54 protein-coding genes and 1 tRNA gene (1 of these 55 only partly in view) are annotated in these 56915 nt (G+C 59.6%); 21 read left to right on the top strand and 34 right to left on the bottom strand.

What is annotated here, in order from left to right; translation table 11 throughout:
• On the top strand, positions 1-339 hold the 3' portion of the coding sequence (locus ACR0DO_RS00320; protein WP_170442585.1) for a DNA-3-methyladenine glycosylase I. 264 nt of this gene lie to the left of the window's left edge; only the last 339 of its 603 coding nucleotides appear in the window; its start codon lies off the left edge, out of view; it ends in the stop codon at positions 337-339.
• 6 nt (positions 340-345) lie between these two features.
• On the opposite strand, the gene ACR0DO_RS00325 is transcribed toward ACR0DO_RS00320, so the two are convergent.
• From ACR0DO_RS00325 to ACR0DO_RS00340, 4 genes are all read right to left on the bottom strand, one after another.
• On the bottom strand, positions 346-1227 hold the full coding sequence (locus tag ACR0DO_RS00325) for a fructose bisphosphate aldolase (RefSeq protein ID WP_480556118.1): 882 nt from the start codon (positions 1225-1227) through the stop codon (positions 346-348).
• A gap of 73 nt (positions 1228-1300) precedes the next feature.
• Positions 1301-2650, bottom strand: coding sequence for a cytochrome P450 (locus ACR0DO_RS00330; RefSeq protein ID WP_480556119.1), 1350 nt, complete (start codon positions 2648-2650; stop codon positions 1301-1303).
• The gene (locus ACR0DO_RS00335; protein ID WP_480556120.1) at positions 2647-3861 is read right to left on the bottom strand and encodes a hypothetical protein; all 1215 of its coding nucleotides are present in this window, start codon (positions 3859-3861) and stop codon (positions 2647-2649) included. The genes ACR0DO_RS00330 and ACR0DO_RS00335 overlap by 4 nt, the downstream gene beginning before the upstream one ends.
• Positions 3862-3924: 63 nt before the next feature.
• Positions 3925-4677, bottom strand: a complete 753-nt coding sequence (locus ACR0DO_RS00340; protein WP_480556121.1) for a cytochrome c biogenesis CcdA family protein — start codon at positions 4675-4677, stop codon at positions 3925-3927.
• Positions 4678-4782: 105 nt separating this feature from the next.
• On the opposite strand from ACR0DO_RS00340, the gene ACR0DO_RS00345 reads away from it, so the two are divergent.
• Positions 4783-5016: a sulfurtransferase TusA family protein gene (locus tag ACR0DO_RS00345; protein WP_480556122.1), complete on the top strand. Its 234-nt coding sequence runs from the start codon at positions 4783-4785 to the stop codon at positions 5014-5016.
• 53 nt (positions 5017-5069) lie between these two features.
• Here the strand turns inward: ACR0DO_RS00345 and ACR0DO_RS00350 are convergent, their stop codons facing one another.
• The 8 genes from ACR0DO_RS00350 to purC form a co-directional block, all read right to left on the bottom strand.
• Entirely contained in the window at positions 5070-7874 is a 2805-nt protein-coding gene (locus tag ACR0DO_RS00350; protein WP_480556123.1) for an Rne/Rng family ribonuclease, read from the bottom strand.
• 503 nt (positions 7875-8377) lie between these two features.
• Complete coding sequence (locus ACR0DO_RS00355) at positions 8378-9712, bottom strand: sigma-54-dependent transcriptional regulator (protein ID WP_170324832.1); 1335 nt, start codon at positions 9710-9712, stop codon at positions 8378-8380.
• Positions 9713-9725: 13 nt separating this feature from the next.
• Positions 9726-11492, bottom strand: a complete 1767-nt coding sequence (locus tag ACR0DO_RS00360; RefSeq protein ID WP_480556124.1) for a sensor histidine kinase — start codon at positions 11490-11492, stop codon at positions 9726-9728.
• A gap of 36 nt (positions 11493-11528) precedes the next feature.
• Positions 11529-12197, bottom strand: coding sequence for a phosphoribosylformylglycinamidine synthase subunit PurQ (gene purQ, locus ACR0DO_RS00365; RefSeq protein ID WP_170442570.1), 669 nt, complete (start codon positions 12195-12197; stop codon positions 11529-11531).
• 11 nt (positions 12198-12208) lie between these two features.
• Positions 12209-13252 (bottom strand): zinc-dependent alcohol dehydrogenase family protein, encoded by a 1044-nt coding sequence (locus tag ACR0DO_RS00370; RefSeq protein ID WP_480556125.1) that lies wholly within the window; start codon positions 13250-13252, stop codon positions 12209-12211.
• Positions 13253-13256: 4 nt separating this feature from the next.
• Positions 13257-13487, bottom strand: coding sequence for a phosphoribosylformylglycinamidine synthase subunit PurS (gene purS, locus ACR0DO_RS00375; protein ID WP_109311572.1), 231 nt, complete (start codon positions 13485-13487; stop codon positions 13257-13259).
• A gap of 116 nt (positions 13488-13603) precedes the next feature.
• On the bottom strand, positions 13604-14266 hold the full coding sequence (locus ACR0DO_RS00380; protein WP_170442566.1) for a MarC family protein: 663 nt from the start codon (positions 14264-14266) through the stop codon (positions 13604-13606).
• 131 nt (positions 14267-14397) lie between these two features.
• The gene (gene purC / locus ACR0DO_RS00385; protein ID WP_170324827.1) at positions 14398-15153 is read right to left on the bottom strand and encodes a phosphoribosylaminoimidazolesuccinocarboxamide synthase; all 756 of its coding nucleotides are present in this window, start codon (positions 15151-15153) and stop codon (positions 14398-14400) included.
• 187 nt (positions 15154-15340) lie between these two features.
• Between purC and ACR0DO_RS00390 the strand changes: the two genes are divergently transcribed.
• On the top strand, positions 15341-15661 hold the full coding sequence (locus ACR0DO_RS00390) for a DUF1476 domain-containing protein (RefSeq protein ID WP_170442564.1): 321 nt from the start codon (positions 15341-15343) through the stop codon (positions 15659-15661).
• Between the two features lie 123 nt (positions 15662-15784).
• Complete coding sequence (gene bmt, locus ACR0DO_RS00395; protein WP_480556126.1) at positions 15785-16798, top strand: betaine--homocysteine S-methyltransferase; 1014 nt, start codon at positions 15785-15787, stop codon at positions 16796-16798.
• Between the two features lie 3 nt (positions 16799-16801).
• Here the strand turns inward: bmt and ACR0DO_RS00400 are convergent, their stop codons facing one another.
• From ACR0DO_RS00400 to ACR0DO_RS00445, 10 genes are all read right to left on the bottom strand, one after another.
• Positions 16802-17578, bottom strand: a complete 777-nt coding sequence (locus ACR0DO_RS00400) for an enoyl-CoA hydratase-related protein (protein ID WP_480556127.1) — start codon at positions 17576-17578, stop codon at positions 16802-16804.
• A 74-nt stretch (positions 17579-17652) separates the two neighbouring features.
• The gene (locus ACR0DO_RS00405) at positions 17653-18108 is read right to left on the bottom strand and encodes a cytochrome c-type biogenesis protein (RefSeq protein WP_480556128.1); all 456 of its coding nucleotides are present in this window, start codon (positions 18106-18108) and stop codon (positions 17653-17655) included.
• The gene (locus ACR0DO_RS00410) at positions 18105-20069 is read right to left on the bottom strand and encodes a heme lyase CcmF/NrfE family subunit (RefSeq protein WP_480556129.1); all 1965 of its coding nucleotides are present in this window, start codon (positions 20067-20069) and stop codon (positions 18105-18107) included. Before ACR0DO_RS00410 ends, ACR0DO_RS00405 begins: the two co-directional genes overlap by 4 nt.
• Positions 20070-20144: 75 nt before the next feature.
• The gene (locus ACR0DO_RS00415) at positions 20145-20723 is read right to left on the bottom strand and encodes a holin family protein (RefSeq protein ID WP_480556130.1); all 579 of its coding nucleotides are present in this window, start codon (positions 20721-20723) and stop codon (positions 20145-20147) included.
• Entirely contained in the window at positions 20714-21325 is a 612-nt protein-coding gene (locus tag ACR0DO_RS00420; RefSeq protein WP_480556953.1) for a holin-associated N-acetylmuramidase, read from the bottom strand. The genes ACR0DO_RS00415 and ACR0DO_RS00420 overlap by 10 nt, the downstream gene beginning before the upstream one ends.
• A 147-nt stretch (positions 21326-21472) precedes the next feature.
• On the bottom strand, positions 21473-21919 hold the full coding sequence (gene ccmE, locus ACR0DO_RS00425) for a cytochrome c maturation protein CcmE (RefSeq protein ID WP_421599844.1): 447 nt from the start codon (positions 21917-21919) through the stop codon (positions 21473-21475).
• A 7-nt stretch (positions 21920-21926) separates the two neighbouring features.
• Positions 21927-22955 carry an N-acetyl-gamma-glutamyl-phosphate reductase gene (gene argC, locus ACR0DO_RS00430; protein ID WP_480556131.1) on the bottom strand — a complete coding sequence of 343 codons (1029 nt, stop codon included), beginning with the start codon at positions 22953-22955 and terminating at the stop codon, positions 21927-21929.
• A 94-nt stretch (positions 22956-23049) separates the two neighbouring features.
• A complete protein-coding gene (locus ACR0DO_RS00435; protein WP_170442548.1) occupies positions 23050-23859 on the bottom strand; it encodes an aspartate/glutamate racemase family protein in 810 nt (269 codons plus the stop codon).
• Between the two features lie 8 nt (positions 23860-23867).
• On the bottom strand, positions 23868-24746 hold the full coding sequence (locus ACR0DO_RS00440; protein ID WP_480556132.1) for a lysophospholipid acyltransferase family protein: 879 nt from the start codon (positions 24744-24746) through the stop codon (positions 23868-23870).
• Between the two features lie 80 nt (positions 24747-24826).
• Positions 24827-28246, bottom strand: a complete 3420-nt coding sequence (locus ACR0DO_RS00445; protein WP_480556133.1) for an indolepyruvate ferredoxin oxidoreductase family protein — start codon at positions 28244-28246, stop codon at positions 24827-24829.
• Positions 28247-28415: 169 nt separating this feature from the next.
• Here ACR0DO_RS00445 and ACR0DO_RS00450 point away from each other — a divergent pair, with 169 nt between their 5' ends.
• From ACR0DO_RS00450 to grxD, 6 genes are all read left to right on the top strand, one after another.
• Positions 28416-29324, top strand: a complete 909-nt coding sequence (locus ACR0DO_RS00450) for a LysR family transcriptional regulator (protein ID WP_170442541.1) — start codon at positions 28416-28418, stop codon at positions 29322-29324.
• Positions 29325-29602: 278 nt separating this feature from the next.
• Positions 29603-31888, top strand: coding sequence for a mechanosensitive ion channel family protein (locus tag ACR0DO_RS00455; protein ID WP_480556134.1), 2286 nt, complete (start codon positions 29603-29605; stop codon positions 31886-31888).
• 170 nt (positions 31889-32058) lie between these two features.
• Positions 32059-34218, top strand: coding sequence for a phosphoribosylformylglycinamidine synthase subunit PurL (gene purL, locus ACR0DO_RS00460; protein WP_480556135.1), 2160 nt, complete (start codon positions 32059-32061; stop codon positions 34216-34218).
• Positions 34219-34354: 136 nt separating this feature from the next.
• Positions 34355-34591 carry a BolA/IbaG family iron-sulfur metabolism protein gene (locus ACR0DO_RS00465; protein ID WP_480556136.1) on the top strand — a complete coding sequence of 79 codons (237 nt, stop codon included), beginning with the start codon at positions 34355-34357 and terminating at the stop codon, positions 34589-34591.
• A gap of 181 nt (positions 34592-34772) precedes the next feature.
• Positions 34773-35063: a hypothetical protein gene (locus ACR0DO_RS00470; RefSeq protein ID WP_170442533.1), complete on the top strand. Its 291-nt coding sequence runs from the start codon at positions 34773-34775 to the stop codon at positions 35061-35063.
• On the top strand, positions 35050-35412 hold the full coding sequence (gene grxD, locus ACR0DO_RS00475; RefSeq protein ID WP_170442531.1) for a Grx4 family monothiol glutaredoxin: 363 nt from the start codon (positions 35050-35052) through the stop codon (positions 35410-35412). The genes ACR0DO_RS00470 and grxD overlap by 14 nt, the downstream gene beginning before the upstream one ends.
• Here the strand turns inward: grxD and ACR0DO_RS00480 are convergent, their stop codons facing one another.
• Genes ACR0DO_RS00480 through ACR0DO_RS00490 form a run of 3 tightly spaced genes read right to left on the bottom strand, consistent with a single transcriptional unit; the run spans position 35413 to position 36955 of the window.
• Positions 35413-35766 carry an MliC family protein gene (locus tag ACR0DO_RS00480; protein WP_480556137.1) on the bottom strand — a complete coding sequence of 118 codons (354 nt, stop codon included), beginning with the start codon at positions 35764-35766 and terminating at the stop codon, positions 35413-35415.
• Entirely contained in the window at positions 35763-36158 is a 396-nt protein-coding gene (locus ACR0DO_RS00485; protein WP_480556138.1) for a cell division protein ZapA, read from the bottom strand. Before ACR0DO_RS00485 ends, ACR0DO_RS00480 begins: the two co-directional genes overlap by 4 nt.
• On the bottom strand, positions 36158-36955 hold the full coding sequence (locus ACR0DO_RS00490; protein ID WP_480556139.1) for a hypothetical protein: 798 nt from the start codon (positions 36953-36955) through the stop codon (positions 36158-36160). Before ACR0DO_RS00490 ends, ACR0DO_RS00485 begins: the two co-directional genes overlap by 1 nt.
• A 234-nt stretch (positions 36956-37189) precedes the next feature.
• Between ACR0DO_RS00490 and tkt the strand changes: the two genes are divergently transcribed.
• A complete protein-coding gene (gene tkt, locus ACR0DO_RS00495) occupies positions 37190-39214 on the top strand; it encodes a transketolase (RefSeq protein WP_480556140.1) in 2025 nt (674 codons plus the stop codon).
• A gap of 45 nt (positions 39215-39259) precedes the next feature.
• On the opposite strand, the gene ACR0DO_RS00500 is transcribed toward tkt, so the two are convergent.
• Positions 39260-39673: a hypothetical protein gene (locus ACR0DO_RS00500; RefSeq protein ID WP_480556141.1), complete on the bottom strand. Its 414-nt coding sequence runs from the start codon at positions 39671-39673 to the stop codon at positions 39260-39262.
• 1 nt (position 39674) lies between these two features.
• Positions 39675-40634 (bottom strand): DUF808 domain-containing protein, encoded by a 960-nt coding sequence (locus ACR0DO_RS00505; protein WP_480556142.1) that lies wholly within the window; start codon positions 40632-40634, stop codon positions 39675-39677.
• Positions 40635-40815: 181 nt separating this feature from the next.
• On the opposite strand from ACR0DO_RS00505, the gene gap (ACR0DO_RS00510) reads away from it, so the two are divergent.
• From gap (ACR0DO_RS00510) to gap (ACR0DO_RS00520), 3 genes are all read left to right on the top strand, one after another.
• Complete coding sequence (gene gap / locus ACR0DO_RS00510) at positions 40816-41817, top strand: type I glyceraldehyde-3-phosphate dehydrogenase (protein ID WP_170442517.1); 1002 nt, start codon at positions 40816-40818, stop codon at positions 41815-41817.
• A gap of 71 nt (positions 41818-41888) precedes the next feature.
• On the top strand, positions 41889-42032 hold the full coding sequence (locus tag ACR0DO_RS00515) for a hypothetical protein (protein ID WP_170442516.1): 144 nt from the start codon (positions 41889-41891) through the stop codon (positions 42030-42032).
• Between the two features lie 81 nt (positions 42033-42113).
• Positions 42114-43118 (top strand): type I glyceraldehyde-3-phosphate dehydrogenase, encoded by a 1005-nt coding sequence (gap, locus tag ACR0DO_RS00520; RefSeq protein WP_480556143.1) that lies wholly within the window; start codon positions 42114-42116, stop codon positions 43116-43118.
• On the opposite strand, the gene coaD is transcribed toward gap (ACR0DO_RS00520), so the two are convergent.
• The 3 genes from coaD to ACR0DO_RS00535 form a co-directional block, all read right to left on the bottom strand.
• The gene (gene coaD / locus ACR0DO_RS00525) at positions 43110-43601 is read right to left on the bottom strand and encodes a pantetheine-phosphate adenylyltransferase (protein ID WP_480556144.1); all 492 of its coding nucleotides are present in this window, start codon (positions 43599-43601) and stop codon (positions 43110-43112) included. The two genes, gap (ACR0DO_RS00520) and coaD, sit on opposite strands and share 9 nt — an antisense overlap.
• Positions 43602-43686: 85 nt before the next feature.
• Positions 43687-44124: a CBS domain-containing protein gene (locus tag ACR0DO_RS00530; RefSeq protein WP_170442509.1), complete on the bottom strand. Its 438-nt coding sequence runs from the start codon at positions 44122-44124 to the stop codon at positions 43687-43689.
• A gap of 59 nt (positions 44125-44183) precedes the next feature.
• A complete protein-coding gene (locus ACR0DO_RS00535; protein WP_170442507.1) occupies positions 44184-45086 on the bottom strand; it encodes a LysR family transcriptional regulator in 903 nt (300 codons plus the stop codon).
• Between the two features lie 103 nt (positions 45087-45189).
• On the opposite strand from ACR0DO_RS00535, the gene ACR0DO_RS00540 reads away from it, so the two are divergent.
• Positions 45190-46689: a CoA-acylating methylmalonate-semialdehyde dehydrogenase gene (locus ACR0DO_RS00540; RefSeq protein WP_170671331.1), complete on the top strand. Its 1500-nt coding sequence runs from the start codon at positions 45190-45192 to the stop codon at positions 46687-46689.
• Between the two features lie 196 nt (positions 46690-46885).
• A complete protein-coding gene (locus ACR0DO_RS00545) occupies positions 46886-47470 on the top strand; it encodes a L,D-transpeptidase (protein ID WP_480556145.1) in 585 nt (194 codons plus the stop codon).
• A gap of 52 nt (positions 47471-47522) precedes the next feature.
• Here ACR0DO_RS00545 and ACR0DO_RS00550 read toward each other — a convergent pair whose 3' ends face one another.
• Positions 47523-47999: a fasciclin domain-containing protein gene (locus ACR0DO_RS00550; protein ID WP_480556146.1), complete on the bottom strand. Its 477-nt coding sequence runs from the start codon at positions 47997-47999 to the stop codon at positions 47523-47525.
• Positions 48000-48059: 60 nt separating this feature from the next.
• Positions 48060-48911, bottom strand: coding sequence for a class I SAM-dependent methyltransferase (locus tag ACR0DO_RS00555; RefSeq protein ID WP_480556147.1), 852 nt, complete (start codon positions 48909-48911; stop codon positions 48060-48062).
• A 132-nt stretch (positions 48912-49043) separates the two neighbouring features.
• Here ACR0DO_RS00555 and ACR0DO_RS00560 point away from each other — a divergent pair, with 132 nt between their 5' ends.
• The 5 genes from ACR0DO_RS00560 (at position 49044) to ACR0DO_RS00580 (ending at position 53749) form a co-directional block, all read left to right on the top strand.
• The gene (locus tag ACR0DO_RS00560; RefSeq protein ID WP_170442497.1) at positions 49044-50159 is read left to right on the top strand and encodes a carboxylate-amine ligase; all 1116 of its coding nucleotides are present in this window, start codon (positions 49044-49046) and stop codon (positions 50157-50159) included.
• A 94-nt stretch (positions 50160-50253) separates the two neighbouring features.
• On the top strand, positions 50254-51396 hold the full coding sequence (locus tag ACR0DO_RS00565; RefSeq protein ID WP_480556148.1) for an acyl-CoA dehydrogenase family protein: 1143 nt from the start codon (positions 50254-50256) through the stop codon (positions 51394-51396).
• Positions 51397-51403: 7 nt separating this feature from the next.
• Positions 51404-52444 (top strand): enoyl-CoA hydratase/isomerase family protein, encoded by a 1041-nt coding sequence (locus ACR0DO_RS00570; RefSeq protein WP_480556149.1) that lies wholly within the window; start codon positions 51404-51406, stop codon positions 52442-52444.
• Between the two features lie 3 nt (positions 52445-52447).
• Positions 52448-53320, top strand: a complete 873-nt coding sequence (mmsB, locus tag ACR0DO_RS00575) for a 3-hydroxyisobutyrate dehydrogenase (protein WP_480556150.1) — start codon at positions 52448-52450, stop codon at positions 53318-53320.
• Positions 53321-53419: 99 nt separating this feature from the next.
• Positions 53420-53749, top strand: a complete 330-nt coding sequence (locus ACR0DO_RS00580) for a hypothetical protein (RefSeq protein ID WP_480556151.1) — start codon at positions 53420-53422, stop codon at positions 53747-53749.
• Between the two features lie 12 nt (positions 53750-53761).
• On the opposite strand, the gene uvrA is transcribed toward ACR0DO_RS00580, so the two are convergent.
• Positions 53762-56620 (bottom strand): excinuclease ABC subunit UvrA, encoded by a 2859-nt coding sequence (gene uvrA, locus ACR0DO_RS00585; protein WP_480556152.1) that lies wholly within the window; start codon positions 56618-56620, stop codon positions 53762-53764.
• Between the two features lie 176 nt (positions 56621-56796).
• Positions 56797-56873: transfer RNA gene (locus ACR0DO_RS00590), tRNA-Asp, on the bottom strand.
• Between the last annotated feature and the right edge of the window lie 42 nt (positions 56874-56915).

Below are 56915 nucleotides of genomic sequence, written 5' to 3' on the forward strand. Positions count from 1 at the left end.
CTGCTACAGGACGCGGGCATCATCCGCCATCGGGGCAAGATCGAAGCCGTCATCAACAACGCCCGTCGCGCGCAAGAGCTGATTGCAGCCGAAGGGTCCATCGCCGCTTATGTCTGGCGATACGAAGCTGACAACCCGCCTGAGCCACAAACCGCGTCGACCTCACCCGAGTCCATCGCAATGTCGAAAGATTTGAAGAAACGCGGCTGGAAATTCGTCGGACCGACCACGGTATTTGCCTTCATGCAGGCCATGGGGCTGGTGAACGACCACGCCATCGGGTGTTCCATGCGTGAAAAAGCGGCGCAAATGCGCCGCGAATTCACCAAACCGGTTTAGCGCCCCTTAGACCGAGGCGCGGAAGATTTTGTCGATATTGCCGCCAAGCGCGGCATTGAACTCGGCATCCGATTGCTGTTTCGACAGCCCCTCGGTCAGGGCGCGCGAGAACGAGGCGATCATCTTGCCGTTCTGGTTCAACAGATCGCAGGCTTGCTCGGTCGAATAGCCACCCGACAGCGCCACGACGCGCACCACGCGCGGGTGATCGGCCAGTTCGTCATACAGGTTCGCCTGGCTGGGAATGGTCAGTTTCAGCATGATGTCCTGACCCTCGGCCAGTTGGTCAAGGTTCTGCAGGATTTCGGCCTTCAGGATATCTTCGGCCTCGGCTTTGCTGGCCGAGTTGATGTTCACTTCGGGCTCGACAATCGGGACCATGCCGGCAGCGACAACTTCGCGGGCCACGTCGAACTGCTGAGCCACAACAGCGGCAATGCCCTCGGCGTTGGCTTCATGGATCACCGAACGTTCTTTGGTGCCGAAGACGCCATTCGCCTGGGCCAATGTCTCGGTTAGGCCCGGGATCGGTTTCATCATCTGGACGCCGTTGGCCTGATCCTCCAGCCCTTTGTCGATTTTCAAAAAGGGCACGATACCCTTCTGCGACCACAGGTATTCGGCAACCTTGCGACCGTCGATCTCTTCACCCAACGTGCGTTCGAACAGGATCGCGCCGATCACTTTTTCATTGGTAAAGTCGTTGGCCAGAATGATACGAGCGCGCATTTTCTGGATCTCGCCGAACATTTCCTCGTCCGAGCTGTATTCCGAGGCCTCAACCCCGTAAAGCGCCAGCGCCTTGGGTGTCGAGCCGCCACTTTGATCCAGGGCTGCAATGAAACCCGCGCCGTTGGACATCTGCTCGCGCTGTTCTGCTTTGGACATATGACTTTCCCGTTCAATGATGATTCCGCGTTTGCTCATCGCATACAGCAAGGCGCGGGGTGATGGTAGGTTGTTAGCGCTCAACCACGCGCACCCAAATGCCGTCTTTTGACCGCACCGTCAGATGTGCCACGGGAACGGGCGTGCGGCCTGCAACCAGCTCAAACCGAAAGTGCCGCAGCAACATCGACAACAACAGCGGCCCCTCGACCATGGCGAACCCGGCCCCGGTGCAGACGCGGGGGCCGGCAGAGAACGGGATATAAGCTTGCCGCTGGCAGGTCTTGCCGTTTTCGGTGCTCCAGCGGGTGGGGTCAAAATCGTCCGGGCGGTCCCAAAGACGCTCTTGCCGATGCAGATGCCAGGGGCTGATGACGATCTGCGACCCCTTGGCGACCTCCCTGCCCCGGAACTGTTCTGGACAGGTCGCCTCGCGCACCATCATCGGCACCGGAGGATACAGGCGCAGGGCCTCGCGGAAAACATCCCGGCTAAGGCGCAATCTTGACGCAATGGCAAAGCTGGGATCGTCCAGAGCGCACGCCTCGGCGCTCAGCTTTTCCTGCCAACCAGGGTATAGCGCCATCAGGTACAGCGCCCACGCCAGCGCCGAGGCGCTGGTTTCGTGTCCCGCCAGAAAGAAGATGGCGACCTGATCGACCATCTCTTGCGTATTGAAACACTGCCCGGTTTCGGGATCGGGCGTGGTCATGATCTTGGTGGCAAGATCGTCGGGCGCCTGCCCCAGTGCGATCAGTTCAGCCCTTTCCGCCGTTAGCCGCTTGATCAGCGCCCGGATATCCCTTGCGTTCCGGCGTGTACTCCGCGCGTGCAAGCGCGGCATCCAGCGCGGTACCGGGACAAACGCCGCCAGATTCAGCAAAGGTTGTTGCCGCTGATAGGCTCGAAACTTTTCGAACACCTGAGCGGCCACCTCATGTTCTATCGGGACCGAAAACAGGGTGCGGAAAATCACATCCGCCGCGGCGTGGCTGGTAAGTTCTTCGCATTCGATCACCTGACCCGCTTGCCCTCGTAACCGCGCAACGCAGGCTTCGGCGGCCTGCAGCATCGCCGGAAAGGTGTCCTTTAGCCGCCCGCCTTCAAAGGCCGGATCGATGATCCGGCGTTGCCGTTTCCACGTCTCTCCGTTGGTCAGAAAGACCGAGTCACCCAGCAACGGGCGCAACCCTTCGCTGATGCGGCCGGACTTGGGAAAATCGTCGGGGCGTTTCTTGAGAACCGTGTCCACAAGCTCCGGCTGGTTGATCATGTAAGATCGGAAGAACGGCGTACGAAACTCGGCCATCCACGCGCGGTAGAGCCGCTGCGGTTGCGCCGACAACAAATCCTTGCGGAACAGTTTCAGGTAGCGCCACAACGAAACCTTGTCCGGACGGGGCGTTGGCTTTGGCGGCTTCATTTTCGCACCGACCTATATTTTGAGATTGGCTGCTCGATTCGTGATTTCGAAGGCGCGCGCCCGTTAAACCGTTGGCCCAGAGTCAAAGGGCCTGCTGTGATACGGAAATAATCATAATCTCTGGGGCGATCAAACGCGCAGAGATACTGGAAGTGCAGCCGGAAAAAGCGCCAGCGCAGCTCTTGCCAGCGCTCCGGTGACAGGGTTTGCGTGAAAGCGGCTGACAGTATCAGGGGCCAGCGTTTCTGGTCGGTCGCAACACCGCTGACACCCACCGGATCACATAGGGCAAACGCGCAGCCATCACCCGGCGCCGACACGTCCACCCAGGTGATGTCAGATTGCTCGGACAGGAATTGCAGATCGGTGCGCAGGTCCTCGGCCTCGGGCAAAAACGAAACCATCGGCACCACCTGTCCCAAAGTCAGAAAAGACAGCGCCGGGCCGGTATCGGCCAGCCCGCCTTCGCGGATCAGGTCGGCCAGAACCGTCACCCCGAGATGCGCGCCCGAGGAATGGCCGACAACCAGAACCTCGTCCACATCGGCTGCAAGCGCGTGCCGAATATGGGAGGTGAACACCTGCAACCGGGTCTTCAGTTCCACCGGAACAGCGCCCTTCTGCGCGGCGGAATAGGCGTAGTCGTGCATCAGGTAATAGGCAAACAGACGGTTATCGATTGTGCGGAACCAATGTAGCAGAGCGTATGCGGCGGCAATCGCCGGCACCAAGGACAACGACCCTGCAATCGACCAAAGCAGCCCGGCCACAGCCCAGACCACAAGAAGCGCCAAAGCCAATTGTCCCAAGAGCATCCCAACGGGATATAGCGCGGCGATCACCGGCCCCTTACGCAATCGCATCAGGCGCCACAACGCTCCGGACCCGATGTAGGTCCACGCTGTCCGCAACAGCTGGAGGTAAGTCGCGGGGATCGAGTTCGACATGCTGCCGCGCACGATATCCGACCAGACCAGAACATCGATATCCGCTTCAACGTCCACGCCGTCCTGATGCGAACGAACGTGCCAGCCAAATGGCCCCTCATCCGACTTCGGGGAAATTGAGATATCATATCCGGAAATCTCGGCCTGCGCCCTGCTTTCCTTGCGGTACAGCTCGCGATAGCGGCGCGGGTGAATCGGGTCATAGCCGGGGATGTAGAATACCCGACGCCTGCGCACCCGAGGCTGATTTGTGTGACTGCTCATGCCCTTACCTTCTGCGGCGCAGGTTAGCGCAGCCTTACGGCCAAGGTAAGGCGGATCGGCACGTCACCCGAAATTGGCCAGCGCCGGGAAGGTTTCCAACAGCCACCAGCTGAACTCGGTGAACAGGCCAGTGATCAGCATGATGCCGACGAACAGCAACAGACCGCCCATGACCTTCTCGATCGTGCCCATATGGGGCTTGATCCGGTTCATCACCGTCATCGACCGGTTCAGGAACATAGCCGCCAGCAGGAACGGAATCCCCAGCCCTGCGGCATACACACCCAGCAGCAAGGTGCCGCGCGCAACCGAGGCCTCTGACGCGGCCAGCGACAGGATCGCGCCCAGCTGAGGCCCGATGCACGGAGTCCAGCCAAATGCAAAGGCCAGACCCAGAATATAGGCACCAAAGACCGAGCCGCCGGAATCACCCGCGTCGATCCGTGCTTCGCGATCCAGGAACGGAATGCGGAACACATTCAGAAAGTGCAGGCCAAAGACGATCACGACCGCACCGGACAGTTTGGCAAACAGAACCTGATTCTGCAGCACAAACGCCCCAAAGGCCGAGGCCGTGAAGCCCAGCAACAGGAACACCGTCGACAGGCCCAGCACGAAAAACAGCGCGGACAGAGTGGCCTTGCGCCGCGCCGCTGTCTCATCCTGCATCTCATTGATCGTCACGCCGCTCATGTAGGCCAGATAAGGCGGCACAATGGGCAGCACGCAGGGCGACAGAAAGCTGATCAGCCCGCCCAGCATCGCGATGAACATGGCAGGCAGCAGGCCCGCGTCGATGATTTCAATTCCGAACATGGTTCAGCACATAGGGTATCCAAGCGGCGGCGTCACGGGGCCATTCGGTCACATCCCCGTGCACGGGTGCTGGACAGTCAAGCAAAGTGGAAATATCTGAACCTCATGTCAAATCCCACCGAAACGCTGGACGCGCTGGGTCTGCTGTGTCCCTTGCCCGTCCTGAAAGCCAGAAAACGCCTTAAATCCATGCCTTCTGGGGCCGTATTGCGCATACTGGCCGATGATCCAGCGGCCGTCATCGACGTTCCGCATTTCTGCGCCGAAAGCGGGCACCAACTGTTGTCGCAAGAGGATGCGGACGGGCATCAGGTCTACCTCATCCAAAAAGCAGGTTGAGGCGGAAACGCATCCGTATCAAAAAAGGCGGGTCCGAAGCCCGCCTTTTCCATTTATTGTCCCAATGACCACCAGCCACGCCGTTTCGGCTTGTCGGGTTCGCTGGGCTGTTCGGGCTCTTCCGCCACAACCTCAAGCACCGGTTCGGGGGTCTCCTCGACCACCTCTTCCACGGTGGCTTCAACCTCGACCGTTTCCACAACCTCAACCGCGTCCGCAGTTTCAGCAACGGGTTCAGCCACCTCTTCGGGTGCTGGTTCGCTGGTCTCTTGCGCTTCAGGCTCAGAGGTCTCTGCCGCAGCCTCAACAGGTTCGGGCTGTTCGCCTACCTGCTCTGCCTCGGACTCAGCTTCTGCGGCAGCAGTTTCCTCTGTCGCCTCAGCCACGGCCTCAACCGGGCTTTCTTCGGCCGCTTCGACAGGTTCCACGTCCTTCTTCTTGCGGCGCGGGGCTCGGCGACGCTTGGGCTTTTCGGTTTTCTCTTCCGAAGCAGCTTCTTCCGCCTCGGGCTCGGACGCGGGTTCTTCATCCGCCTCAGCGGATGCCTCTTCCTCGGTCGTGGCCTCAGGCGCATCACCAACAGCACCGCCCTTCTTGCGGCGGCGGCGGCGACGCTTGCGCTTGGGTTTGGTCTCTTCTTCGGCCTGAACGGCTTCTTCGACGACGGCCTCTTCTTCGTCAGCGTCCACCAGATCCATCAGCGAGGCATCCACAGACACAACCGGCGCGCTGGCCTCGGGCACGGAGCGGCTGGCGGTCTTGAACTTCTCCATCGAGAAATCAGGGCTGACCAGATGCACATCACCCTCAACCCGAACCGACAGGCCATAGCGGGCTTCGATCTGCGCGATATGCTCGCGTTTCTGGTTCATCAGGAAGTTTGCAATGCTGACCGGGCAGCGCACCAGAACCTCGCGCGAGCGGCGGCGGGTGCCTTCCTCTTCGATCTGACGCAGAATGGTCAGCGCCATGTTGTCATCCGAACGGATCAGACCGGTGCCGTGACAAGACGGGCAAGGCTGCGTCGTCGCCTCAAGCATACCGGGGCGCAGACGCTGACGGCTCATCTCCATCAGGCCAAAGCCGGAAATCCGGCCCACCTGAATGCGCGCGCGGTCGGTCTTCAGCTTTTCCTTCAAGCGCTTTTCGACGGCCGCGTTGTTCTTGCGCTCGTCCATATCGATGAAGTCGATGACGATCAGACCAGCGAGGTCGCGCAGACGCAGTTGGCGCGCCACTTCCTCGGCCGCCTCAAGGTTTGTTTTGAGCGCAGTTTCTTCGATCGAACCCTCTTTGGTCGCCCGGCCCGAGTTCACGTCGATCGCCACCAGCGCTTCGGTCACACCAATCACGATGTACCCGCCGGATTTCAGCTGCACGGTCGGGTTGAACATACCCGTCAGGTAGCTTTCCACCTGATAGCGCGCGAACAGCGGCAGCGCATCCTCATACCGTTTCACGTTTTTGGCGTGGGACGGCATGATCATCTTCATGAAGTCCTTGGCGATGCGGTAGCCGCCCTCGCCCTCAACCAGAACCTCGTCGATATCGCGATTATACAGGTCGCGGATCGAGCGTTTGATCAGGTCGCCTTCTTCATAGATTTTCGCAGGCGCGATGGATTGCAGCGTCAGTTCGCGAATCTGCTCCCACATGCGCTGCAGGTATTCATAGTCGCGCTTGATCTCGGATTTGGTGCGCTTGGCACCTGCGGTCCGGATGATCAGGCCCGCGCCGGTCGGAACGTCGATTTCCGAGGCGATTTCTTTCAGTTTCTTACGGTCCGGCGCGTTGGTGATCTTGCGGCTGATCCCGCCACCACGTGCGGTGTTCGGCATCAGAACGCAGTAGCGACCGGCCAGCGACAGGTAGGTTGTCAGCGCTGCACCCTTGTTGCCGCGCTCTTCCTTGACAACCTGCACCAGCAGGACCTGACGAACCTTGATGACTTCCTGAATCTTGTAGCGACGCGGGCGCGGTTTGCGCGGCGGACGAATGTCCTCGCTGTCATCTTCGTCAGCGACCGACTCGATGCTGTCATCCTTGGCGGATGCATCCGGACGAGGCTCTTCCTCGGCCTCGTCGTCAGCCTCAGTTTTGTTCTCGTCTGCTGCGGCCTCTTCCGCCGGTGCGTCCTCGGCAGCGCCCGCGTCATCTGCGGCAGATGCCTCAACCGCTTCACCCTCGGGCTCATCGGTTTCCGCAGAAGCCTCCTCCGACGGTTCAGTCACGCCTTCTTCGGCCTCAGCGGCGGGTTCTTCCGCAGCTGCAGCTTCCTCAGCGGGGGCTTCACCCTCCTCCGGCGCCTCATCCGAGGGCTCTTCGACCGGGGTCTCAGCAACGTGGTCCATCGGAGAGGTACCTTCGGGAACCGACAGATCAGCCCCCTCTTCCCCTTCATCCAGCCCTTCATCCAGATCGATCGTTTCCATGCCCGAAGGCTCGGAGGAAACCTCGATCGTTTCGACCGGATCGTCCGATTTCACATCCGCTGCCTTGGTGCGCGACCGTGAACGGCGCTTTTTGGGCTTGGCCTCTTCGGCCTCATCCCGCGCTTTCATCGCCTCGGCATAGGCGCGCTCTTCTTCCATGAGCGCTTCGCGGTCGGCGACCGGGATCTGGTAATAATCCGGGTGAATTTCCGAAAACGCGAGGAAACCATGCCGGTTCCCGCCATAATCCACAAAGGCCGCCTGCAGCGACGGTTCGACCCGTGTTACCTTTGCCAGATAGATGTTGCCAGCAAGCTGGCGTTTGTTTTCGGATTCAAAGTCGAACTCCTCGACCTTGTTTCCGTCGACCACCACAACGCGGGTTTCCTCCGCGTGGGTGGCATCGATAAGCATTTTCTTAGCCATTTGTCCTTGGTGCACCGCGCCAAACGCGTTGTCCTGACCCGTCCGGGCGGACAGGCGCTTTTGGGGTGGTGTCTTGTCAGGGCGATATCGGACGGCGCGCGGCAGGGTCTGGCGCTGTGGCCCCCTGCCCGTACTCTCGATCGTTGCGCGCGCGTCATCGCGGTTCTTCTCCGACAGGCGCGGTTCGCCGCGTCCTGCCCATTTGTTCCTTTCGCCCGCATAAACGGGCTCAGGCGTTCATCTGCCCCAATCTGGGGCACAATCGGTCTGCTTTGCCTCGTGGGATTGTCACCATCCGCGGCAGAGCAGCGAAACTCAAAGATTCGGGGCTTAGGGGCACAAAAAGGCCCAGCCCGTCCGGACACAATAAAAGCAGTCCTGTGGAAAAGACAATGGGCAAACTGCATCATGGGACCTGAACACCGCTCAGGATCCCTTCATCTGGCCAAAAATACCTCAGGGGGGGCGCCTGAAAGGCGGCGGGGGCAGAGCCCCCTGCCCAACTACAGGTAATCCGAACGCTGCAGGCCGTATTTGGCCATCTTTTCGTTCAGTGTCCGCCTCGGCAGACACAGCTCTTCCATGACCGACGCAATCGAGCCCTTGTGACGGCGCATCGTGTTGTCGATCAGCATCCGCTCGAACGCTTCGACATATTCCTTGAGCGGTTTACCCTCGGTCGTCATCACTGGCTGCATTTCTTCGTGATCCGACATCAGCAGCGACGCAATCGTCCCGGACCCGCGGCGCGACTGCAGCACCGCGCGTTCGGCGATGTTGATCAGCTGCCGCACGTTGCCCGGCCACGGCGCTTGCAGCAGCTGCGCCGCCTCCTGAGCGCTGACCTGCGGCGCATCACAGCCGTATTCCTCGGCAAACTGCTCACTGAGCCGGGTGAACAGCGTCAGGATGTCCTCGCCACGCTGGCGCAGGGGCGGCATGGTGATCCGCAGCGCCGCCAGGCGATAGAACAGGTCGGGGCGCAGCACATCTTCGCTGGTCTTTCCGGCCTCTTGCAGGTTGGAAATCGCCACGATCCGGGTTTCCGCCGGCGTGCCCTGATCATTCATGACGCTCAGCAAACGGGCCTGAAGCGTGTCGCTCAACGCTTCTACATCCTCCAGAACCAAAGTCCCCCCGCGTGCCTCTTCAATGGCAGGCAGTTGGGTATCTTCGGGCATCATCGGGCCAAAGAGGCGTTTCGACAGAACGTCTTCTTCAAGCGCCGCGCAGGAGACCAGAACGAACTTCTTGCCCGCCCGGCTGCCCACCGCGTGCAGCGCATGCGCGACCAGAGTTTTCCCGGTGCCCGTCTCGCCATCAATCAGAACATGGCCGTCCGCCTGCCCCAGGTCCAGAATATCTTCGCGCAGACGTTCCATCACCGGGCTGGCACCGATCAGCTTGTTCATGATCTGGGTGCCACCGGACAACTCACGCCGCAGGGCCCGGTTATCCAGTGTTAGACGGCGGGCATTGCTGGCACGCTTGGCCAGTTCGGACATCCGGTCTGGGTTGAAGGGTTTTTCAAGGAAATCAAACGCACCGACGCGCATCGCCTCAACCGCCATCGGCACGTCACCGTGACCGGTGATCATGATGACCGGCAGAGTGCTGTCGGCCCCCATCAGCTTTTTCAGCAGCTGAATGCCGTCCATGCCGGGCATCTTGATGTCCGAGATGACAATGCCCGGATAGTCCGGCCCCAGCACCTTCAGCGCGTCCTCGGCGCTCGAGAAGGTTTCGGTGTCATAGCCCGACAGTGCCAGCCACTGGCTGATCGACTGGCGCATGTCCTGTTCGTCATCCACAATGGCGATTTTCATGGCCTGTGCCATAGTACTTCCTTTGTTATTCAGCGGCCTCGAGGCCGTCGCTTCCCAGTATCGGCAGCTGCATCTCAAACACCGCGCCACCGTGCTGGCTGTTGCGGGCGGTCAGTCGCCCTCCATGGTCGTTTACGATACCCGAAGAGATGGCAAGTCCCAAACCGACGCCGTCTCCGGGCTGCTTGGTGGTGTAGAACGGCTCGAACAGGTTCTCGATATCCTCGATCCCATAGCCGTTGTCGCGGACGGTCAGCACCGCCATATCGCCTGCGGCCAGAATGATTTCCACATCCGGCTCTGATACAGATTTGGTGGCGTCCAGCGCATTGCGCAAGAGGTTCACCATCACCTGTTCAATCCGCATCCGGTCCCCCATCACGATAACAGGTTCTTCGGGTAGAATCTGAGTGATCTTCACATGCCGCTGACGCAGCTGCGGTTCCATCATCGACAGGGATGAGGCCAGCGCTTCGCCAAGATTCACAGGGGAAAACGCATCCGCGCCCTTGCGCGCATAGGATTTGAGCTGCCGCGTAATCGCGCCCATCCGTTCGATCAGACCGTCGATGCGGCCAAAGCTTGCCAGCGCCTCTTCGGGGCGGTTTCGGCGCAGCAATAGGCGCGCCCCGGCCAGATAGGTTTTCATTGCAGCCAGCGGTTGATTCAACTCGTGGCTGACAGCGGCGGACATCTCGCCCAAGGCGGCCAGTTTCGAGCTTTGGGCAAGCGTCTGCTCGGCAACTTCCAGCGTCTTTTCAACCCGTTCCCGCTCAGCAATTTCCCGCTGTAGCCTTGCATTCAATGCGCGAAGCTCTGCCGACTCACGCTGGAACAAGGCCATCCGCAACGTCGCCCTGCGGCTGAGCGCGTAGAAGGCCAGCGCCAGCAGAATCGCAAAGCCCATAATCTCAAGCGCGAGAACGCTGTTCACCTTTTCCCGGATCGAGGCATAGGTCGTGAAGGATGTCATCTGCCAACCGCGGAATGGAATGCGCGTCTCCATCCGCATCACGGCCTCGCCCTGCAGATAGGCATCCGGCGGCAGCGCCGTCCAATCCGCCGTGGCCCGGATTGCACGTTGGATCGCGCCTTCCGGAGGCTGCCGCAGCATGGCTGCGTTTTCGCCGAGCCCCCGCCACTGCGGTTCGGTCGACAGGATGATCGTACCGGTGCTGTCGGTGACCATCACCGCATCGGAAATACCAGCCCAGGCGAGTTCGAACTTGTGCAGATCGACCTCGACAACAATCACACCAAGTATATCGGCGTTGGCATCGATGCGGCGGGAATAGACAAAGCTGTAACCACCGGATTCTTTCGGGATCACGGTGAAGATCGTGGCATTCGAGCGGACAGCGTCAATAAAATAAGGCGAACTGCGATGCGCCTCACCCAATCGGTTGCGATCGGTGGACGCAACCAGACGCCCGTCCCCGTCCAGCAACATCAGGGACGCGGCCCCGATCTCTTCGACGAAAGAGATCAGGCGCTGGGTGGACAGCGAAAAGTCACCGGATTGCAGCGCCGAGATCAACGTGGGATCGCGGGACAACAGCTGCGGCACAATTGCATTTCTGCGCAGCTCGCTCAGCAGGTTGCCGGAATACAGCGCAAGGCGCACCTCGGCCCGGTTGCGGGTCGACTCGGTGAACCTGTCTGTCAGCAGACGGTTCGTGATCCAGATCGTTGCAACTGCAGCGACCAGCAATGCGATCACGGCAAACCGCAGGCGCCACCCAAGGGGCGCGCCGCGGAAAGGTTTTGTCAGATTGGACCAGCCGAAACTCATCCCGGGAAATTACGCGGGCTTCGTTGCAACCTCAAGTCACGCAGGCGCGAGGACACCCGACAATGCGCGGAACAATGCCGTACCGTCGGTGCCTCCATGCCCATCATCCGCCGCGCGCTCAGGGTGCGGCATCATCCCAAGAACCCTGCGGTTTTCCGACAGGATACCGGCGATGTCCCCGACCGAACCGTTCGGATTCTCGGTATAGGTGAACGCAATCCGGTCCTGATCCTGAAGCGCGGACAATGTGGCGTCATCGGCGAAATAGTTTCCATCATGGTGCGCAATCGGAATTCCGATCACATCGCCTGCGTTGTAGCCTTGGGTAAAGGCGCTGTCGCTGGTGGCCACCTTCAGACCCACGGTTTTGCAGATGTATTTCAGACCTGCGTTGCGCAGCAGCGCGCCGGGCAGAATGCCAGTTTCAGTCAGGATCTGGAATCCATTGCAGATGCCAACAGCGTAACCGCCCCGGTTGGTGTGATCGACCACGGCCTTGCAGATCGGCGACTGTGCCGCGATGGCACCGCAGCGCAGGTAGTCGCCGTACGAAAAACCGCCGGGCACGCCCACGATGTCGATCCCCTCGGGCAGCGCGGCATCCTTGTGCCAGACCATATCGACCTGAAACCCGGCCTGCTCAAAGGCCACTGCAAGGTCCCGGTCACAGTTCGAACCGGGGAAAACGATGACGGCTGCGCGCATTGCGGACCCTCCTAACAGACAAAATCGGTGACCACGGCAACACCGGGCGGCGTTGGATGGTCAAAGGCGGCAAGCTCTTCACTCACCTGGTTCAGAGTTATTTTTCGCGTGACCAGCGGGCTAAGATCAACGCTGCCCCCGGAAATCAGCGACAACAGAGACGGATAGCGCCAGCTTGGCATCCCGCGGGTACCGTAAACAGCCAGTTGCCCGGAATACAGCACATCCATCGGCAGAGACATAGTCGAGTGCTGTCCGGCCGGCATACCGATCTGTACCATTCGGCCCAGCTTGCGCAGGGATTTCACCGCCGCGACGGTGGTGGTTTCGATCCCCAGCGCCTCAATCGCGACATGCGCGCCGCCGCCGGTGATCTCTTTCACGGCCTCGGGCGCATCGCTGGTGGCGGCATTGACCACCGCGTCGGCGCCAAGACTTTTGGCATAAGCCAGCTTGTCGTCGGCGATATCGACCACGACGACACGCGCCCCAAGCGCCTTACCCAGCAAGAGCGTTGAGACGCCTACGCCGCCGCCGCCAAAGATGGCCAGCCACTCACCGCCCTGTATCTGCGCCCGACCAACAAGAGCCTGCCACGCGGTGGTCACGCGGCAGCCCAAGGCGGCCGCGATTTCAGGGGCGAGCGTGTCCGGCAGAGCCGTCAGGTTGGCGTCAGCATGCGCAACGGCGATGTATTCGGCAAAAGCGCCATCACATGTGAAACCGGGCACCACCTGATCCGCGCAGATTGTCTGATGACCTTGCGCACAGTCCGGGCAGTGACCACAGGACAGAATGAATGGCGCTATCAACCGATCTCCGACCTTCCACCGGGTCACCCGTGCACCAACCGCGACAACCTCGCCGCAATATTCATGCCCAGGCGTCATCGGCAAGATCACATCCGGGTCCGACCCCGACCACGCGTGCCAATCCGACCGGCAAACGCCGCAGGCCAGCACCCGGACGACAACACCGTCCTCGGCCGGTTCCGGGTCAGGAATGGTCGTCACCTCAAGCGGCTGACGATAGGTGATCAGACGGGCAGCCCGCATCAAGTCAGACCAGTTCGATCTCGTAACGCTCGATGACGGTGTTGGCCAACAGCTTTTCGCACATCTCGGTGATGTCGGCTTCGGTCGCGCCTTCGGCCAGTTCAAGGTCGATCACCTTGCCCTGACGCACGCCTTCGACCTGATCAAAACCCATGGCGCCCAAAGCGTGCCGAACGGCCTCACCCTGCGGGTCGAGGACCCCGTTCTTCAGCATCACATGCACCCGTGCTTTCATTCCTGCAACTCCAGCTGAGGGCCGTGGTTCCGGGCCCGTTCCGTTGCGCGGGGGATAGCGTGTGAAGCGGCGTTCGACAACCCTTGTCCGCACACAGTTTGACGCAGGTTGACCGATCAGCTTCCGCCAGTCAGACCGGGATAGCGCGCATCTATGGCGTTGAATGTGCCGGTCAGCACCATCTCGACCGCGACGGCGACAAGAATGATCGCCATGACGCGGGTGATGACATTGATCATGGTCGGCCCGAAAAACCTTGAGATCGGGTCCGCGAACAGCAACCCCAGCCCCACAATCGCGCAGGCGATCAGCACAGCGGACCCCAGTGTCACAATCTCGGCCCCGTCCGACAGCGTGTGGGCAAAGACAATCGTGGTCGCAATAGTCCCCGGCCCGATGGTCAGCGGAATTGCCAGCGGCACAACGGCGATGTTGCTTTTCTTCCGCGCGCCCTCTTCCACCGCCTGCTGATCGCCCTGCGGCCGATCAGACGCGTTCAGCATCGACATACCAACCCCAAGAATGATCAACCCACCCGCAATGCGGAACGAGGGGATATCGATGCCAAAGATCGCCAGCACCTCTTCGCCCACCAGCACGGCGATCAGAGCGACGACCACAACGGTACCCGTCACGATTAACGCCACGCGCTTGCGCTCAGACGTTGAATAGCCCTCGGTCATGCTCAGGAAGATCGGGATGCCGTAAAGCGGGTTGAAGATCGCCAGCAGCGCCGCGAGAAATTTCAGAAAGACAGCCTGATCAAACAATTCGGCCATGTCGGGACCACCCTGGTTGTACCTGCCCCGACAATGCGAAGGACCGGGCGCGCTGTCAAACCACCAGAGGAAAAAGAAAAAAAGCGCCGCCTTTGCAGACAGCGCTTTCAATATTCACTGCACCGAAACACTTAGTTGATCAGCGTCGGCTTGGTCACGTTGCTTTTCGGCAAAACGCCCAGACGGCGCGCAACCTCGGAATAGGCATCGGTCAGGCTGCCGAGGTCGCGGCGGAACACGTCCTTGTCCAGCTTCTGGCCGGTCTCTATATCCCACAGGCGGCAGCTGTCGGGGCTGATCTCGTCCGCGATAATCAGACGCTGATAGTCGCCATCATAGACACGCCCGATCTCGATTTTGAAATCGACCAGACGGATGCCCACGGCCAGCATCACACCGCTCATGAAGTCATTCACACGCAGCGCGAGGCTGAGGATATCTTCCATGTCCTGCTGGCTGGCCCAGCCAAAAGCGGCGATGTGTTCCTCGGTGACCAGAGGATCACCCAGTGCATCGTCCTTGTAGCAGTATTCCACGATGGGACGCGGCAGCTGCGTGCCCTCGGCAATGCCCAGACGTTTCGACATCGACCCGGCGGCATAGTTGCGCACGATCACTTCCAGCGGCACGATCTCGCAGCTGCGCACCAGCTGTTCGCGCATGTTCAGGCGGCGAATGAAATGGGTCGGCACGCCAATTTGCGCCAGGCCGTTCATGAAGAACTCGCTCAGGCGGTTGTTCAGCACGCCCTTGCCGTCGATCACGTCCTTCTTCTCGGCGTTGAACGCGGTGGCGTCGTCCTTGAAATACTGCACGATTGTACCCGGCTCGGGTCCTTCGTACAGAATCTTGGCTTTACCTTCATAGATTTTCTTGCGACGCGCCATAAGCGACCTTTCCACTCTGCACAGAGGGAATGAGTCCCCTCACGTTGGCGTTCTCATAGTGCAAGCCCCCCTTTCCCGCAAGTTTACTGACCCGAGAGGCTTTGACGCAGCGCAAATCCCTTGCGAACGGGCGCACGTATAGTCATATCATCAGGAAAGAAGTTGTAATCCAAGAGGTCCCCAACCAATGACCACATTTGACGAGCGTGAAGTCGCGTTTGAAAACATGTTCGCGCATGACGAAAAGATGCAATTTATTGCCCGTATGCGCAGAAACCGCTTTATGGCCGTTTGGGCCTCGACCCTGAAAGGTGAGACCGTTGAAAAAGCCCGCGCTTACGGTCAGGAACTGGTTCGCACCGATTTGCAGAACGTCAGCGAAGAAGATGTCGTGGAGGCTGTGAAGGGGTATCTGGGCGATCTGGCTGATGAAGCAAAAATCCGCGAGAAGATGTCGGAATTGCTGATCGAAGCCAAAGAGCAGGTTATGGCAGAGTCCGAAATCTAAAACCTGAAATGCAAGGCTCATGATCTTCATGAGATTTATGAGTTTGATTTGACGCCCCGGTCATGAGACACGGGGCGTCTCGATACTTATCAGGCCTGTTGTGCCTTTTTTCGGAACACCCCAATGACAAATGCACTGAGCAAGCTTCTTGAAACCACCGATGCCATTCTGGCGGATGGCGCGACGGGCACCAACCTGTTCAACATGGGCCTTCAGTCCGGCGATGCGCCCGAGTTGTGGAACGTGGACGCACCGGACAAGATCCGCGCGCTGTATCAGGGCTCGGTCGATGCGGGCAGCGATCTGTTCCTGACCAACACCTTCGGTGGCACTTCGGCGCGCCTGAAACTGCACGACGCGCAGAACCGTGTGGCCGAGCTGAACCGTATCGGCGCAGAGCTGGGCCGCGAGGTCGCCGACAAGGCCGGACGTCCGGTCGTTGTTGCTGGTTCGGTCGGCCCAACCGGCGAGATCATGGAACCCGTCGGCAGCCTGTCCCACGCCGCAGCGGTCGAGATGTTCCTCGAACAGGCAGACGCGCTCAAGGCCGGTGGTGCCGACGTTCTGTGGCTGGAAACCATCAGCGCCCCGGAAGAGTTCCGCGCCGCAGCCGAGGCCTTTGCCCTGGCCGATATGCCCTGGTGCGGCACCATGAGCTTTGACACTGCCGGGCGCACCATGATGGGCGTCACCTCGGCCGATCTGGCGCAGCTGGTCGAAACCCTGCCGAACCCGCCGATTGCCTTCGGCGCCAATTGCGGCACCGGCGCCTCGGACATTCTGCGCACTGTGCTGGGCTTTGTGGCACAAGGAACCGAGCGTCCCGTGATCTCGAAAGGCAATGCAGGTATCCCGAAATATGTGGACGGCCACATCCACTATGACGGCACGCCGGATCTGATGGGTGACTATGCGGCCATGGCGCGCGATGCCGGAGCCACGATCATTGGCGGTTGCTGCGGCACCATGCCCGACCATTTGCGCAAAATGCGCGAAGCGCTGGATACCAGACCGCGCGGCTCGCGTCCGACGCTGGATCAGATCACCGATGCTCTTGGGCCGTTCTCTTCGGCATCGGATGGAACTGGCGACGATGCCGCGCCCGAGCGGCGCACACGCCGCCGCCGCCGCGCCTAAGCTTCACCGCCCCTCGAATTTCGGGGGGCGTTTTTCCATGAAGGCCACGACGCCTTCGGCAAAATCGCGGCTGCGACCGCAATCGCCCTGCAGATGCGCCTCAATCGCCAACTGCTGCGGCAGTGTTTTCTCATACGTCCCGCGGATCGCCTTTTTGATCGCACCAAATCCGGCTGTAGGCCCGTTGGCCAGATACGCTGCGCGCTTTCGCCAATGGGCGTCGAACGCGTCGTCTGGCACGGCCTCCCAGATCAAGCCCCAATCATCCGCCTGCCGCGCGCTGATCTTGTCGGCGAACAAGGCGGCCCCCATGGCCTTGGCGAACCCCATCTGGCGGGGCATGAACCATGTACCGCCCGCATCCGGCAACAGGCCAATCCGGGCAAAGGCCTGCAGGAAATAGGCACTTTCGGTTGCGATCACCACATCGGCGCTCAGCGCAAGGTTCGCCCCTGCCCCGGCGGCCGGGCCGTTGACGGCTGCAATGGTGGGAACCGGACAATCATAGATCGTCTCGAGCATCGGCTCGTATTCATCGCGCAGCGTCCGTTCCAGATCAATCTTGCCGGTGCTGGACGCATCCCCAAGATCCTGACCCGAGCAAAACGCGCCGCCAGATCCGGTCAGAACAACCGCCCGCGCGTGCCGGGCGGCGTGTTTCATAGCATGCGTGACCTCGGCCCGCATCTGCGCCGTCATCGCATTCATCTTGTCGGGACGGTTCAGGGTCACAACCGCCAAATCATCCGTGATGCCCAACAGGATCGTTTCGTATTCCATGAACCCCTCCCCAAAATTCCGGTCTTTTCGAAACCCTGACCGAAATGCAGGGGAAGGAAAAGCGGAACCCTGGGTCAGTCTTCAAGAATTTGGCGCAAACGCTCTTTTTCAGCTTCGGTCAGCTTGTCCTTTTCACCGCTGACCTGAACCTGAGATCGCTTGCGCAAAAAATTCCATCCCATCGCGGCGGCGATCAGCAACATGATCGGACCCGCCAGCCACAGCATCAGGTTCGAGCCCGACGTGGTCGGTTTCAGCAATACGTACTCGCCGTAACGATCCACGATGAAGGCAATCGCCTCCTGGTCCGTATCGCCGGCCACCAGTCGTTCCCGCAGCAGCAGGCGAAGGTCGCGCGCCAGTTCGGCGTTGCTTTCATCGATGCTCTCGTTTCGGCAGACCAGACAGCGCAGCCCGGTGCTGAGGTCCCGGGCCCGTTGTTCCAGAACCGGATCGTCCAGCACCTCGTCGGGCTGCACGGCGAACAGGGGTGACGCAATCAGCGTCAGGATCAGGATCAGACGTTTCATTCCGCAGGTACTCCGCCCGTTGGGGCCTTGCGCGCACCGGCTGCAACCCGGAACCGGCGGTCCGACAGGCTGAGCAACCCGCCCAGAGCCATCAGGATACACCCACCCCAGATCCAGTTCGCCAGCGGTTTGATATAGGTCCGCATGACCCAGCCGCCATCGGCCTGCTGGTCTCCGATCACCACATAAAGGTCACCAAGGAACCGATAGTCGATCGCCGCCTCGGTGGTAGGCATCCGTGCAACCGGATAGTCGCGTTTTTCAGGATGAAGCGTGCCCATAGGCCGCCCGTTCTTTTCAACCCGAACATCAGCCATGGTCGAGAAATAGTTCGGCCCCTGCACACGCTGCACATCTGTCAGGGTCAGGGTGAACTGCCCAACCTCAAACGGCTGACCGGGTTGTGCGACGCGAATGTCTTCGACCTCCCACGCCGTCAGGCCGGCGATCGCAAACATGGTCACGCCCAGCCCCGTATGCGCCACAGCCTTACCCCAATCTGCGCCCGGCAGACGGAACAGGCGTTTGAGGCTGCCTTTGCGGCCCGTGCGGCTCCACAAATCGACGGCGGCGCCGAAGGTGATCCATGCGCCCAGGAACAGCCCAACCGGCCCCAGCGCACTGCGCCCTGTCTGCATCGCCCAGACCAGCAAGGCCAGAGCCAGTGCCAGCAGGAAGGCGTAGCGCAGGGAATAGGCGGTTTTGCCAAGCTTGCCGCGCTTCCACGGCAGCATCGCACCCACAGGCAATGCAATGCCCAAAGCAACCATGAACGGCGTGAATGCTGCATTGAAGAACGGCGCACCGACCGAAAGTTTACGGTCAAAGGCCATCTCGGCCACCATCGGCCACATCGTCCCGACGAACACGACGAAACAGCTGACGGCCAGCAGAATGTTGTTCAGAACCAGCGCGCTTTCACGGCTGACCATACCAAATACGCCCTTGGCCTCCATCGCCTGCGCACGCGCAGCAAACAAGGTCAGCGAGCCACCGATGAAGATCACCAGAATGAACAGGATGAACACACCGCGCTCGGGATCATTGGCAAACGCATGAACGGAAGTCAGCAGCCCCGACCGCACGATGAACGTGCCGATCAGCGAGAAACCAAAGGCAATAATTGCCAGCAGAATGGTCCAGCTTTTCAACGCCTCGCGCTTTTCCACCACGATGGCCGAGTGCAGCAGTGCAGCAGCCAGCAACCACGGCATGAACGAGGCATTTTCGACCGGGTCCCAGAACCAGAACCCACCCCAACCAAGCTCGTAATACGCCCACCAGGATCCCAGCGCGATACCGATAGTCAGGAACACCCACGCGGCCAGCGTCCAGGGACGCACCCAGCGGCCCCATGCAGCATCCACGCGCCCTTCGATCAGGGCGGCGACGGCAAAGCTGAAGGCCATGCTCAGGCCCACATAGCCCAGATACAGGAACGGCGGGTGGAAGGCCAAACCGGGGTCCTGCAACAGCGGGTTAAGATCGCGCCCGTCAAATGGCGCCACTATTAGCCGGTCAAACGGGTTCGAGGTGAACAGGATGAAGGCAAAGAACGCCACAGCAATCGCGGACTGAACCGCCAAAACCCGTGCCTTCAACGTGGGCGGCAGGCCGCCTCCGAAAAAAGCGGCCATCGCCCCGAACAACGACACGATCAGCACCCACAACAGCATCGAGCCTTCGTGGTTCCCCCATGTGCCGCTGATCTTGTATAGCATCGGCTTGGCCGAATGACTGTTTTCAACCACCACCCGCAACGAGAAATCCGAGGCCACAAACGCCCAGACCAGCGCCAGGAACGAGAATCCCACCAGCAGGAACTGCAATATGGCTGCAGGTTCAGCAAAGGACATCCAACCGGGCCACCGTTTGGCAGCACCTATCAGCGGAACAACTGACTGCACGATGGCAACCAGAAAGGCGAGGATCAGGGCAAAATGGCCAAGTTCTGTAATCATGGCCCCGGATATAATCCTGTTGCCCGGCAAGCACCAATCACTTTCGCCCCTTTGGGGCGAGCATAGTGTCGCGGGTCAGGCCGCGCGTTTGCGCCGCCAGTCCTCCAGCGCAGGGTTATCACCGGTATGGCTCGCGTTTTCGGCCAGAGCAACATCGGTCCCCGGATCGGCAGCCCCGATTCCATCACTGCGCAGGGCTTTCAACGCCCGCAGATTGTCCAGCACCTGTGGGGTGCGCTTCATCGTAGCCGTGATCTCTCGCTGCATATCCTGAACCTTGGCCTGATGACGAGCACCGAAATAGAACGACACAATCACTCCAAGCAGCCACCACAACGGCTCGGGCACCAAGGCGATCCCCTGCATCCGCGCCGCGAACCACAACGGATCAACCATGGCAGCAACGAACAAACCCAACGTCCCCAGCGCCATCGCCGGGCGCGGCAACCGGTTGAGCCCGTCCATGAACCGATCAAACGCCCCTTTTTGCGACGCCTGAAATTCCTGACCAAACTGAACCATCGCCTGTTGCTGCAACACCTGGCCGCGCTCGGCCCCCTTTTCGGCATTTTCGCGAAACATTTCAGCAGTTTCGCGAACAACATTCCGCCCGCCTCCAAACAGAAACGTCAAGACATTCGAGATCAATCCCATCCCGCAACCCTCCTTTGAAAATCTGCATCGCTCAGGTGATAAGCTGGCGAAACGAACTCCTCAGCCCGCTTAATCCATCCGCCTTTACCACCCGCCCGATTCCGAGCGTATTTGCGAGAGGCCGGCCGGTGGTCGGCCAAGCGGAAATAAAAATTGCGCCGCGCAACCCCATAGGCATCGCGCAAGGTAACCGGATCAGGGTCTGCCGCGTTCTGACAGGCCCGCGCAGTTTTCGGCCCAACGACACCGTCCACCGCGACCCCGAATCCCATTTCCCGCAGCAGCCGTTGAAGGATCTTGACCGCATGACCGCCCGCGTTGACGTACATGTCAAAAACCGATGGGTGCAGAACCTTCGGCAGCAGGCTTAACCGGGGCAACTCAAAGTAATGCTTCACAAAAATATCGACGGCCTGCGATTTACTGAGCAACCGCACATCGGCGCCGTTGATCACCCCATCGTCCGACAGGTCAAGCCCGAGGCGCCGCATGGTGTGAATGGTTACACCGAATTTGGTCGCCCCGCCGGGATCGTCCGGATCGTCTACAAACCCGCCTTCACGCGTCACGATCTCAGTTGCAATCTGTCGTACCGTCTGCATTGCACCCTCCGCATTTGGTGCGACACACGGTTTCCCAACCCGGTTAAATTCCAACAATGAAACAGGGCGCTGCCCGCCTGTTGCGCGCAACGCCCTATTTCACCTTTTCCGAAATACTCCCGCCGGAGGCACGCAGCGCAGCTGCGTTCAGCTTTCGTCAGCCTCCTGATAAACGCCTTGCTCTTTCAGCGCGTCCACAACCTCTTTCGGCATATAGGTTTCGTCATGTTTAGCAAGAATTTCAGTGGCTTCGAACACACCGTTCACATAGGAGCCTGTGCCCACCATGCCCTGATTTTCGGCAAACAGATCAGGCAATACACCGGTGAAAGCCACCGGCACGCTCTCGCCCCCATCGGTCACGACAAAATGCACGGTCTCGCCCTGCCCGCGAATGATCGAGCCCTCTTCAACCAGACCACCAATGCGGAACACTTCGGTTGGTTTCGGAGGTTCTGCGATCACTTGGCTGGGCGACCGGAAGAAGTTGATGCCATCCTGCAACGCATACCCGATCAACCCCGTGGCCACAAAAAGGGCCACGACGGCCAGCAGAATGACTTGGACTCGACGGCGTTTCTTGAGCGTTTTCATTTCGTCCTCACGGGAACAACGGGGCCATCATCAGACCCGCGGTTTCATCCTCACCTAACATCAGGTTGGCGTTCTGCAAGGCTTGGCCACTGCTACCTTTTGTCAGGTTATCCAATGCGCCGATCACGATGGCGCGACGTTCGATCCGGTCACCAACCACACCGATATGGCAAAAATTCGAGCCCCGCACATGGTGGGTCGAAGGCGTCTCGCCAAACGGCAGAACCCGGATAAACGGTTCATTTTCATAGGCTTTAGCCAGAGCCTCATACACGCTGGCCGGATCACCCTTTACATAAGTGGTCGCCAGAATACCCCGGTTGGCCGGGATCAGATGTGGCGTGAACTGCACATGCACAGTACGGCCGGCCAGAGCCGAGAATTCCTGATCGAACTCACCCAGATGCCGGTGCGTGCCACCCACAGCATAGGCATTGTAGCCCTCGCTGAGTTCTGCATGAAGCAGGTTTTCTTTCAGCGACCGCCCTGCCCCCGACACGGCGCATTTCAGGTCCAGAACGATATCATCCAGATCAATCACGCCCGCCATGATCAGCGGCCGCAGCACATACTGACCCGTTGCCGCGTTACAGCCCGTGCCGGCCACCAGCCGCGCGTTGCGGATGTCATCGCGGTAGAACTCGGACAGGCCGTAAACCGCCTCTTCCTGCTGCTCCAAAGCCACGTGCGGGTTACCATACCACTTTTCATACTCTTCCGCGTCCCGCAGACGGAAATCCGCAGACAGGTCGATGATCTTCAGGTCTTTCGGCAGGTCGCGAATGACCTCTTGGCTGGTTTTATGGGGCAAAGCGCAGAAGCACAGGTCGATTTGCGAAAAATCGATCTCTGAGATTTTGCACAGGTCCGGCAGGTCCATGTGGCGCAAATGCGGGAAAACCTGCGCCATCGACATCCCGGCCTTGCGCTCGGCAGCCAAAGCCGTGATTTCCATGTTCGGGTGCTCGGCGATCAACCGCACCAGTTCAGCGCCGGTATAGCCGGAGGCACCCAGAATTGCGATTTTATGGGTCATGTCAGACCTCTTGTTTCATGGTGTCACATATCACGACCGCCGATGCGACGGCCTTCGAATAAAGGAGATTGCGCTGAGCCGTCCTTGACCTAAGTCACGCGGCCTCGAACGTGATTTGTCGTCGGAGGAACTGCGTGGCCCGGTCGCTGACGGTGCCGGGTTTTCCGGTGGTCAGAAATCCGCCCTTGCCCTCACCCTGCATCTTCGGGTGCCGCTGCAGGTAATCCGCAAGGCTTTCAGCCACCAGAGCACCCTGGCTGAACACCTGCACATCCGAGCCCAAGGCGGCCTGAAAGGCCTCGGCCATCAGCGGATAGTGGGTGCAACCCAGAATCGCGGCCTGCGGCTCTGGCATTTTACGTTTCAACGCATCCACATGGCTGCGCACCAGGGCCTCGGCCAGGATCATGTCGCCGTCTTCGATGGCATCGACCACACCGCCACAAGCCTGCGCTTCGACATCCACACCAATGGCGCGAAATGCGAGTTCACGCTGGAAAGCGCGGCTGGACACCGTCGCTGGTGTAGCAAACAGCGCCACATGTTTCACGGCCACCTCACGCGGAGGGCTGTTGTCACCCCATTGCCGTTCAGTCAGCGCTTCGATCAGCGGCACAAAGACGCCGAGAACGCGTTTGCCTTCGGGCACGCCCTCTTCCTGCATCCGGCGCAACGCAGCGGCACTGGCAGTGTTGCAGGCCAGAATCACCAGATCGCAGCCGCGGTTCCACAGGTCGTAAACAGCGCGGCGCGTCAGGTCATAGATATTCTCGGCATCGCGCACGCCATAAGGCGCATGGGCGCTGTCCGCAAAATACAGGAAATCCACGTCCGGCAGACGTTTCTGCGCGGCGTCCAGAACGGTCAAACCGCCCAAACCAGAATCAAAGATGCCTACTGCCATTTGCCCCTTTAGGCGCGATGCCGTTCCTCAAACTCATAGCCATAGTCGTAAGACTTCAGCGGCGTTGGGGAAAGCTCATACGTGGCTTTGCGCAAGAAATCCATCATCTTGCGCGTGTCCTTTGCCAATGGATTCAGAACGTCGCGCCCTATGGGCTCTCCGATCACAACTTTGACCGGAGTATCGACGCGCTTTTTGAACTCTTTGATCAGCAAACCCATGCGCAAGGTATTGTGCAGATGGCTAGCAATCTGGAACAGGCGCGAGGTGTGGCCGTCAAAGAAAACCGGAACGACTGTGGCGTTCGACTTGGCCACCATCCGCGCCGTGAAACCGCGCCAGCCCGGATCCATCGGATGTGAGAACGGTTTGACCCCGGTGCTGACCGTGCCGCCCGGGAAAATCCCGATGGCGCCGCCCTCACCCAGATAACTCAGCGCCGTTTTCCGGGTTTCAAGGTTCAGCTTCATCGCCTCTTTGGTCTCGTCAAACGAAATCGGCAGGATGATGCGGTCAATATCCTCGGCCTTGCGGAACACGCGGTTGGCCAGAATACGGAAATCCCCGCGGGTCTGAGACAGCATGTGACCCATCATGAGCCCATCCAAGATTCCATACGGATGGTTGGCGATCAGGATGAGCGGGCCGCCCTTTGGAATGTTCGACAGCGCCCCGCCGACTACATCCAGCGACAGACCATAGCGATCCACCATCACAGACCAGAAATCGCGTCCCTTGGCGACCTCTTGCTCATACCCGTCCGCACGCTTGATCAGACGCAAGCGACCCGTGGTGTTTTCCATCAGCTTGATCACCATCTTCCCGCCTCTGGTTTCGGCGGAATGGGCATAGGAAATGTCACGAGCGACGTGCCGGCGCGAGGGCATTCGAGTCTCCGAGGTTTGCTGCCTGCAAGATAGGTTTAAGCAACAACTTTGCCTAGGCTTCGTGACAAGCCCGTGACGATTTACTCGGCAGCCTCGCGCAGTTCGGGCCCTCCGTCACGGATCACGGCCAACAGTTCCTCGCGCCGTTTGGCGGCTTTGGCCTCGTTGGCGCGCAACACTGGCCCGAACCCGCGAATGTCCAACGGCAATTGCGCAAGGGCAATAACCGCATCCCGCGTCTGCGGCGTGACAAGTGGCGTTATCTCTTTGATATCACGCTCATATTGCTTGATCAGCTTTCGCTCCATCCGGCGTTCGGCATTATAGCCGAAAATGTCCAGCGGCGTCCCGCGCAGGGCTTTCAGCCTAGTCAAGAGCTTCATCGGTTTCAGCAACCATTCCCCATAGGCCCGTTTCCTCGCACGACCATCCGACCCGGTGCCACCCAGAATGGGCGGGGCCAGATAGAAGGTCATTTTGAAATCCCCATCGAACTCGGCGGCCGCTTTTTCGCGGCTGTCCAGCATCAATCGGGCAACCTCGTATTCATCCTTATAAGACAACAGCTTATGATACCCTTTTGCCACCGCTTTTCGGATACCCTCGTCCTCAAACCCATTGACCAGCTTGAGATAGCGATTGGCCAGACGACCACTTTGATAGGCGGTCAGGTGCTGCACGCGGAAATCAATCATCTGGTCCAGAGTTTTCGGCAACTCCGCCGTGTTAGGCTCGAGAATCCCGGTAACATCCTGCGGGTGCAGGACGGCCCAGCGACCGATATCGAAGGCGCGTTTGTTGCGTTCGACTGCCGTGCCGTTCAATTCAATGGCCGACAGTATGGCGTCATGACTGACCGGCAACAGGCCACGTTGCCACGCCGCGCCAAAGATCATCATGTTGGAATAGATCGAATCCCCCATCACCGCACGCGCCAGTTCGGTGGCATCGAACAGTGAGACATCTTCCTTCAACCGCGCCTGTAGCGACAGTTTGAGCCGGTCGCCGGGAATTCGGAACTCGGTATCGCGGGTGAAATCACCGGTGACGGTTTCATGAGAGTTCACGACAGCCCCGGTTTGCCCGGCCCGTGTCAGTCCCAGCGTCTTGGCGCCTGCGGACACCACCAGATCCCCACCGATCAACGCATGCGCCTCGCCCGTGGCCACGCGAATGGCGCTGATATCCTCGGGGCGGTTGGCCAGACGGCAGTTGATATGCACGGCTCCGCCCTTTTGGGCGAGGCCTGCCATCTCCATCATTCCCGCACCTTTGCCGTCGATCTGCGCCGCCTGGGCCAGAATTGCGCCCAAGGTCACGACGCCAGTCCCCCCGACCCCGGTGATCACCACATTATGCGTGCCCTTGATTTCCGGCAGCACGGGTTCGGGCAGATCCGGCAGGTCAATCTCTGTGGTGGCTTCCTTGCGGATTTGCGCGCCTTCCAACGTTACGAACGACGGGCAAAACCCGTTGAGGCAAGAGAAATCCTTGTTGCAGCTGGATTGGTCGATGGCCCGTTTCCGACCCAGTTCGGTCTCTTTCGGAACAATCGAGACGCAGTTCGATTGCACGCCGCAATCGCCGCAGCCTTCGCAGATATCGGTATTGATAAAGACCCGTTTGTCCGGATCCGGGAACGCGCCCTTTTTGCGCCGACGTCGTTTCTCGGCTGCGCAGGTCTGGACGTAGACGATGACCGAGACGCCCTCGATCTCGCGGAATCGTTCCTGAACCTGCATCAGCTCGGCGCGTTCAAATGTTTCAACTCCGGCAGGCAAAGCCTTGAAGTTCAAGTCTTCTTTTTCATCATAGACCACTGCGACATGCTGAACGCCCATAGCCTTGACCTCCGCCACGATCCGCTCGGCTGTCAGGTCACCTTCGTTTTCCTGCCCGCCAGTCATTGCGACGGCGTCGTTGTAAAGGATTTTGAAGGTGATATTCGTACCCGCCGCCAAAGCCGCCCGGATCGCTTGCACGCCCGAGTGGTTGTAGGTCCCGTCACCAAGGTTCTGGAAAACGTGTTTGGTGGTCGAGAATGGAGCCTCACCAATCCAGTTTACGCCCTCACCCCCCATTTGGGTAAAGCCTGTGGTGTCACGGTCCATCCACTGCACCATGTAGTGACAGCCGATGCCGGCATAGGCGCGACTACCTTCGGGCAGCCGGGTTGAGCTGTTATGCGGACAGCCTGAACAGAAATATGGCAGGCGCGTCGCAATTTCCTGGGCATTATCGGCGCGGCGAGCTTCGGACAAGCTGTTCAGACCGGCGCGGACACCGTCTGTCTCACGGCCCTCTTCGATCAGAATCTCACCCAGTTTCTCGGCGATCATGATCGGATCCAGCGCACCCCGTGTCGGGAACAGTTCCTCGCGGTGCAGAGTCCCGGCCCCGCCCTTGTACCAGCCATATACGCGGCGGCCCCGGCGGTCGTCAAAGATGGCCTCTTTGACCTGCACCTCGATCAGTTTTCGTTTTTCTTCAACGATAACAATCAGGTCCAACCCTTCAGCCCAGTCGTGGAACCCGGCCATATCCAAAGGAAAGGTCTGTCCGATCTTGTAGGTGGTGATGCCCAAACGTTCGGCTTCATCCTCGTCGAGATTCAACAGAGACATCGCATGGGTCAGGTCCAGCCAGTTCTTCCCTGCGGCGACAAAGCCAATCTTCGCTCCGGGCTTACCCCAAACCCTGCGGTCCATCTTGTTGGCGTGCGAAAACGTTTCAGCGGCAAAACGCTTGAAATCGATGATCCGCCCTTCCTGCAAGTGCGGCGTGTCGCCCAGGCGGATGTTCAGCCCACCCTCGGGCATGTCGAACTTAGGCAACATCAGGTTCATCCGGTCGACACTGCCATCCACAACCGAAGTCACCTCGATCGTATCCTTCATCGTCTTCAGACCGACCCAAAGCCCCGAAAACCGGCTGAGCGCAAACCCGTAAACACCATAGTCCAGAATTTCCTGCACCCCGGCCGGGCTGACGATCGGCATGTACATGTCGACCAGCGACCATTCGGATTGGTGCAGAACGGTCGAGCTTTCGCCGGTGTGGTCGTCGCCCATCGCCATCAGCACCCCGCCATGTTTGGCCGTGCCCGCCATGTTGGCGTGGCGCATCACGTCGCCGGACCGGTCTACTCCGGGTCCCTTGCCGTACCACAGACCGAATACACCATCGAACCGCCCGTCCCCGCGCAGCCCAGCTTGCTGGCTGCCCCACAGCGCTGTGGCGGCCAAATCTTCGTTCAAGCCGTATTGAAAAGTGACGTCGCTTTCGGACAGTTGCTTTTGGGCCCGCGTCATCTGCTGGTCCACGGCACCAAGCGGCGATCCGCGATATCCGGTTACCAGACCGGCGGTATTCAGCCCCGCCTGCATGTCCCGCGCCTTTTGGATCAGCATCAGGCGCACCAGCGCTTGCGTGCCATTCAAAAGGATCGGGTTCTTTTTCAGATCGAAGCGGTCATTCAGTGATATTTGTGGCTGACTCATCAGACGCCTCCCCTCGTCAGATCAGTGTGCTACTTTCTCACCCATTTTAGGTCATAATTTCTGACCTGCATAGGGTTTATACTCTGAATCCTAAGGATTTCAGCCTTTGATTGTGGAAGTTGTTACCTATTTCATATAGGCGTTCCGAAAGATAACGAAAGTTGCGGCGATGGATTGGGACAAGCTTAGGATATTTCACGCGGTGGCGGATGCAGGCAGCCTGACTCATGCAGGTGACAAGCTGAACCTGTCGCAATCGGCCGTCAGCCGACAGATAAGGGCGCTGGAAGAGTCGCTTGATTCGACTCTGTTTCACCGCCACGCACGCGGGCTGATTCTGACCGAACAAGGAGAGTTGCTGTTCGATGCGACCTCGGCCATGTCCAAACGTCTGGACGCCGCCGCCGCCCGTATCCGCGACAGCGAAGAAGAAGTCTTTGGTGTGCTGCGGGTCACCACCACGTTCGGCTTTGGAACGCTTTGGCTCGCCCCGCGCCTTCCGAAACTGTATGAACAATACCCCGATCTCAACATCGACCTGATGCTCGAGGAACGCGTACTCGACCTGCCAATGCGCGAGGCCGACGTCGCCATCCGCATGAAAGAGCCCAGCCAAGCCGATCTTGTCCGCAAGCGGCTGATGACCGTGCAGATGACGCTCTATGCAACTCAGGAATACATCGAAACCCATGGTGGGATGCTGAAAACTCTGGACGAGATTAAAGACCACCGGCTGATCTGCCAGACACCCTCGGCCCCGCAGGTTGGCGCAAGCGCGTCGATGGTGCGGCACCTGATGACCTACAATCCCGGCTCACTGCTGACGGTGAACAACTATTTCGGCGTTCTGCAGGGCGTGTTGCACAATCTGGGAATCGGTGTGCTGCCGGACTACGTCACGCAGGATTTCCCGCATCTTGTGCCGGTTCTGTCGGATATCGAAACCGCAGACGTTCCTGTCTACCTCGCCTACCCCGAGGAATTGCGCCACTCCAAGCGCGTCGCCGCCTTCCGTGACTTTGTTCAGGATGAGATCATCGCGCAACGCAAACAGTTGAAGCAGATGGGAAAACTCTAGCTATGCGCATTTAGCATAGCGGACATGATCAGCAATCAGTCTGAAAAATCTTGATCGTTCATAAACTGATCCCTAAATGAGCACTCGAAGGCGATGATGCTGAAACGCTCATCATCTTCATACCTCCCTGTTGGACTACGGCCGAGCTTAGTGCTCGGCCTTTTTTTTGCTTTCGGGCAACGCACGCAGGTTCGATTGGTAAAACATCTGTGAAATTCGGGCACTTAGACCTATGATCGCAAAAAAATCATGAAGACTTGCGTTCGAGGACAGATTCTATGTTTCACCCCTTTCGCCTATTGTTGGCGATAATCTCCGTCATTTGCCTGACTGGGCCCGTTTTGGCCCAAAGCAGCGGCACCACAGGTTCCACAGCCCCTGTCAGTATTCCCGAAGACCTGACACCCGAGCAGGTGGACGATCTGGTCGCGCGGATGTCGGACGATCAGGTTCGCGCCATTCTTCTCGAACGTCTGGATGCGGTCGCCGAACAAAAGGCAGCCGAAGCCGCGGACCGCGAAGATCCGATCACGGAAATAAACGAAATCTGGGCGGAAATGGTGGCGTCGTGGACGCATGTCGCCGTCACCGTGCCTAACCTTTTCAGCGCGCAGGTACATGCAGTCGACAATTTCGTCGGCACGTTCGGAACCAACGGCGTGTTTGTCCTTATGGGGCTGGTGCTGAGCGTACTGATCGTTGGTTACATCGCCGAAAAGCTGTTCGGTTTCCTGACAAGAAAGTGGCACAGCCAGACCGAGGCCGCCGATGAGAATGATCTGTGGGGGGCTGTCAGCTATCTGTTCCGCCGCTTCTGTCACGAAATCGCGGGCTTGGTGGTTTTCTATGTTGTCATCCGCGCCCTCGGACGCGGTCTTCTGACGCCGGAACAAGTGACCTATGCCGCGCCATTCGTGTTCTATCTGATCTGGATTCCGCGACTGGGCGCCGCCGCCTCGCGGTTTGTCCTGGCGCCGAACAAACCTCATTTCCGCCTTGTGAACATAGACGATCACTGGGCGAAATACCTGCACCGAAATCTGATCGGCCTGTTGCTGTTGATCGGGTTTACACTGTTCATCATCCATTTCAATGAACTGAACGGGGTTACCGGTGGCGAAACGCGCATCGGGTTCTGGCTGAATGCGGCAATCCACATCTATATCGGCGTCATCGCCTGGAAGGCCCGCGAAGGCCTGTCGCAGATGATGCTGGGCACCGACCCCGATCACACCAAGTTCGACGAGGAAGTGGCGCATTATTATCCATACTTCGCCATTGGTGTGTCTGCCGCGATATGGCTGCTGGTCGAGTTTCTGGTGGCACAACGTAACCCCTCATCCCTGGCGTTGCTGGTTCAGGGTGCACATTTCACGACGATGTTCTGGCTGCTGATCGCACCGGCGCTGGACACGTTGATCCGCGGTCTGGTGCGCCATCTTCAGCCACCGATGATGGGCGAAGGCCCGGTGGCGGAGAAAGCCTATAAATCCACCAAGCGCAGCTATATTCGCATCGGTCGGGTTTTGGCCGGCATCCTGGTCATTCTGATGATTGCAAGGGCCTGGGATCTCGACCTTCGGGAAATCGCAGGTGGTGGCGCCGAATCCGGCAGCCAGCTGATCCAGTTCTTCATCATCATCGCCGTCGGTTACATCCTGAACGAGGTCGTCTCGCTCTGGATCAACCGCCGCTTGGCGAAAGAGCAAACCGCTGCAGAACAAAGCCCGGATGAAGAAGCCGGCGAAGGCGGTGGCTCGGGCGGGTCGCGACTGGCGACGGTTCTGCCCCTGCTGCGTGTGACCGCTCAGGCCGCCATTGCGGTGATCTTCGTCCTGCTCGCCTTGGGTGCGTTGGGGATCAACATCACGCCGCTGCTGGCCGGTGCCGGCGTTCTGGGCCTGGCCATCGGCTTTGGTGCGCAGAAACTGGTGGCGGATATCGTCGGCGGGGTTTTCTTCCTGATCGACGATGCGTTCAGGGTGGGTGAATACGTAGATGTGGGCGGCACCACCGGCACGGTCGAGAAAATCTCGATCCGGTCGATGCAGCTGCGCCACCACCGCGGCCCGGTTCACACCATTCCCTACGGCGAAATTCAGAAGCTGACCAATTACAGCCGCGACTGGGTCATCATGAAGCTGAAATTCACCGTGCCCTTCGACACCGACCCCAACAAGGTGAAGAAGATTTTCAAGAAGATCGGCGCCGAGATGATGGAGGACGAGACCCACAAGGATGGTTTCCTGCAGCCCTTCAAGTCGCAAGGCGTGTTTGACTTTGATGATGTCGGCATGATCATCCGCGGTAAATTCATGGCCAAACCGGGCAAGCAGTTCACGCTGCGCAAAGAAATCTTCAATCGTGTCAAAGCCGCGTTCAAAGAAAACGGCATCGACTTTGCCCGCCGTGAGGTACGCGTTGCGATCCCAGGTCTGGATGACGCAGATCACCTGTCCGAGGAACAAAAGGCCGCCATCGGCGCAGCCGCCGGAGAGGCCGCCAATCAGCAAGCCGAGCAACAGGCCCAGAAACCTGGCTCTGCGCACGGCGCTCCGGAATAAACCCCGGACCTTCCGAAACCACAATGGCCGCCCAGCCGAACCAGCCGGGCGGCCATTTTTTTATCCGTAGCCCGCGTCAAACTATGCCTTGCGGGTCTTAACCCTTTCCACGGGCGCGCCCTTGCCTTACAAGGCGCGCAATCTCGGCCCACTTGGACACAGGACAGAAGATGCAAGAGCCCGCAATCACCCCCGACCTGATCGCCGCACATGGGCTCAAGCCCGACGAATACGACATGATCCTCGAGATCATCGGGCGTGAGCCGACATTCACCGAACTCGGCATCTTTTCGGCCATGTGGAACGAACATTGTTCCTATAAGTCATCCAAGAAGTGGCTGCGTACCCTGCCCACCTCGGGGCCTCAGGTGATCTGCGGACCGGGTGAGAACGCGGGCGTGGTCGACATTGGCGACGGTCAGGCCGTGGTGTTCAAAATGGAAAGCCACAACCACCCGTCCTACATCGAACCCTATCAGGGCGCGGCAACCGGCGTGGGCGGCATCCTGCGCGACGTCTTCACCATGGGCGCACGTCCTATTGCCTCGATGAATGCCCTGTCCTTTGGTGAGCCTGGCCATCACAAGACCCGGCGGCTGGTCAACGGCGTAGTCGAAGGTATCGGCGGCTATGGCAACTGCTTCGGCGTTCCCTGCGTGGGTGGCGAGGTCCGGTTCCACCCGGCCTATAACGGCAACTGCCTTGTGAACGCATTCGCCGCCGGTCTGGCCGACAGCGACAAAATTTTCTACTCGGCTGCCTCGGGCGTTGGGATGCCCGTGGTCTATCTGGGCGCCAAAACCGGCCGCGACGGCGTGGGCGGTGCAACTATGGCCTCGGCCGAGTTTGATGACACCATTGAGGAAAAACGCCCCACCGTTCAGGTTGGCGATCCCTTCACCGAAAAACGCCTGATGGAGGCGACGCTGGAGCTGATGCAGACCGGCGCCGTGATCTCGATCCAGGACATGGGCGCCGCGGGCCTGACCTGCTCCGCCGTTGAGATGGGCGACAAAGGCGGTTTGGGCGTGCGTCTGGACCTTGAGAACGTTCCCCAGCGCGAAGAGAACATGACAGCATACGAGATGATGCTGTCAGAGTCTCAGGAACGGATGCTGATGGTTCTCAAGCCCGAGCTTGAAGCCGAGGCCCGCGCCGTATTCGAGAAATGGGATCTGGACTTTGCCATCGTCGGAGAAACGATTGCTGAGGACCGCTTCCTGATCGTCCACAATGGCGAGGTCAAAGCCGACCTCGTTCTGTCGAAGCTTTCCTCAACCGCGCCGGAATATGACCGCCCTTGGGTGGCGACACCCGAGGCAGAAGAACTGTCCGAAGTGCCTCAGATCGATCCGATCGACGGTCTGCGCGCCCTGCTCGCCTCGCCCAACTATGCGGGCAAACAGTGGGTCTATGAACAATATGACACGATGGTCATGGCCGACACCGCCCGCACGCCGGGTCTGGGGGCTGGCATGGTCCGCGTGCACGGCACTGACAAGGCGCTGGCTTTCACCAGTGACGTGACCCCGCGCTATGTGCGCGCCAACCCGGTCGAGGGCGGCAAGCAGGCTGTGGCCGAAGCCTATCGCAACCTGACCGCTGTGGGCGCCAAACCGCTGGCCACCACCGACAACCTGAACTTCGGCAACCCCGAAAAGCCCGAAATCATGGGCCAGTTCGTTGGTGCCATTCAGGGTATTGGTGAGGCCGTCGCCGCGCTGGATATGCCGATCGTTTCGGGCAACGTGTCGCTGTATAACGAAACCGATGGTCAGGCGATCCTGCCGACGCCCACCATTGGCGCGGTCGGCCTGCTGTCCCACACCGATGAGATCATCGGCAACGAAGTCCGCGAAGGCCACGTTGCCCTTGTCATCGGCGAAACCAACGGCCATCTGGGCCAATCCGCCCTGTTGGCCGAGGTCTTCAACCGCGAAGACGGCGACGCGCCGCATGTCGATCTGGACGCGGAAAAGCGCAACGGTGACTTCATCCGCGCCAACCGCGAGATGATCAAAGCCTGCACTGATCTGGGCGATGGTGGTTTGGCGCTGGCGGCTTTCGAACTGGCCGAGGCCGCTGGCGTCGGTGTTCACCTCGACGACGCTACGACCGAGTTCCTGTTCGGTGAAGATCAGGCCCGCTATCTGGTCGCCTGCAACTTCGATCAGGCCGAGGCGCTGATGATCGCAGCTGGTCAGGCCGGTGTTCCTTTGGTTTCCGTTGGACGCTTTACCGGTGACAGCGTTCGCATCGGCAACTCCGAGGCCGCGCTTGAGGAACTGACCGCCACTTTCCGTGGCAGCTTTGCCGAAGCCGTGGCCTAACCACTGATCACGTTTTAATTGCAAAACCTGCGTCCCCGACGGGCGCAGGTTTTGTCGTTTTCAGACCCCTTTCACACCCTTGCGCGCCCCGCCTTGGCGCTCTACATCTTGGGAAAGACCTTCAGGAGTTACCTACATGCCGATGAGCGCCCACGAAATCGAACACCTGCTGCGCGAAGCCTTTCCGAATGCGGAAATTCAGGTCGGCGGGCATGACGGCGTGCATATGTCCGCCATGGTCGTGGACGAAAGCTTTCGCGGGAAAAACCGGGTGCAACAGCAACGCGCGGTCTATGCGGCGCTGAAAGGCAAGATGGACGGCCCGGATGGAGAGCTGCACGCGCTGGCGTTGACGACGAAAGCGCCTGAATAGTGGATGAACCGATCGGATGGGTTCTGCTACGACTAACCTTTCTGGTCTTTGACATTGCCTACTCGTTAGCGATCTTGTTTTGTGATCTACCAAGATTGCTAAAATACGGGCCCAGGTATTGGCGTGTCACAAGAAAATGAGACGGCGCGAGTACGAACGACGCAAAAGGTGAGTGCCCGAAATGAGCGGTTGGCTGTTCTGGATAGGCGTAATCGCAACATTGATAGTTGCCGCCGCTCTGATCGAAGCCTATGTGAAGCGAAACAGAAAACGTAACCTCGCTGACATGCGTCCGGACCCGGACAAAATCAGCAAGGTTGGCGGCATCGAAAGATACGGGCTGGATCCGCTGGCCCTGGCGCAAGCCGAACACCGGCGGTTAGAGGAAGAAGGATGGTCCTCTGACCCGTCACAGAATGAAACGACCGCCCCGGATGCGGGTGAAGAGGACAAGCAAGATGAGCGACGTTAAAACTCAGATCGACGAAACCGTCAAAGCCAACGACGTGGTGCTTTACATGAAAGGCACCAAGGAAATGCCGCAATGTGGGTTCTCGTCCCGTGTGGCCGGTGTGCTGAACTACATGGGTGTGGATTACACCGACGTGAACGTTCTGGCCGATGAAGACGTGCGTCAGGGCATCAAGGATTATTCTGACTGGCCGACCGTGCCGCAGCTTTACGTCAAAGGCGAATTTGTCGGCGGTTGCGACATCATCACCGAGATGACCCTGTCGGGTGAGCTGGATACGCTGTTTGACGACAACGGCGTCGGCTACAACAAAGAAGCCGCGGACAAAATCCGCGAAGCGAACGCCTGATCAGCGGCTACTGCAGTTTTGTAGAAGAACTTGCTCACTGGCGGCATCTGAGCCCGCCGCCAGAAAGCCCACATTGGCATCCCAGCCCTTGGAGCGCAGGACATAGGTTCCTGCTCCGCCCTCGGATTCATAGCGAATACCCGACCCGCTTACGACTTGCCGCAACGTGACCAGTTGATCGTCCACCATCATCGCGGCCGCACTGGATCCGTCGGGCGCGTTGAAATAGGCGACTTGCAGGGGGACCCCACCCTCGCAGGTGAATGTGACCGGCAGGATGTCGATCTCAGCCCAGGCCAAACCGCCCGGCAGCGCCAGAACTGCGGCGCAGGCGAGGGTTCGGGTCGAGTTCATCCCCCCGACCTTTCTTCGACCACCGAGGCCAGGGCCTCGGCCCGCGCGGCCAGTTCCGCCAGCGTGTCCGTCACCGAGGGTGGCACCACGGCAACCTCGATCCGCTCGGGTTCCGGCTGCGGCATGTTTCTGAGCGCTTGCATCTCTGCCTCGACTGCGGCCAGCTTCGCCTCGAGCGCATGTATCTTTTCTTCCGTCCCGGCTGTCTTGTCCGCCAGCATCAGGCCAGCCATCAACAACATCCGCGATTCAGGCATCCGGCCGATCTGATCGGACAGAACCTGCGCCTCATCGTCCAGCATCTTGGCGGCGGAATGCAGAAACGCCTCCTCGCCTTCCTGGCACGAGACATCAAAGCCGCGCCCACCGATTTGAATGGTCACTTCGGGCATTATTCAACCTCTCCTTCCGCCAGTTTCGCCTGCGACAACAGCGGTTCAAGTCGGGCCAGTACCGCGTGCGCCTCGGCCGCGTCTGTCGCCTGCGCGGCACGCGTGGCTTCAAGCTCGGCCACCGTGGCGCGGTTGAGCAGATCGGCATCGGGCAAGCCATCTTCGGCCGCAGCCCGCAATTCATCCACTGACTGGCGCAGTTGCTCGTTCGCTTTGCGCATCCGCTGCAAATCATCGTCCAGCCGCGACATCGCCGCCCCATGGCTGGCGCGTTCCGCGCGCAGCATATCCAACTCGGCGCTCAACTCGGCCATGCGCTCGCTGTCGGCCAGTTCCGACCGAAGGCGCGCATTTTCAGCCTCGACCTGTTGTGCCGCGCTGACAGCAGCTGTCAGTTTTGCGTTTTCAGCCTTGAGCGCCTCAAGTTCATCCTGGTTTTCCAGCGCCGCCTTGGCCGCTGCCAGTTCGGCGCGGGCAGCCTCGACCGAGGCCAGCTTCGCCGTCGCCGCGGCCAACTGTTCCCGCAGCGCGCCGTTTTCAGGATCTTCCACCGGTGCCGTCCGCAGGCTTTCCATGTCGGCGCGCATGGCGTCGACTTCCTGTTCGTGGCGATCCTTCAGTGTTTTCAGACGCTCTTCCAACTGCGCATTTGCAACGCGTTCATCATCCAGCGCCACGCGCAGGGCGTCATCGGCACCGCCGCCGGTCGGTGCGGCATCCCGCAGCGCGTCAACGCCGGTTCCGATCCGATCCATTGCGGCAATGATACGGCGCTGTAATTCTTCGATCTGGCTCATGCCCCTGCCACCTCTTTATCAAGGTTCCTTGTGTCGCGGCTGTATCCGAATCAACATTCACCGCGTCTTGCCCTAGTCTAACCTAACGGGACGGAAAATACCCACTGTTTGCTTTCAACAACTTGGGCCGCTTTCTTGAACCACACCTTGGTCAGAACGCCCGGTTCTGCTTGCACTTTGGAGGGCGGATGGTATTGAGCGCCCATCTGCCTGTAATCCAAAGGAACAACGCCCGTGGACCTGACTGCGCTGCGCAATGCAAACCCCGAACACTGGGACAAAGCTGCGGCAATCCGCACTCTGACCCTTGACGCCGTCGCCGCCGCCAATTCCGGCCATTCCGGTATGCCGATGGGCATGGCCGATGTTGCGACTGTGCTGTTCGAAAAGCACCTGAAATTCGACGCTGCGGCCCCGAATTGGCCTGATCGCGACCGGTTCATCCTGTCGGCGGGTCACGGCTCGATGCTGATCTATTCGCTGCTCTATCTCACGGGTCATGCCGACGTCACGCTGGATGAGATCAAGAACTTCCGCCAGTTGGGCGCGAAAACCGCTGGCCACCCAGAGAATTTCCTGGTCGACGGGATCGAGACCACAACCGGCCCGCTGGGTCAGGGCATCTCGAACGCGGTTGGCTTTGCCATGGCCGAGGAAATCCAGCGCGCGCATTACGGCAAGAAGGTCGTAGATCACTATACCTATGTGATTGCGGGCGACGGCTGCCTGATGGAAGGCGTCAGTCAAGAAGCGATTACGCTCGCGGGCCGTCATGAGCTGAGCAAGCTGATCGTGTTCTGGGACAACAACAACATCACAATCGACGGCACGGTCGACATTGCCGACCGCACCGATCAGGTGCGCCGTTTCGCGGCCTCGGGCTGGCATGTGATTGAAATCGACGGCCATGACCCCAAGGCCATCGACGCCGCCATCATCGACGCAAAAAAGTCGAACAAGCCGACCATGATCGCGTGTGAAAGCCATATCGCGCTTGGTCACGCTGCACAGGACACCTCGAAAGGGCATGGCGCGCTGACCGATCAGGACCAGCTGAAAGCGGCCAAGGAAGGTTACGGCTGGCCGCACAACGCGTTCGAAATCCCCGCCAATGTGAAATCCGCATGGGAAGCCATCGGCGCCCGTGGCGCCGCCGAGCACGCCGCATGGCAAGAGCGTTTCGCGCAACTGTCCGAGCGCAAGCAGGCCGAGTTCAACCGCGCCTATGTGTTTGAAGCACCCAAAAAGCTGGCCGGTGCGATCCGCGCCTTTAAGAAACAGGCCGCGGAAGACCAGCCAAAACTGGCCACCCGCGCCTCGTCGGAAAAGGTTCTGAACGTCGTCAACCCGATCATGACCGAGACCGTTGGCGGCTCGGCTGACCTGACGGGTTCGAACAACACCAAATCGGCCGATATGGGCGTGTTCCTGCCGGAAAACCGCAAGGGCCGTTACATCCACTACGGTATCCGTGAACACGGCATGGCCGCCGCGATGAACGGCATGGCTCTGCATGGTGGCATCCGCCCCTATGGCGGCACGTTCATGGCCTTCACCGACTATGCGCGTCCGTCCATGCGTCTGGCCGCACTGATGAAAGTGCCGTCGGTCTTCGTGATGACCCACGACTCGATCGGACTGGGCGAAGACGGCCCGACCCACCAACCCGTCGAACATCTGGCCATCTCGCGTGCGACGCCGAACACCTATGTGTTCCGCCCCGCCGACACGGTTGAAACCGCCGAAGCCTGGGAGCTGGCGCTGACCTTCAAGGACAGCCCCTCGGTCCTGTCGCTTACCCGTCAGGGCGTGCCGACCGTTCGCACCCAGCACAAGGCCAAGAACCTTGTTGCCCAGGGCGCCTATGTTCTGGCCGATGCCGAAGGCAAACGTCAGGCCATCCTGATCGCCACTGGGTCCGAAGTATCGCTGGCGATGGAAGCCAAGGCGACGCTCGAGGCCGAAGGCATCGGCACCCGCGTCGTTTCCATTCCCTGTATGGAACTCTTCGCCGAGCAGGACGAAGCCTACCGCAAGCGCGTTCTGCCCGCAGGTGCCGTCCGCGTCGGTATCGAGGCCGCAGTTCGCGCCGGTGGCTGGGACCGCTGGCTGCTGGGCGAGCGTGGCCGCGAAGCCAAGGCCGGTTTCATCGGCATGTCAGGCTTTGGCGCGTCTGCTCCGGCAGGTGAGCTTTACAAGCATTTCGGCATCACCGCCGAGGCAACGGTTGCCAAGGTCAAGGAACTGCTGGGGCTGTAAAACAGACCCAGCTAATCGAGCAAAGGGCGGCCTTGGCCGCCCTTTTCATTTGGCTTTAGCTTCAACCTTCAACTTTAACGCGGCATAGGCTTTCAGAGCGTAGTCCAATCGCAACTCATACCGTCCCTGCACCACCACTTTCTCGGGTGGTTGCAAGCCAATACAAGACAACGCTTGACGAAGATGGGTACCTGATAGGGGAACGTAGGTTGCCGATTGCCCGGTCAAAGTGTTGTAGATTCGTCCGCCCGACCAATGACTACGCTTCTGCGCCTTGAGGGCCGTATCAATACGAAAGTGCAAAAAACCATAGAGTTCGCCTTCGTCGAACGGCACTTCGTCGGCTGCAATGCTCAGCGCTGAGAGAAGCGAAGATGCACCGCTCCGAGACGACCCACGTGATCCGATCTTTCGGATGATAGGCCCATCAATTGAGGTTTCTAAGCGGAAGTGCTTCATCTTAGTGGTCAGCTTTCCTGTTGAACAAAGGCCCGATCACCTTGGTCGCAACCGGGATCAAAACAAGCCCCCAGGCCAGACCGAAGACACCGTCCATCGCGGCTTTGGAAATCCATTCCACGGCGCCCACCCACTGCGCAGAGACCGAATGCCCGATGGCATAGGCCCAATCGTGGATGTGATGGCCCAGCCAGCCAAACCCCAGCACTTCCATCCCGTGAATGACAATCGACCCGCCGACCCACAGCATTGCAGCAGTTCCGACGATCGACAGGGTCTTCATCACGCCCGGCATTGCCTTGACCAGGCCACGTCCCAACCCGCGCCCGATAGGCGTCGGCGCGTTCTGTGCCAGGTACAGGCCCACGTCATCCATCTTCACGATCAGCGCCACCGAACCATAAACGGCTACAGTCACACCAATACCCACAACCGCCAGCGTCGCCGCCTGCATCCACAGGTTCGGAGCCTCGATTGCGGCCAGTGCAATGGTCATGATCTCAGCCGAAAGAATGAAATCGGTCTTGATTGCCCCCCTGACCTTCTGCTCCTCCAGATGACCCGGGTCGCGCACGTTCATGTCTTCGTCGATGGCGTGACTGCCATGCGGGAACAGAACGTGGAATATCTTCTCGGCCCCTTCAAAACACAAATACGACCCGCCCAGCATCAGCAACGGCGTGATCAGCCACGGTGCAAAATTGGCCAGCAACAAAGCGACCGGCAGCAACAGCACGATCTTGTTGAAAATCGACCCACGCGCGATGCGCCAGATGATCGGCAACTCGCGCGCCGGAGCAAAGCCCTGAACGTATTTCGGAGTGACCGCCGCATCGTCGATGATCACACCCGCCGTCTTGGCCCCGGCCTTGCCCGCTGCCGCCACCACGTCGTCCACCGAGGACGCCGCGACCTTGGCGATCCCCGCCACATCATCCAAAAGGGCCAACAGACCGCTCATCGCGCATCCTTTCCTGTCTCCTGCCGCAAACGGACCCTACCCGATCCCTCAGCTAGCGCAAGCGTTAGCGCAATCTGGCAGGGTTTGCGCTAACACCTTAAAAATATGCCGCTTTTACTCTTTTGAGATTCAGAAATCGCCGTTATATGGCCTGCAACGCAAGCGCATTTGGAGACGTCATATGACCATCAAGGTCGGTATCAATGGTTTTGGCCGCATCGGCCGCTGCACCCTGTCGCACATCGCCGCGTCAGGCCGTAACGACATCGAAGTGATCAAGGTCAACGCGACCGGCCCGCTGGAAACAACCGCGCACCTGCTGAAATATGACAGCGTTCATGGCCGTTTCCCCCGTGATATCGCGATCAATGGCAACACCATGGATCTGGGCCGCGGCCCGATGGAGATGTTCTCGACCTACGACATGAACGAGCTGGACTGGGAAGGCTGCGACGTCGTTCTGGAATGCACCGGCAAGTTCAATGACGGACTGAAGGCCAAAACTCACCTTGAGCGTGGCGCTGCCAAGGTTCTGCTGTCCGCACCGGGCAAGAATGTCGACAAGACCATCGTGTTCGGAGTGAACCACAACACTCTGACCGCAAACGATAATATGGTTTCGAACGGGTCCTGCACCACGAACTGCCTTGCTCCGCTTGCCAAGGTTCTGGACGAAGGTGTCGGCATCGAAAACGGCATCATGACCACGATCCACGCCTACACCGGCGACCAGCCGACGCTGGACCGTCGTCACAGCGACCTGTACCGCGCCCGCGCTGCGGCGATGTCGATGATCCCGACCTCGACCGGTGCCGCCAAGGCTCTGGGTGAGGTTCTGCCGAACCTCAAGGGCCGTCTGGACGGCTCGGCCATCCGCGTTCCCACTCCGAACGTGTCGGCCGTTGACCTGACTTTCCGCGCCTCGCGCGAAGTGTCCGTCGAAGAGGTTAACGAAATCGTCCGTGAAGCCGCGCAAGGCCCGATGCAGCGCGTTCTGGGCTATGAGCCCGCACCGCTGGTCTCGACCGATTTCAACCACACCGAAGAAAGCTCGATCTTCGCACCGGATCAGACCCGCGTTGTTGATGGTCGCCTGGTTCGCGTTCTGGCTTGGTATGACAACGAATGGGGCTTCTCGGTCCGTATGGCCGACGTCGCCGTTGCCATGGGTCACCTTAACTAAGACCGGTTTGAAATCTTGAACCTTTTTGCCCGCTCAGGTTATCTGGGCGGGCATTTTCGTTCGGGACCGCAATGACCAACCAAATCGCTATCTGGCTCGGCCTCTTGATCTTGGGTGCGGTCATAATCGACTACGCATTCGTTGGCCCGGAACATCTGATCTTCCTCGGCAAAAAGCTGTACGCCTTTCTGGACTGGGTCGCCGTCTGGCGCTGATTGAGGTTTTGCTTGACATTTCCGCTTATCTGGCGATGTTAGCGCTAACCTTATTTAGCCGATATTCGGACGGAGCAGAAAATGACACTCAAGCTGGCAATCAACGGATTCGGGCGGATCGGACGCGGCGTTCTGCGCGCGGTGATGGAGACCGGACGCACCGATGTGGAGATCGTCGCGATCAACGATCTGGCTAAGCCCGAAATGAACGCGCATCTGTTCGAATTTGACAGCGTGCACGGTCGTTATCCCAAAACGGTCACCCTGACCGACGCAGGCCTGGATGTCGGTGCCGGCCCCATCCGCCTGACCAGCGAGCGCGACCCCGAGGCGTTGAACTGGTCTGATGTGGATGTGGTTCTGGAATGCACTGGCGTGTTCCGCACGCGCGAGGCCGCTGAACGTCATCTGAAAAACGGTTCGAAGAAAGTACTGATCTCGGCGCCAGCGCGCGGCGATGGCGCGGTTAAGACGGTCGTGTTCGGCGTGAATGAACACGAACTGACCGCCGAGGACACCGTGGTCTCGAATGCTTCCTGCACCACGAACTGCCTGTCTCCGGTAGCCGCCGCGCTGGATGCCGAGCTGGGCATCGTGCATGGCAACATGACCACCGTTCACGCCTATACCGCCAGCCAGCCGGTTCACGATACTGCGGGCAAGGACCCGTACCTGTCGCGGGCGGCCGCGTTGTCGATGATCCCAACCACGACCGGCGCAGCGGCTGCCGTGGGTCTGGTTCTGCCGCAACTGTCCGGAAAACTGACCGGCCAGGCGATCCGAGTCCCCACTCCGAACGTATCGGTTGTTGATCTGGTGGCCGAGGTCTCGCGCCCCACCACCGAGGAAGAGGTCAACGCGCTGTTCATTGAGGCCGCCGCAAAGATCCCCGGTGTTCTGGCGGCGGAAAGCCGTCCGCTGGTATCGATGGATTTCAACCACGACGCCCACAGCTCGACCGTGTCTCTGGCGGAAACCAAGGTCACTGACGGCACGCTGGTTCGCGTGCTGGCTTGGTACGATAACGAATGGGGTTTCTCGAACCGGATGCTGGACACAGCCGCCGCAATGGGTGCCCTAACCTAACTTCTGGCGCAGTGCATCATTGACCCGGGGCGTGACGAATTTCGACACGTCCCCGTTCAGCCGCGCGATCTCTTTCACCAGTTTAGATGCGATGGCCTGATGTCGGGCCTCTGCCATCAGGAACACGGTCTCGATCGAGTTGTCCAGCACGCGGTTCATACCAACCATCTGGAATTCATACTCGAAATCCGCCACAGCCCGCAGACCACGCACGATGATCTGAGCGCCCACATCGCGGGCACAGTCAATCAGCAGGTTTTCGAAGGGATGGGCAACGATCTCGGTCCCGGTTTGATCGGACAAATGCGCACATTCCGCCTCGATCATGGCGACACGCTCTTCCAGAGAGAACATCGGTCCCTTGTCCCGATTGATGGCAACGCCGATCACCAACTTGTCCACCAACGCCGAGGCGCGGCGGATAATATCGATATGACCCAAGGTGATCGGATCAAAGGTTCCAGGATATAACCCCACCCGCATCACGCCCTCCTGCGCAACAAAATTTCTGCGCAAGCAAACATAAACGAGTTGCAGGTGCAAGCGAACTGTTCAGAGGTCCGGGCCGTCAGTGGCCCATAATCATGCCTTGCAGCGCGTCTTTTTCCATCGCCAGTTCCGCCAGCTGGGCCTTGACCACGTCGCCAAGCGTTACAATTCCAACCAGCTTACCCTCTTCAACCACCGGCATGTGGCGAAAGCGGCCTTCGGTCATGCTGGCCATGATATCCTGAACGGTGGCCTGCCGCGTCGTCGTGATCAGGTCTTGCGTCATATAAGCGCTGACCGGCTGGTTCAGGCACCCACTGCCGCTGGCGGCCAGTTCGCGCACGATATCCCGTTCGGACAGGATGCCGGATGCCGTCTGCCCGCCATCTTCGGACACGACAACGGTACCGATGCGTTTTTCCGCCAGTATCTTCGAAGCTTCCGAGACCGTCGCTGAAGGTTCGACCGTCACCACGCCTTCTGTTGCCTTGGATTTCAGAATGGCCTGAACGAGCATGAAGAACACCTCCGAAATAATAATCTTATTCCAAAGCGTTGCGCGATTGAGCCGACCTGTCAAGCGTCGGCATCCGCTTCTAGCCGCGCAACTTCGTCACGGATGCCCTGAGTCAGGGCGTCGGCAAAGCGGTTCAACCGTTCGTTGCGCTGATCGCCCTGGTGCCGGACAAGATAGAAACTGCGGGTCAAACTTACTTGATCCGTCAGGATTTTCCGTAGGTTCCGGTGGAACGGCAGCGTAAAGTCATGGGCCACACACACCCCGGTGCCAAGCGTCACCTGACGCAGTTGAACCGAGACGGAATTCGATGCAAGCGCGACACGGTCAATGCCGATATCGTTGAGATAGTCCAATTCGCGGTCGAAGATCATGTCCGGGATGTAACCAATCAACCGGTGCCCCTTCAGGTCTGCGGCGGTGCGAATGGGGTCGTGGCGTTCCAGATAATCATGGGTCGCCACCAGATGCAGTTTGTAATCGCTGACCCTTTTGACCAGCAGCTTTCCTGCCGTTGGCGCACTGACGGTCAACGCCATGTCCGCTTCACGCCGGGACAGATTGATGATCCGCGGCAAGGCCAGAATCTGGATATCCAGATCGGGGTTGGCATCGCTGATTTTCGCGCAGACCTGCGGCAGCAGATAATTCGCGCTGCCATCGGGCGCACCGATCCGGATCTGACCGCTCAGCGATTTGGTCGAGCCCACCACAGCCCCTGCCGCCGCACGCATCGCTTCCTCGGCCTGCAGACCGTGATCCAACAGGCGCTCCCCTGCAGCGGTCAGCAGATAACCCTGCTGGGACTTCGTGAACAGTGTCGCGTCCAATGTCGCCTCAAGCCGGGCAATGCGCCGCCCGACCGTGGCGGGGTCGATCTTAAGTATACGCCCGGCCGAAGACAGGCTTTCCTCGCGCGCCACGGCCAGAAAAACCCGCATGTCATCCCAGTTCGGGTTCATGTGTCACCTTTTGCATTTTTGCAAAGCTCTTTTGAGACATTGCCTCTGTTCGCGCGATTTCTGCAAGCCTATTGTGCGCTCAAATCTATCGGAGGAGCTATCGATGCAAGACCTGACCCACTTCCTGAATGGCGAGATGACCGCCGGAACCTCTGGTCGTTTCGACGACGTGTTCAACCCGGCAACTGGTGAAGTTCAGTATCGCTGCCCGATGGCCAGTGTTGCGGAAACCACAGCTGCCATCGAGGCCGCCGCTGCGGCTCAACCCGCCTGGGGCGCCACCAACCCGCAGAAGCGCGCACGCGTGATGATGGCCATGGTCGGCCTGATGAACCGTGACATGGACAAGCTGGCCGAAGCGCTGAGCCGCGAGCACGGCAAAACCATCCCCGACGCCAAAGGCGACCTGCAGCGTGGTCTGGAAGTGATTGAATACTGCATCGGCGCGCCGCAGATGCTGAAGGGTGAATTCACCGACAGCGCAGGCCCCGGGATCGACATGTATTCCATGCGTCAGCCGCTGGGTGTTGTCGGTTCGATCATGCCGTTCAACTTCCCCGCCATGATGCCGCTGTGGCACGTTGGTCCGGCTCTGGCCTGCGGCAATGCCGTGGTTCTGAAACCGTCCGAGCGTGACCCGTCGGTGCCGCTGATGTTGGCCGAACTGTTTGTCGAGGCGGGTCTGCCCAAGGGCGTCTTCCAGGTTGTAAACGGTGACAAGGAGGCCGTGGACACCATCCTCGACAGCGAGATTATCCAGGGCGTCAGCTTTGTGGGTTCGACCCCGATCGCGCAATACATCTACAGCCGCGCAACCGCCAACGGCAAACGCGCGCAATGCTTCGGTGGTGCCAAGAACCACATGATCGTCATGCCCGACGCCGATCTGGATCAGGCGGCTGACGCGTTGGTCGGTGCAGGCTTTGGCGCGGCGGGCGAACGCTGCATGGCCGTGTCGGTCGCTGTTCCGGTCGGGGAAGAGACCGCTGACGCGCTTATCGAAAAGCTGATCCCGCGCATCGAGAAACTGAAAGTCGGCCCCTACACCGCAGGCGACGACGTGGACATGGGCCCCGTTGTGACCGGCGCCGCCAAAGAGCGTATCCTCGGCCTGATCAATTCGGGCGTCGAGCAAGGCGCAAAACTGGTTGTCGACAACCGCGACTTCAGCCTGCAGGGCTATGAGGATGGCTTCTTTGTCGGTCCGCACCTGTTCGACCACGTCACGCCCGAAATGGACATCTACAAGCAGGAAATCTTCGGCCCCGTTCTGTCGACCGTCCGCGCGGGGTCGTACGAAGAGGCGATTGGCCTGGCGATGGATCACGAATACGGCAACGGCACTGCGATCTTCACCCGTGACGGTGACACCGCGCGCGACTTTGCCAGCCGGATCAACATCGGCATGGTCGGCATCAACGTTCCGATCCCGGTTCCGCTGGCATACCACACCTTTGGCGGCTGGAAGAAATCCATGTTCGGTGACCTGAACCAGCATGGTCCGGACAGCTTCAAGTTCTACACCCGCACCAAGACCGTCACCGCGCGCTGGCCCTCGGGCATCAAGGAAGGTGGCGAGTTCAACTTCAAGGCAATGGACTGATCCACTGCTGAACTCGGAAACACCCGAACCCGGCCTTTCACAGGCCGGGTTTTTTCGGCAAAGCACCGCCAAAACAGTCATTTTCACGATAAATTCAGCTTGCGCACCCTAGAAAATCGGGGAGATGGCCAATACTTTACGGCAAATTATTGCTCGAGCAGTTCCTGAACCGGAGGCCAATTTGTCAAATCCCCGCATGACTCGCCGCTCTGCATTGCTGGGCGCTGCGTCTCTTCTGGCGACGCCCGCCATCGTACGTGCGCAAAGCAGCGACGCTTTCCCATCCGATGAAGAAGCCATCAGCACGCAGTTGCCGGTACGCCGCAACGTGTCGTCGTTCTCTCAGCAGAACTGGCAGGACCATTTCGACGAGCTGGGCGTTGGCTGTCTGTTGGCCGACATCACCAGCCGCGCGGTGCATTACTGGGGGCCGGACGGCACCTATAAGCTGTACCCAAGTTCGGTCCCGATGAGCGAAGAGCTGACCAAGCGCGGTTACACCAAAGTCGTACGCAAGACGGAATTCCCAAGCTGGACCCCGACCGCATCCATGCGCGAGCGTGACCCGTCCCTGCCCGTTCGGATGGAAGGTGGCGATCCCGGCAACCCGCTGGGCACGCGCGCCATGTATCTGGGCTGGCCAGCTTACTTGGTGCATGGCACCCACGACACGCGCAAGATCGGGCGTCAAAGCTCGTCCGGCTGCATCGGCCTTTACAACCAGCATGTCGAGGAACTGTATCCTCTGGTCCAGATCGGAACGCAGGTCAGGCTGACCTGAAACACAAAGCCCCGGCCATAAGGACCGGGGCTTATTTCTTATCCGGGCGGCGTTATTCCGGCAGGATCACCGCGTCGATCACGTGGATCACGCCATTGGTGGCCTCGATATCGGCCTGCACCACTTCGGCGTCATTGACCTTTACGCCGTTCCGAGCATTCACGCTCAGACGGTCACCCTGAACGGTCAGAACCTTGGCACGCTTGCCGGCGATATCACCTGACATCACCTTGGCCGGAACCACGTGATAGGTCAGGATTTCGACCAGTTGATCCTTGTTTTCCGGCAGCAGCAATGTTTCCACCGTTCCTTCGGGCAGCGCGGCAAAGGCCTCATCAGTCGGCGCGAACACGGTGAACGGCCCATCCCCCTTCAGCGTATCGACCAGCCCGGCGGCCTGCACGGCAGCAACCAGCGTGTTGAACGATCCGGCCGAAACGGCGGTGTCCACGATATCAGCGGCCTGCGCCTTTATAGGCAGAGCAAGGGCAAGTGCGGCGGCGGCGCCCATGAATGTACGGCGAAACATGGCTGTTGTCTCCTCTCCAGCTTGTTATGGAAAGGGGTACGGAGCCTCAGCCGGCCCGGATCACTTTTCTTTGATCTGCACCCAAATGCTCTGCGCGCGGCCATCCTTCAGAAATGGTAAGGCCTCGACCGCATCCGGACGGTCCTGTTGCAGGTAGTATCCGGGCCAAAGCATTGAAAAGGAACCGGATTGCAGCAAGGCGTGCAGCATGTACTGCTCACCCCAGCCCGGACAGTCGTAAAAGAACCGCTTGGGGTATTCATAAGGCAGAAAAACATCGTGGACATGGATCACCACGCCCGCTTTCAGTGCCGGGATGATGCGGCAGAACAGATGCGCCACGTCGTTGCTCATCCGGACCACATGGCTGGAGTCGATGAACAACACATCGCCCGCCTCAAGCTGGTCGAACAGCGCCGGATCAACTTCTTCAAGCCGTTTCTGTTCAAAGTGGTCCACGACATGCGCGATATCTGCGCGGGGGTACGGATCGATTGCGGTGATCTTCGTGTCCAACCCGCCGTCGATGATCGCCTGACGGGTCACGCGGGTCGAGTTGCCACAGCCGACCTCGATCACCCGCTTCGGCGCAAACCGGCGGATCATCAGATACAGCGCGTCGGCGTCGGGGCTGTCGTAATAGCCATTGCCGATCCGATAGCCGGTCTGATTGCGCGCCGGGTCCTTCAGGGCCTCCAGCGCCTCGGCATGTTGGCCGTACTCGGCAACCAGCTGGCCGATATCGAACCCTTCCATCCCCGGTGACAAGGCATAGGCCGGACGGGTCAGCCCGCCTGCCCGTTCGAACGCCTCAAGCCGGGCGCGCTCGTCTTTTTCAGCGGTCTTGTCGATCAGCTTTACCCCCAACTCATCCAGGGCCTCATTGATCTTGGGGAATTTTCTGAGTTTCACGGGCGGCTCCACTTTCCTGTCGCCTGTTCCTTACCGCTGCTTGCCGGGCCTCTGCAAGACGGGCTGCGTCAAACGCTTGGCAAAACAGGAATTTCCGTATTCACTGGTTGGAATAGTTATACGAGGGCCGCCATGCAGCAAGAATACACGCTGGGCATCGAAGAAGAGTATCTGCTGGTCGACCGCGACAGCCTTGAACTTGCCGAAGCCCCCGCCGCATTGATGGAGGCCTGCCAGGCGGATTTCGAAGGGCAGGTCAGCCCCGAATTTCTGCAATGTCAGATTGAGGTCGGCACCCGGCCCCACACGACGGTCAAGTCGGCCCGCGAGGATTTGAAACGCCTGCGCTCGTGCGTGGCCGAACGGGCCGCCGAATACAACCTCGCTCCGATTGCGGTATCCTGCCACCCGTTTGCCGACTGGAAGAAACAGCACCACACCCGCAAGGATCGCTACGACGCGCTACAGCACGCGCTGGGCGGCGTCGCGCGGAGGATGCTGATCTGCGGGATGCACGTTCATGTCGGGGTCGAGGACTCGGCCCTGCGTGCCGACCTGATGCCGCAGCTTTCGTATTTCCTGCCACATCTGCTGGCGCTCTCGACCTCCTCGCCCTATTGGAACGGAGAGGATACGGGGCTGTCGTCCTATCGCCTGACCGTGTTCGACAACCTGCCGCGCACAGGGCTGCCGCCGGTTCTGGCCAGTTGGTCGGATTACGAACGCACCACTGGCATTCTGGTCGAACTCGGCGTGATCGAAGATACGACGAAAATCTGGTGGGACCTGCGCCCGTCTCATCGGTTCCCGACGCTGGAAACCCGGATCATGGATGTGCAGCCAAGGCTGGAACATACGCTTTCGCTGGCCGCTCTGGTGCAGGCCCTGACCCGCATGCTGTGCCGTTTGAAGGACCGGAACTTGCGCTGGCGGCATTACGACCAGTTTTTGATCAGCGAAAACCGCTGGCGCGCGCAGCGGTACGGCGTCGGCGAAGGGTTGATCGATTTCGGAGATCGCTCGATCAAACCCATGCCCGAGCTGATGGGCGAACTGATGGGCCTGCTGGCCGAAGATGCCGAGGCGCTGGGCACCATGACGGAACTGGCCCGCCTGCAGCAGATCGCGCAGACCGGCACCTCGGCCACCCGACAGCGCCGCATCCATGCCGAGGCCGAGGCAATGGGCGATGATCCCGGCAAGGCGGTGGTTCGGCATCTGATCGAAGAGTATCACCTGGACCTTTGACAAATCCGCACGTGATTGCTGGCCCTGCAAAACTTCTGTAAGAATTCAGAAATAAACAGTCGTTCAATTCGTTTGGCAGCGTGGGAGGCAAGCCTTGGATTTTGCACTGACGGAAGAGCAAACCGCGATCTTCGATATGGCCTATGGTTTCGGGCAGGACAACATCGCACCCAACGCCTGCCAATGGGAGGCTGATGGAACCATCCCCAAGGATCTCTGGCCGCAGATCGGAGAGCTGGGGTTTGGTGGGCTTTATGTTTCCGAAGACAGCGGCGGGTCTGGCCTGACACGTCTGGACGCGACGCTGGTGTTCGAGGCGCTTTCGATGGCATGCCCATCAGTCGCGGCGTTCCTGTCGATCCACAACATGTGCGCCAAGATGCTGGACAATTTCGCCAGCGACGACCTGAAATCCCGCATCATGCCCGATGTGCTGAGCCTGAACACCGTGCTTAGCTATTGCCTGACCGAACCCGGATCGGGCTCAGACGCCGCTGCGCTGAAAACCCGCGCCGAACGCACCAATGAAGGCTATACGCTGAACGGCACCAAGGCGTTTATCTCGGGCGGCGGCTATTCCGACGCCTATGTCTGCATGGTGCGCACCGGGCAGGATGGCCCCAAGGGGATCTCGACGGTCTATGTCGAGGACGGCGCGCCCGGCCTCAGCTTTGGAGCACTGGAACAGAAGATGGGCTGGAAAAGCCAGCCAACGGCGCAGGTGCAGTTCGACGATTGCAAAATCCCGGCAGGCAACCTCGTGGGCACCGAAGGTGACGGTTTCAAATACGCGATGATGGGCCTGGATGGCGGGCGGTTGAACATCGCCTCCTGCTCGTTGGGGGCCGCGCAGGCCGGGTTGGACATGACGCTGCAATACATGTCGGAACGCAAGGCCTTTGGCCAATCCATCGACCAGTTTCAGGCGCTGCAATTCCGGCTGGCCGACATGGAGATCGAACTGCAGGCCGCCCGCACCTTTCTGCGGCAAGCCGCATGGAAGCTGGATCAGGGCGCACCCGATGCCACCAAGTTCTGCGCCATGGCCAAGAAATTCGTGACCGAGACCGGGTCCAAGGTTGTGGACCAATGCCTGCAACTGCATGGTGGCTACGGGTATCTGGCGGATTATGGAATCGAGAAACTGGTCCGCGATCTCCGCGTGCATCAGATTCTGGAAGGCACGAATGAAATCATGCGGGTCATTGTCGCCCGACAAATGCTTGCCGAACGCTGAGGGGCCCATGCCTGACATCGACATCCGCATCACTGGCCGCGCCGGGCGTATCACGCTGACCCGCCCCAAAGCACTGAACGCACTGACCTATGACATGTGTATGGCGATCGACACCGCGCTGCGGAACTGGCGCGAAGATGACGCCGTGGATCTGGTCATTCTGGATGCCGAGGGCGACAAGGCCTTTTGCGCAGGCGGAGACATTGCCGACCTCTACGCAACCGGTATCAAGAGTGACTACGATTACGGCCGCACCTTTTGGCAAGACGAATACCGGCTGAACGCGCTGATCTTCGAATACCCCAAACCGGTTGTCAGCTTCCTTCAGGGCTTCACCATGGGCGGCGGCGTTGGCATCGGTTGCCACGGTAGCCACCGCATTGTTGGTGAAAGCTCGAAAATTGCTCTGCCTGAGTGTTCCATTGGACTGGTGCCGGATGTCGGCAGTACCTTGATGCTGGCACTGGCCCCCGGTCGGTTGGGCGAGTATCTGGGCACCACCGGCCACCGCATGGGACCAAGTGATGCGATCTTTGCCGGTTTTGCCGACCACTACATCCCCCTCGCCGAGTGGACCGATCTGATCGAGATGCTCGAGGCGTCGGGTGACACCGAAATGCTGCAAAAACACGCGGCGGCGGCACCCGCCAGCGAACTGGAACGTCAGCAGCCTGAAATTGATACCTGTTTTGACGGTGAAAGCCTCGGGGACATCCTGAATACCCTGGCTCATTCACAACACGAGGTGGCTAATGAGGCGCGCAAACTCATGGACCGCAACTCGCCGCTTTCCATGGCCTGCACGGTCGAGATGCTGCACCGGTTGCGCACTCCCAGCCTGACACAGCGCAAAGCGCTGGAGCTGGAGTACCGCTATACCTTCCGCGCGATGGAGCACGGGGATTTTCTGGAAGGCATTCGCGCCCAGATCATCGACAAGGACCGCACGCCGCACTGGCAGTTTGCCGATCAGGCCGTGCCTGCGGTCGCGGTGTCCAAGATGTTGCAGCCGCTGGGCGCAGACATGCTGACTTTTGAGGAGACATAAGAGATGAAAATCGGGTTTATCGGCTTGGGCAACATGGGCAATCCAATGGCCGCCAATCTGGCAAAGGCCGGACATGAGGTGACGGGCTTTGACATGGCCGATGTCGAGGTTGCCGGCGTCACCCTGGCCGGATCGGGCGTCGATGCCGCCGCCGGTGCCGAAATCGTTATCACAATGCTCCCGAACGGTCAGATTCTGCGCGCGGTCGCGAATGAGATCATCCCCGTGATGCAGTCGGGGTCTGTGTGGATTGACTGCTCGACCGTCGATGTCGACAGCGCCCGCGCCGTCGCGAATCAGGCGAAAGAGTCCGGTATCCTCGCGGTTGATGCTCCGGTGTCAGGCGGGATCGGTGGCGCGGCGGCTGGCACGCTTACCTTCATGGCCGGCGGCAGCGACGACGCTTTTGCCAAGGCCGAACCCCTTTTCGAAATCATGGGCCAAAAGGCCGTGCATTGCGGAGAATCCGGCGCCGGTCAGGCCGCGAAAATCTGCAATAACATGATCCTGGGCGTCACCATGATCGCCACCTGCGAAGCCTTTGCGCTGGCCGACAAACTTGGGCTGGACCGGCAAAAGATGTTCGACGTGGTCAGCACCTCTTCGGGCTATAGCTGGACGATGAACGCCTATTGCCCTGCCCCCGGCGTCGGCCCGACCAGCCCGGCGGATAACCAGTACCAGGCCGGCTTTGCCGCCGAACTGATGCTGAAGGACCTGCGGCTCAGCCAACAGGCTGCGGAAAGCGCGGATGCCGACACGCCGATGGGTCAGGCCGCAACCGCACTTTATGAGCAGTTTGTCGAGGCTGAGGGCGGTCTGGGAATGGACTTCTCGGCCATGCTGCCACGGTTCGAAAAACGCGGGCGCAGCTAAGAGCTGTCCCCGTGGGCGGCTTCCTGCCCATGGGGTTGACCCTTGGACCAGCCACGGCCATCTATTCTTAGCCCCAGTGTTCACGCGAAAGGAAGTAAGATGTCGCGCGTTTTGACCATCTCGACGACAATTCTCGCGCTTGCGTTTAGCTCGGGCATGGCCTTGGCTGGAAACGGAAAAGGTAAGGCCGGATACTGCCCGCCGGGTCTGGCGAAGAAAGCCGTGCCTTGCGTGCCGCCGGGACAGGTCAAAAACCTGTATCGCACGGGTGACTATATCAACAGCGATTATCGCTGGATCAATGATCCGTACAGCTACGGGCTGAATCGCGGCAGCTACATCCGCGCCGGTGACTATGTCTATCGTGTCGACCCCGACACACGAAAGGTGCTGAACCTGATCGGTGCGGTGGTTGATATCCTCAACTGAGGATCAGCCCCTTTACTCCGCCGCGACCCGCGCGCCATCCAACATCTGCTTCAGATACCGACCGGTATGGCTGCGCTCGACTGCGGCCACGCCCTCGGGCGTTCCGGTTGCCACGATCTCTCCCCCGCCATCGCCGCCCTCGGGGCCAATGTCGATGATATGGTCGGCGGTTTTCACGACGTCCAGATTGTGTTCGATCACAACGACCGTGTTTCCCTGATCCACCAATTCGTGCAGCACTTCCAAAAGCTTACGCACATCTTCGAAATGCAGACCGGTGGTCGGTTCGTCCAGGATATACAGCGTCCGCCCGGTTGAGCGTTTGGACAATTCCTTGGACAGCTTCACCCGCTGCGCCTCACCACCAGACAGGGTGGTCGCCTGCTGGCCAACCTTGATATAGCCCAGCCCAACCCGCGCCAGAGCATCCATCTTGTCACGGATCGACGGCACGGCCTTAAAGAACTCCTGCGCGTCTTCCACTGTCATATCAAGGACATCGGCGATGGACTTGCCCTTGAACTTGATCTCCAAAGTCTCGCGGTTATAGCGCGCGCCCTTGCAGGTTTCGCAGGTCACATAAACGTCGGGCAGAAAGTGCATTTCGATCTTGATGACACCGTCACCCTGACAGGCCTCACACCGGCCGCCCTTGACGTTAAAGCTGAAGCGACCGGGTTTGTAACCGCGCGCCTTTGCCTCGGGCAGACCGGCGAACCAGTCTCGGATCGGGGTGAAGGCCCCGGTGTAAGTCGCTGGATTCGAACGCGGAGTCCGCCCAATCGGGCGCTGGTCAATATCGATGACCTTGTCCAGAAGTTCCAACCCTTTGATCGTTTCACAAGGCGCTGGCGTCTGGCGCGCACCATTCAGACGCATCGAGGCGGTCTTGAACAGCGTCTCGATGGTCAGCGTCGACTTGCCGCCGCCGGACACACCGGTCACGCAGACGAACTTACCCAACGGGAAGTCAGCGGTGACTTTCTTAAGGTTGTTCCCGGTCGCCTTGACCACCGAGACCTTTTTCTTGTTCCCCTTGCGCCGTTTCGACGGAACCGGAATCTCGCGCGTACCGGCCAGATATTGTCCGGTCATCGAGGCCGCATCGGATGCGATCTGATCCGGCGTGCCCTCGCTGACCACCTGCCCGCCATGCACACCGGCGCCGGGACCGATATCGAAGACGTAGTCCGCCTCACGGATGGCTTCCTCGTCATGTTCGACGACAATCACGGTATTCCCCTGATCGCGCAGGTTCTTGAGCGTACCCAGTAGCCGATCGTTGTCGCGTTGATGCAAACCTATCGAAGGCTCGTCCAACACATACAGAACCCCGGTCAGGCCCGAGCCGATCTGGCTGGCCAGGCGAATCCGCTGACTTTCACCGCCAGACAATGTGCCACTTGAGCGGGACAGCGTAAGGTATTCCAAACCCACGTTATTCAGAAAACCCAACCGTTCACGAATTTCCTTCAGAATCGCCCGTGCAATCTCGTTCTTCTGAACGCTCAGATGGTTCGGAGCATCCTCGACCCAAGCCAACGCCTCTTTGATCGACATCTGCACCACCTGCCCCACATGCAGGCCAGCGATCTTGACCGCCAGAGCCTCGGGGCGCAGGCGATACCCTTCGCAGGAGCCACACGGGCGGTTGTTCTGGTAGCGTTCAAACTCTTCCCGAATCCAGGCGCTATCAGTTTCGCGATAGCGCCGCTCCATATTGGGAATCACACCCTCAAAGCTGCGGGTGACCTGATAGACCCGCCCGCCTTCGTCGTAGCGGAACTGGATTTCCTCATCGCCAGACCCGCGCAGAAACACCTGTTGCACCTTGGCAGGCAGATCCTTCCACGGCGTGTTCTTGTCAAACTCGTAGTGGCGCGCGATGGCCTCGATGGTTTGCAAGAAATACGGCGATTTGCCTTTGCGCCACGGGGCCAAGGCACCGTCATAGAGCTTCAGCGTCTGGTCCGGCACCACCAGCCGTTCGTCAAAGAACAGCTCGACCCCCAAACCATCGCAATCCGGGCAGGCCCCGAAAGGTGCGTTGAACGAAAACAAGCGGGGTTCGATCTCGGGGATGGTGAAGCCGCTGACCGGACAGGCAAAATTCTCACTGAATGTAATGCGTTCCGGGTCACCTCCGCGCGGCGCGGTTTCCAGAACCGCAATACCGTCCGCCAGATCCAGCGCAGTACGCAAACTGTCGGCTAGTCGCGTCTCCATCCCGTCGCGCACGACAAGACGGTCGACCACGACATCGATATCGTGCCGGAACTTCTTGTCCAGCGTGGGAGGCTCATCAAGCTCGTAGAACTCGCCATCCACCTTCACGCGCTGAAAACCCTGCTTACGCAGCTCGAGGAATTCCTTTTTGTACTCGCCCTTCCGGTCCCGCACGATGGGCGCCAGAAGATAGCCACGCGTGCCCTCCTCCATCGTCATGATGCGGTCGACCATGTCCTGAACCTGCTGCGCCTCAATCGGTTGACCCGTCGCGGGGCTGTAGGGCGTGCCTGCGCGGGCAAACAGAAGGCGCAAATAGTCGTAAATCTCGGTGACCGTGCCAACGGTCGAGCGCGGGTTCTTCGACGTGGTTTTCTGTTCGATCGAAATTGCCGGGGACAGGCCACTGATGTGATCCACATCAGGCTTTTCCATCATATCAAGGAACTGGCGCGCATAGGCCGACAGGCTTTCGACATAGCGGCGCTGGCCTTCGGCATAGATCGTATCGAACGCCAACGAAGACTTGCCCGAGCCAGACAGCCCGGTGATCACCACCAGCTGATCCCGCGGGATATCGACGTCGATGCCTTTGAGGTTATGCTCGCGCGCGCCGCGCACCTCGATATTCTTCAGCTCAGCCATTTTGGCCCCCAACACACAAGTGTCCTAGAAATAGGCGAGCCACACCGAGTCTCCAACAGAAAAATTAGAACAAAGTGTGAACTACCGGAATATTGCCGACATCTCCTGACATCAAAACCCTGAACCAGTGTATGCCCTTTGAAAGGGGTTCGAATTTCATTGGCATGTAAGGGAAATGGCGCGGTTGACGGGGCTCGAACCCGCGACCCCCGGCGTGACAGGCCGGTACTCTAACCAACTGAGCTACAACCGCGCATCTATTTCGTGGCCTTTGACCTGGACCAAGGATGGCAGC

The sequence above is a fragment of the Ruegeria sp. AM9 genome (assembly GCF_056540565.1).

Coding starts and splice junctions, on each gene's coding strand:
- gap (WP_170442517.1), top strand. CDS start 40,816: ATGACCATCAAGGTCGGTATCAATGGTTTTGGCCGCATCGGCCGCTGC.
- purC (WP_170324827.1), bottom strand. CDS start 15,153: ATGGCGCGTCGCAAGAAAATCTATGAAGGTAAAGCCAAGATTCTGTAC.
- gap (WP_480556143.1), top strand. CDS start 42,114: ATGACACTCAAGCTGGCAATCAACGGATTCGGGCGGATCGGACGCGGC.
- uvrA (WP_480556152.1), bottom strand. CDS start 56,620: ATGGCTGAGCTGAAGAATATCGAGGTGCGCGGCGCGCGCGAGCATAAC.
- ACR0DO_RS00390 (WP_170442564.1), top strand. CDS start 15,341: ATGACCACATTTGACGAGCGTGAAGTCGCGTTTGAAAACATGTTCGCG.
- ACR0DO_RS00325 (WP_480556118.1), bottom strand. CDS start 1,227: ATGTCCAAAGCAGAACAGCGCGAGCAGATGTCCAACGGCGCGGGTTTC.
- ACR0DO_RS00530 (WP_170442509.1), bottom strand. CDS start 44,124: ATGCTCGTTCAGGCCATTCTGAAATCCAAGGCAACAGAAGGCGTGGTG.
- ACR0DO_RS00440 (WP_480556132.1), bottom strand. CDS start 24,746: ATGCCCTCGCGCCGGCACGTCGCTCGTGACATTTCCTATGCCCATTCC.
- ACR0DO_RS00445 (WP_480556133.1), bottom strand. CDS start 28,246: ATGAGTCAGCCACAAATATCACTGAATGACCGCTTCGATCTGAAAAAG.
- ACR0DO_RS00535 (WP_170442507.1), bottom strand. CDS start 45,086: ATGAACCCGAACTGGGATGACATGCGGGTTTTTCTGGCCGTGGCGCGC.
- coaD (WP_480556144.1), bottom strand. CDS start 43,601: ATGCGGGTGGGGTTATATCCTGGAACCTTTGATCCGATCACCTTGGGT.
- ACR0DO_RS00360 (WP_480556124.1), bottom strand. CDS start 11,492: ATGAGTTTCGGCTGGTCCAATCTGACAAAACCTTTCCGCGGCGCGCCC.
- ACR0DO_RS00350 (WP_480556123.1), bottom strand. CDS start 7,874: ATGGCTAAGAAAATGCTTATCGATGCCACCCACGCGGAGGAAACCCGC.
- ACR0DO_RS00420 (WP_480556953.1), bottom strand. CDS start 21,325: ATGCAGACGGTACGACAGATTGCAACTGAGATCGTGACGCGTGAAGGC.
- ccmE (WP_421599844.1), bottom strand. CDS start 21,919: ATGAAAACGCTCAAGAAACGCCGTCGAGTCCAAGTCATTCTGCTGGCC.
- ACR0DO_RS00355 (WP_170324832.1), bottom strand. CDS start 9,712: ATGGCACAGGCCATGAAAATCGCCATTGTGGATGACGAACAGGACATG.
- ACR0DO_RS00465 (WP_480556136.1), top strand. CDS start 34,355: ATGCCGATGAGCGCCCACGAAATCGAACACCTGCTGCGCGAAGCCTTT.
- ACR0DO_RS00335 (WP_480556120.1), bottom strand. CDS start 3,861: ATGAGCAGTCACACAAATCAGCCTCGGGTGCGCAGGCGTCGGGTATTC.
- purQ (WP_170442570.1), bottom strand. CDS start 12,197: ATGCGCGCAGCCGTCATCGTTTTCCCCGGTTCGAACTGTGACCGGGAC.
- ACR0DO_RS00400 (WP_480556127.1), bottom strand. CDS start 17,578: ATGGAATACGAAACGATCCTGTTGGGCATCACGGATGATTTGGCGGTT.
- ACR0DO_RS00500 (WP_480556141.1), bottom strand. CDS start 39,673: ATGAAGCACTTCCGCTTAGAAACCTCAATTGATGGGCCTATCATCCGA.
- ACR0DO_RS00505 (WP_480556142.1), bottom strand. CDS start 40,634: ATGAGCGGTCTGTTGGCCCTTTTGGATGATGTGGCGGGGATCGCCAAG.
- ACR0DO_RS00490 (WP_480556139.1), bottom strand. CDS start 36,955: ATGAGCCAGATCGAAGAATTACAGCGCCGTATCATTGCCGCAATGGAT.
- ACR0DO_RS00450 (WP_170442541.1), top strand. CDS start 28,416: ATGGATTGGGACAAGCTTAGGATATTTCACGCGGTGGCGGATGCAGGC.
- ACR0DO_RS00455 (WP_480556134.1), top strand. CDS start 29,603: ATGTTTCACCCCTTTCGCCTATTGTTGGCGATAATCTCCGTCATTTGC.
- ACR0DO_RS00435 (WP_170442548.1), bottom strand. CDS start 23,859: ATGGCAGTAGGCATCTTTGATTCTGGTTTGGGCGGTTTGACCGTTCTG.
- grxD (WP_170442531.1), top strand. CDS start 35,050: ATGAGCGACGTTAAAACTCAGATCGACGAAACCGTCAAAGCCAACGAC.
- ACR0DO_RS00380 (WP_170442566.1), bottom strand. CDS start 14,266: ATGGCCGAATTGTTTGATCAGGCTGTCTTTCTGAAATTTCTCGCGGCG.
- ACR0DO_RS00545 (WP_480556145.1), top strand. CDS start 46,886: ATGACTCGCCGCTCTGCATTGCTGGGCGCTGCGTCTCTTCTGGCGACG.
- ACR0DO_RS00570 (WP_480556149.1), top strand. CDS start 51,404: ATGCCTGACATCGACATCCGCATCACTGGCCGCGCCGGGCGTATCACG.
- ACR0DO_RS00415 (WP_480556130.1), bottom strand. CDS start 20,723: ATGGGATTGATCTCGAATGTCTTGACGTTTCTGTTTGGAGGCGGGCGG.
- ACR0DO_RS00540 (WP_170671331.1), top strand. CDS start 45,190: ATGCAAGACCTGACCCACTTCCTGAATGGCGAGATGACCGCCGGAACC.
- ACR0DO_RS00370 (WP_480556125.1), bottom strand. CDS start 13,252: ATGCGGGCTGCCCGTCTGATCACCTATCGTCAGCCGCTTGAGGTGACG.
- ACR0DO_RS00515 (WP_170442516.1), top strand. CDS start 41,889: ATGACCAACCAAATCGCTATCTGGCTCGGCCTCTTGATCTTGGGTGCG.
- mmsB (WP_480556150.1), top strand. CDS start 52,448: ATGAAAATCGGGTTTATCGGCTTGGGCAACATGGGCAATCCAATGGCC.
- ACR0DO_RS00560 (WP_170442497.1), top strand. CDS start 49,044: ATGCAGCAAGAATACACGCTGGGCATCGAAGAAGAGTATCTGCTGGTC.
- ACR0DO_RS00330 (WP_480556119.1), bottom strand. CDS start 2,650: ATGAAGCCGCCAAAGCCAACGCCCCGTCCGGACAAGGTTTCGTTGTGG.
- argC (WP_480556131.1), bottom strand. CDS start 22,955: ATGACCCATAAAATCGCAATTCTGGGTGCCTCCGGCTATACCGGCGCT.
- ACR0DO_RS00340 (WP_480556121.1), bottom strand. CDS start 4,677: ATGTTCGGAATTGAAATCATCGACGCGGGCCTGCTGCCTGCCATGTTC.
- ACR0DO_RS00580 (WP_480556151.1), top strand. CDS start 53,420: ATGTCGCGCGTTTTGACCATCTCGACGACAATTCTCGCGCTTGCGTTT.
- ACR0DO_RS00550 (WP_480556146.1), bottom strand. CDS start 47,999: ATGTTTCGCCGTACATTCATGGGCGCCGCCGCCGCACTTGCCCTTGCT.
- bmt (WP_480556126.1), top strand. CDS start 15,785: ATGACAAATGCACTGAGCAAGCTTCTTGAAACCACCGATGCCATTCTG.
- ACR0DO_RS00410 (WP_480556129.1), bottom strand. CDS start 20,069: ATGATTACAGAACTTGGCCATTTTGCCCTGATCCTCGCCTTTCTGGTT.
- ACR0DO_RS00470 (WP_170442533.1), top strand. CDS start 34,773: ATGAGCGGTTGGCTGTTCTGGATAGGCGTAATCGCAACATTGATAGTT.
- ACR0DO_RS00480 (WP_480556137.1), bottom strand. CDS start 35,766: ATGAACTCGACCCGAACCCTCGCCTGCGCCGCAGTTCTGGCGCTGCCG.
- ACR0DO_RS00405 (WP_480556128.1), bottom strand. CDS start 18,108: ATGAAACGTCTGATCCTGATCCTGACGCTGATTGCGTCACCCCTGTTC.
- purS (WP_109311572.1), bottom strand. CDS start 13,487: ATGAAAGCACGGGTGCATGTGATGCTGAAGAACGGGGTCCTCGACCCG.
- ACR0DO_RS00485 (WP_480556138.1), bottom strand. CDS start 36,158: ATGCCCGAAGTGACCATTCAAATCGGTGGGCGCGGCTTTGATGTCTCG.
- ACR0DO_RS00345 (WP_480556122.1), top strand. CDS start 4,783: ATGTCAAATCCCACCGAAACGCTGGACGCGCTGGGTCTGCTGTGTCCC.
- purL (WP_480556135.1), top strand. CDS start 32,059: ATGCAAGAGCCCGCAATCACCCCCGACCTGATCGCCGCACATGGGCTC.